The organism is Cyanobacterium sp. T60_A2020_053, assembly GCA_015272165.1.
In the GTDB taxonomy this organism is placed as follows: domain Bacteria; phylum Cyanobacteriota; class Cyanobacteriia; order Cyanobacteriales; family Cyanobacteriaceae; genus Cyanobacterium.
The window spans coordinates 1-57671 of record JACYMF010000008.1; the positions used below are offsets into that span (position 1 = coordinate 1).

The 57671-nt window shown below is 35.5% G+C and carries 49 protein-coding genes, 1 tRNA gene and 3 pseudogenes (1 of these 53 running past the window's edge); 28 read left to right on the plus strand and 25 right to left on the minus strand.

What is annotated here, in order from left to right; genetic code table 11:
- Nucleotides 1–150 precede the first annotated feature (150 nt).
- Both IGQ45_00585 and IGQ45_00590 read left to right on the plus strand, forming a co-directional pair.
- Nucleotides 151–1017: a 6-carboxytetrahydropterin synthase gene (locus IGQ45_00585; GenBank protein ID MBF2055724.1), complete on the plus strand. Its 867-nt coding sequence runs from the start codon at nt 151–153 to the stop codon at nt 1015–1017.
- A 477-nt stretch (nt 1018–1494) separates the two neighbouring features.
- On the plus strand, nt 1495–2409 hold the full coding sequence (locus IGQ45_00590; protein ID MBF2055725.1) for an alpha/beta hydrolase: 915 nt from the start codon (nt 1495–1497) through the stop codon (nt 2407–2409).
- Nucleotides 2410–2590: 181 nt separating this feature from the next.
- On the opposite strand, the gene IGQ45_00595 is transcribed toward IGQ45_00590, so the two are convergent.
- Complete coding sequence (locus IGQ45_00595; GenBank protein ID MBF2055726.1) at nt 2591–2935, minus strand: hypothetical protein; 345 nt, start codon at nt 2933–2935, stop codon at nt 2591–2593.
- 215 nt (nt 2936–3150) lie between these two features.
- Here IGQ45_00595 and IGQ45_00600 point away from each other — a divergent pair, with 215 nt between their 5' ends.
- Entirely contained in the window at nt 3151–3492 is a 342-nt protein-coding gene (locus tag IGQ45_00600) for a histidine triad nucleotide-binding protein (GenBank protein MBF2055727.1), read from the plus strand.
- A gap of 88 nt (nt 3493–3580) precedes the next feature.
- On the opposite strand, the pseudogene IGQ45_00605 reads toward IGQ45_00600, so the two are convergent.
- The 3 genes and pseudogenes from IGQ45_00605 to IGQ45_00615 form a co-directional block, all read right to left on the minus strand.
- A pseudogene (locus IGQ45_00605) lies at nt 3581–3823 on the minus strand (coproporphyrinogen III oxidase).
- A 239-nt stretch (nt 3824–4062) separates the two neighbouring features.
- Nucleotides 4063–5133, minus strand: coding sequence for a mechanosensitive ion channel family protein (locus IGQ45_00610; protein ID MBF2055728.1), 1071 nt, complete (start codon nt 5131–5133; stop codon nt 4063–4065).
- A gap of 84 nt (nt 5134–5217) precedes the next feature.
- On the minus strand, nt 5218–9396 hold the full coding sequence (locus IGQ45_00615; GenBank protein MBF2055729.1) for a response regulator: 4179 nt from the start codon (nt 9394–9396) through the stop codon (nt 5218–5220).
- 289 nt (nt 9397–9685) lie between these two features.
- Between IGQ45_00615 and IGQ45_00620 the strand changes: the two genes are divergently transcribed.
- Together IGQ45_00620 and IGQ45_00625 are read left to right on the plus strand one after the other, a co-directional pair.
- The gene (locus tag IGQ45_00620) at nt 9686–9883 is read left to right on the plus strand and encodes a hypothetical protein (GenBank protein MBF2055730.1); all 198 of its coding nucleotides are present in this window, start codon (nt 9686–9688) and stop codon (nt 9881–9883) included.
- A 20-nt stretch (nt 9884–9903) separates the two neighbouring features.
- Nucleotides 9904–10380, plus strand: a complete 477-nt coding sequence (locus IGQ45_00625; GenBank protein MBF2055731.1) for a hypothetical protein — start codon at nt 9904–9906, stop codon at nt 10378–10380.
- Between the two features lie 201 nt (nt 10381–10581).
- Here IGQ45_00625 and IGQ45_00630 read toward each other — a convergent pair whose 3' ends face one another.
- Nucleotides 10582–11367, minus strand: coding sequence for a fumarylacetoacetate hydrolase family protein (locus IGQ45_00630; protein ID MBF2055732.1), 786 nt, complete (start codon nt 11365–11367; stop codon nt 10582–10584).
- Between the two features lie 671 nt (nt 11368–12038).
- Here IGQ45_00630 and sepF point away from each other — a divergent pair.
- The 3 genes from sepF to IGQ45_00645 all read left to right on the plus strand — a co-directional run bounded on the left by sepF (nt 12039) and on the right by IGQ45_00645 (nt 15273).
- Complete coding sequence (gene sepF / locus IGQ45_00635; GenBank protein MBF2055733.1) at nt 12039–12704, plus strand: cell division protein SepF; 666 nt, start codon at nt 12039–12041, stop codon at nt 12702–12704.
- Nucleotides 12705–13070: 366 nt separating this feature from the next.
- Nucleotides 13071–14141: a GDP-mannose 4,6-dehydratase gene (gmd, locus tag IGQ45_00640; GenBank protein ID MBF2055734.1), complete on the plus strand. Its 1071-nt coding sequence runs from the start codon at nt 13071–13073 to the stop codon at nt 14139–14141.
- A 196-nt stretch (nt 14142–14337) separates the two neighbouring features.
- On the plus strand, nt 14338–15273 hold the full coding sequence (locus IGQ45_00645) for a GDP-L-fucose synthase (protein MBF2055735.1): 936 nt from the start codon (nt 14338–14340) through the stop codon (nt 15271–15273).
- Between the two features lie 69 nt (nt 15274–15342).
- Here IGQ45_00645 and IGQ45_00650 read toward each other — a convergent pair whose 3' ends face one another.
- Complete coding sequence (locus IGQ45_00650) at nt 15343–17595, minus strand: glycoside hydrolase (GenBank protein MBF2055736.1); 2253 nt, start codon at nt 17593–17595, stop codon at nt 15343–15345.
- A 229-nt stretch (nt 17596–17824) separates the two neighbouring features.
- Here IGQ45_00650 and IGQ45_00655 point away from each other — a divergent pair, with 229 nt between their 5' ends.
- From IGQ45_00655 to IGQ45_00665, 3 genes are all read left to right on the plus strand, one after another.
- A complete protein-coding gene (locus tag IGQ45_00655) occupies nt 17825–19006 on the plus strand; it encodes a DUF481 domain-containing protein (GenBank protein MBF2055737.1) in 1182 nt (393 codons plus the stop codon).
- A gap of 488 nt (nt 19007–19494) precedes the next feature.
- Nucleotides 19495–20382, plus strand: coding sequence for an acetylglutamate kinase (argB, locus tag IGQ45_00660; GenBank protein ID MBF2055738.1), 888 nt, complete (start codon nt 19495–19497; stop codon nt 20380–20382).
- 234 nt (nt 20383–20616) lie between these two features.
- The gene (locus IGQ45_00665) at nt 20617–20997 is read left to right on the plus strand and encodes a hypothetical protein (protein MBF2055739.1); all 381 of its coding nucleotides are present in this window, start codon (nt 20617–20619) and stop codon (nt 20995–20997) included.
- 234 nt (nt 20998–21231) lie between these two features.
- On the opposite strand, the gene IGQ45_00670 is transcribed toward IGQ45_00665, so the two are convergent.
- The 5 genes and pseudogenes from IGQ45_00670 to IGQ45_00690 form a co-directional block, all read right to left on the minus strand.
- Nucleotides 21232–21696, minus strand: a complete 465-nt coding sequence (locus tag IGQ45_00670) for a hypothetical protein (GenBank protein MBF2055740.1) — start codon at nt 21694–21696, stop codon at nt 21232–21234.
- Between the two features lie 201 nt (nt 21697–21897).
- Nucleotides 21898–22224: pseudogene (locus IGQ45_00675) on the minus strand (transporter substrate-binding protein).
- Nucleotides 22225–22435: 211 nt separating this feature from the next.
- Nucleotides 22436–23800, minus strand: coding sequence for a signal recognition particle-docking protein FtsY (gene ftsY, locus IGQ45_00680; protein MBF2055741.1), 1365 nt, complete (start codon nt 23798–23800; stop codon nt 22436–22438).
- A 216-nt stretch (nt 23801–24016) separates the two neighbouring features.
- Nucleotides 24017–24235 carry a hypothetical protein gene (locus IGQ45_00685; protein ID MBF2055742.1) on the minus strand — a complete coding sequence of 73 codons (219 nt, stop codon included), beginning with the start codon at nt 24233–24235 and terminating at the stop codon, nt 24017–24019.
- Nucleotides 24198–25649: a filamentous hemagglutinin N-terminal domain-containing protein gene (locus IGQ45_00690; GenBank protein ID MBF2055743.1), complete on the minus strand. Its 1452-nt coding sequence runs from the start codon at nt 25647–25649 to the stop codon at nt 24198–24200. Before IGQ45_00690 ends, IGQ45_00685 begins: the two co-directional genes overlap by 38 nt.
- A 129-nt stretch (nt 25650–25778) precedes the next feature.
- Between IGQ45_00690 and IGQ45_00695 the strand changes: the two genes are divergently transcribed.
- From IGQ45_00695 to IGQ45_00715, 5 genes are all read left to right on the plus strand, one after another.
- Nucleotides 25779–27116: a TIGR03279 family radical SAM protein gene (locus IGQ45_00695; GenBank protein ID MBF2055744.1), complete on the plus strand. Its 1338-nt coding sequence runs from the start codon at nt 25779–25781 to the stop codon at nt 27114–27116.
- Nucleotides 27117–27139: 23 nt separating this feature from the next.
- On the plus strand, nt 27140–28402 hold the full coding sequence (gene pxcA / locus IGQ45_00700) for a proton extrusion protein PcxA (protein ID MBF2055745.1): 1263 nt from the start codon (nt 27140–27142) through the stop codon (nt 28400–28402).
- A 300-nt stretch (nt 28403–28702) separates the two neighbouring features.
- Entirely contained in the window at nt 28703–30145 is a 1443-nt protein-coding gene (locus IGQ45_00705) for a sigma-70 family RNA polymerase sigma factor (protein ID MBF2055746.1), read from the plus strand.
- Between the two features lie 32 nt (nt 30146–30177).
- Nucleotides 30178–31590, plus strand: coding sequence for a DUF1822 family protein (locus tag IGQ45_00710; GenBank protein ID MBF2055747.1), 1413 nt, complete (start codon nt 30178–30180; stop codon nt 31588–31590).
- A gap of 188 nt (nt 31591–31778) precedes the next feature.
- Nucleotides 31779–33143, plus strand: coding sequence for a CHAT domain-containing protein (locus tag IGQ45_00715; protein ID MBF2055748.1), 1365 nt, complete (start codon nt 31779–31781; stop codon nt 33141–33143).
- 335 nt (nt 33144–33478) lie between these two features.
- Here IGQ45_00715 and IGQ45_00720 read toward each other — a convergent pair.
- Together IGQ45_00720 and IGQ45_00725 are read right to left on the minus strand one after the other, a co-directional pair.
- A pseudogene (locus tag IGQ45_00720) lies at nt 33479–33796 on the minus strand (branched-chain amino acid ABC transporter permease).
- Nucleotides 33797–34111: 315 nt separating this feature from the next.
- A complete protein-coding gene (locus IGQ45_00725) occupies nt 34112–35173 on the minus strand; it encodes a hypothetical protein (GenBank protein ID MBF2055749.1) in 1062 nt (353 codons plus the stop codon).
- 181 nt (nt 35174–35354) lie between these two features.
- Here IGQ45_00725 and IGQ45_00730 point away from each other — a divergent pair, with 181 nt between their 5' ends.
- Nucleotides 35355–36743: an amidohydrolase family protein gene (locus tag IGQ45_00730; protein MBF2055750.1), complete on the plus strand. Its 1389-nt coding sequence runs from the start codon at nt 35355–35357 to the stop codon at nt 36741–36743.
- Nucleotides 36744–37053: 310 nt separating this feature from the next.
- Here the strand turns inward: IGQ45_00730 and sufD are convergent, their stop codons facing one another.
- A complete protein-coding gene (gene sufD, locus IGQ45_00735) occupies nt 37054–38448 on the minus strand; it encodes a Fe-S cluster assembly protein SufD (protein MBF2055751.1) in 1395 nt (464 codons plus the stop codon).
- Between the two features lie 259 nt (nt 38449–38707).
- Nucleotides 38708–39478: a Fe-S cluster assembly ATPase SufC gene (gene sufC, locus IGQ45_00740; protein MBF2055752.1), complete on the minus strand. Its 771-nt coding sequence runs from the start codon at nt 39476–39478 to the stop codon at nt 38708–38710.
- A 334-nt stretch (nt 39479–39812) separates the two neighbouring features.
- Here sufC and IGQ45_00745 point away from each other — a divergent pair, with 334 nt between their 5' ends.
- On the plus strand, nt 39813–40040 hold the full coding sequence (locus IGQ45_00745; protein ID MBF2055753.1) for a type II toxin-antitoxin system prevent-host-death family antitoxin: 228 nt from the start codon (nt 39813–39815) through the stop codon (nt 40038–40040).
- A gap of 174 nt (nt 40041–40214) precedes the next feature.
- Here IGQ45_00745 and IGQ45_00750 read toward each other — a convergent pair whose 3' ends face one another.
- Nucleotides 40215–40676: a hypothetical protein gene (locus IGQ45_00750; GenBank protein ID MBF2055754.1), complete on the minus strand. Its 462-nt coding sequence runs from the start codon at nt 40674–40676 to the stop codon at nt 40215–40217.
- A 130-nt stretch (nt 40677–40806) separates the two neighbouring features.
- On the opposite strand from IGQ45_00750, the gene ndhI reads away from it, so the two are divergent.
- The 5 genes from ndhI to IGQ45_00775 all read left to right on the plus strand — a co-directional run bounded on the left by ndhI (nt 40807) and on the right by IGQ45_00775 (nt 45755).
- The gene (gene ndhI, locus IGQ45_00755; protein ID MBF2055755.1) at nt 40807–41349 is read left to right on the plus strand and encodes an NAD(P)H-quinone oxidoreductase subunit I; all 543 of its coding nucleotides are present in this window, start codon (nt 40807–40809) and stop codon (nt 41347–41349) included.
- 34 nt (nt 41350–41383) lie between these two features.
- Nucleotides 41384–41989, plus strand: a complete 606-nt coding sequence (locus IGQ45_00760; GenBank protein ID MBF2055756.1) for an NADH-quinone oxidoreductase subunit J — start codon at nt 41384–41386, stop codon at nt 41987–41989.
- Between the two features lie 31 nt (nt 41990–42020).
- Nucleotides 42021–42332 carry an NADH-quinone oxidoreductase subunit NuoK gene (gene nuoK, locus IGQ45_00765; GenBank protein MBF2055757.1) on the plus strand — a complete coding sequence of 104 codons (312 nt, stop codon included), beginning with the start codon at nt 42021–42023 and terminating at the stop codon, nt 42330–42332.
- A 243-nt stretch (nt 42333–42575) separates the two neighbouring features.
- Nucleotides 42576–44720, plus strand: coding sequence for a polyphosphate kinase 1 (gene ppk1 / locus IGQ45_00770; GenBank protein ID MBF2055758.1), 2145 nt, complete (start codon nt 42576–42578; stop codon nt 44718–44720).
- 63 nt (nt 44721–44783) lie between these two features.
- On the plus strand, nt 44784–45755 hold the full coding sequence (locus IGQ45_00775; GenBank protein MBF2055759.1) for an ABC transporter ATP-binding protein: 972 nt from the start codon (nt 44784–44786) through the stop codon (nt 45753–45755).
- A 35-nt stretch (nt 45756–45790) separates the two neighbouring features.
- On the opposite strand, the gene IGQ45_00780 is transcribed toward IGQ45_00775, so the two are convergent.
- A complete protein-coding gene (locus IGQ45_00780) occupies nt 45791–46609 on the minus strand; it encodes an SWIM zinc finger family protein (protein MBF2055760.1) in 819 nt (272 codons plus the stop codon).
- Nucleotides 46610–47076: 467 nt separating this feature from the next.
- Complete coding sequence (gene msrA / locus IGQ45_00785; GenBank protein ID MBF2055761.1) at nt 47077–47745, minus strand: peptide-methionine (S)-S-oxide reductase MsrA; 669 nt, start codon at nt 47743–47745, stop codon at nt 47077–47079.
- Between the two features lie 60 nt (nt 47746–47805).
- On the opposite strand from msrA, the gene IGQ45_00790 reads away from it, so the two are divergent.
- Together IGQ45_00790 and IGQ45_00795 are read left to right on the plus strand one after the other, a co-directional pair.
- Nucleotides 47806–47955, plus strand: coding sequence for a hypothetical protein (locus tag IGQ45_00790; protein MBF2055762.1), 150 nt, complete (start codon nt 47806–47808; stop codon nt 47953–47955).
- Between the two features lie 75 nt (nt 47956–48030).
- Entirely contained in the window at nt 48031–48177 is a 147-nt protein-coding gene (locus IGQ45_00795) for a rubredoxin (protein ID MBF2055763.1), read from the plus strand.
- A gap of 105 nt (nt 48178–48282) precedes the next feature.
- Here the strand turns inward: IGQ45_00795 and IGQ45_00800 are convergent, their stop codons facing one another.
- Nucleotides 48283–49320 carry a mechanosensitive ion channel family protein gene (locus IGQ45_00800; GenBank protein MBF2055764.1) on the minus strand — a complete coding sequence of 346 codons (1038 nt, stop codon included), beginning with the start codon at nt 49318–49320 and terminating at the stop codon, nt 48283–48285.
- Between the two features lie 256 nt (nt 49321–49576).
- Here IGQ45_00800 and IGQ45_00805 point away from each other — a divergent pair, with 256 nt between their 5' ends.
- Nucleotides 49577–50590: a vitamin K epoxide reductase family protein gene (locus IGQ45_00805; GenBank protein ID MBF2055765.1), complete on the plus strand. Its 1014-nt coding sequence runs from the start codon at nt 49577–49579 to the stop codon at nt 50588–50590.
- 102 nt (nt 50591–50692) lie between these two features.
- Here IGQ45_00805 and IGQ45_00810 read toward each other — a convergent pair whose 3' ends face one another.
- The 3 genes from IGQ45_00810 to IGQ45_00820 all read right to left on the minus strand — a co-directional run bounded on the left by IGQ45_00810 (nt 50693) and on the right by IGQ45_00820 (nt 52672).
- On the minus strand, nt 50693–51046 hold the full coding sequence (locus IGQ45_00810) for a carbon dioxide-concentrating mechanism protein CcmK (GenBank protein MBF2055766.1): 354 nt from the start codon (nt 51044–51046) through the stop codon (nt 50693–50695).
- Nucleotides 51047–51131: 85 nt separating this feature from the next.
- Nucleotides 51132–51440, minus strand: a complete 309-nt coding sequence (locus tag IGQ45_00815) for a carbon dioxide-concentrating mechanism protein CcmK (protein MBF2055767.1) — start codon at nt 51438–51440, stop codon at nt 51132–51134.
- Between the two features lie 287 nt (nt 51441–51727).
- Entirely contained in the window at nt 51728–52672 is a 945-nt protein-coding gene (locus IGQ45_00820) for a spermidine synthase (protein ID MBF2055768.1), read from the minus strand.
- A 255-nt stretch (nt 52673–52927) separates the two neighbouring features.
- Here IGQ45_00820 and IGQ45_00825 point away from each other — a divergent pair, with 255 nt between their 5' ends.
- The gene (locus tag IGQ45_00825; GenBank protein MBF2055769.1) at nt 52928–54205 is read left to right on the plus strand and encodes a hypothetical protein; all 1278 of its coding nucleotides are present in this window, start codon (nt 52928–52930) and stop codon (nt 54203–54205) included.
- 46 nt (nt 54206–54251) lie between these two features.
- Here IGQ45_00825 and IGQ45_00830 read toward each other — a convergent pair.
- A tRNA-Ala gene (locus IGQ45_00830) sits at nt 54252–54324 on the minus strand.
- Between the two features lie 56 nt (nt 54325–54380).
- Here IGQ45_00830 and tsaE point away from each other — a divergent pair.
- The gene (gene tsaE / locus IGQ45_00835; GenBank protein ID MBF2055770.1) at nt 54381–54812 is read left to right on the plus strand and encodes a tRNA (adenosine(37)-N6)-threonylcarbamoyltransferase complex ATPase subunit type 1 TsaE; all 432 of its coding nucleotides are present in this window, start codon (nt 54381–54383) and stop codon (nt 54810–54812) included.
- A 273-nt stretch (nt 54813–55085) separates the two neighbouring features.
- Here tsaE and IGQ45_00840 read toward each other — a convergent pair whose 3' ends face one another.
- Nucleotides 55086–55511 carry an FHA domain-containing protein gene (locus tag IGQ45_00840; protein ID MBF2055771.1) on the minus strand — a complete coding sequence of 142 codons (426 nt, stop codon included), beginning with the start codon at nt 55509–55511 and terminating at the stop codon, nt 55086–55088.
- A gap of 212 nt (nt 55512–55723) precedes the next feature.
- Nucleotides 55724–57671, minus strand: partial view of a copper-translocating P-type ATPase gene (locus IGQ45_00845; GenBank protein ID MBF2055772.1) — the 3' portion only. 377 nt of this gene lie beyond the right edge of the window; only the last 1948 of its 2325 coding nucleotides appear in the window; its start codon lies off the right edge, out of view — the gene reads right to left on this strand; it ends in the stop codon at nt 55724–55726.

Sequence of the window (57671 nt, forward strand, 5' to 3'; positions counted from 1 at the left end):
TATGGGCTGTCGTCTAACGGCGAGTCGGTGAACCAAGAATCCCCCACTATAACCCGTAGGGTTTAGTGGTGGGAGTGTCAATGTTAAGTTAAGTTAAGCAAAAAATGGTAAGGTAGAAGAAGAATTATCAAGGCATTAAAAACAATTACGATGAAATGTGTTGTCAATCGTCGAGCAAAATTTAGCGCCAGTCACCGTTATTGGCTAAGGGAATTATCAGAAAGCGAAAATCAAGCTCGTTTTGGTTTAAATAGTCGTTTTCCGGGGCATGGACATAATTATGTCTTATTCGTCTCTTTAATGGGAGAATTAGACGAATATGGTATGGTACAAAATCTTTCTAATGTCAAAAAGGTCATTAAAAATGAGGTGACAAGTCAGTTAGACTATAGTTATCTTAATGATACTTGGGCGGAATTTCAGGAAACCTTACCGACTACGGAAAATATTGCCAGAGTTATTTGGCAACGTTTAGCACCTCATTTACCGCTTATTGATATTCAATTATACGAACATCCCCAACTTTGGGTTAACTATCAAGGAAAAGCTATGGAAGCAACTTTATCTATTCAAACTCATTTCAGCGCCGCCCACCGTTTAGCTTCTAATCAGTTAAGCTATGAAGAAAACCTCGAAATATACGGCAAGTGCGCCCGCCCCAATGGTCACGGTCACAATTATCATTTAGAAGTATCGGTAACTGGCAATATTGACCCTCGCACGGGTATGATTGTTGATTTAGGGGCGCTACAACAGGTAATTGATGATTATGTGGTTGAACCTTTTGATCATACTTTCTTAAATAAAGATATTAGTTATTTTGCTAATACTGTACCTACGGCAGAAAATATCGCTTTTTATATTGCTTCTTTATTACAAAAACCTGTGGCAAGTTTAGGGGTTGAGTTAACTAAAATTAAACTCATTGAAAGTCCTAATAATTCTTGTGAAATTTTTTGCTCTCAACAGGATTTGAATTTAGTTAATTCAGTGGAAAAAGTGGCTGTTTTAGCTTAATTTATTACTTTCTTCTGTGGGTGAGGGGTGGAGGGCTCACTCCCCCCCATGAGTCATTCCTCTGTCTCAACACCCATTAATAAATTATTTATTTCGTTGTTTAATACTTTTTTGTAATAAATATTTAGCTATTATATATTATTGTAGTATTTAGGTTTATTTTTGATACAAATTTTTAATTTCATTATTCTCTATTTGTCCACCTTAGAATGAATTGGTAATCCGTTATAGAAGATTATGCCTTCGCACTTTACCCACCGTGTAATGAATTACACGGAATCAACGGGATCACGTTCAATAAATTGAACTAAGATATTGATATTAGTAATTCATAAGTGATCAAGCGAACTTGATATTAAGGGTAATTAACAGTTTTTCGTTCAATAAATTAAACTGAGTTTTAACTAATTTATTCACCAAACTCTACTTATTTCCAGAAATAAAAAATAATATTTAAAATTAATCTATTTCGTTAAAATGACAAGTAATAATACTTTATTATTTTCTCTAAAAATTATTGAAAATAGTCAAAAATTAACAGAGTTAACATCTATTAATTGTTTCAAAAAAATAAAATTTACTAAACTAAATTGGGATGGAGAAACAGTTTTTAGCAGTTATATTCACGAAACCAGCGCCCTCCGCCATTCATCAGAAACCCCGATAGTATTATTACATGGTTTTGATAGTTCATTATTAGAATATCGCCGTTTATTGCCATTATTAGCAGAAGCTGGGAAGGAAGTATGGGTAATAGATTTATGGGGATTTGGCTTTAACCAGCGCCCTCCACTGCAAACATATTCCCCTGAAAAAATTAAACAACATTTAGCATTATTTCACCGAGAAATGATCAAAAAACCGATGATTTTAGTGGGTGCATCCATGGGGGGCGCTACAGCTATTGACTTTTGTTTAAGCTATCCTGAATTAGTAGAAAAATTAGTTTTATTAGATAGTGGTGGCTTAATTAAACAACCAATTATCAGCAAATTTTTATTTCCCCCATTAGGTTATTTAGCCACAGAATTTTTGCGCAATTTAAAAGTAAGACAAAGTATCAGTAAAACCGCTTATTTTGATAAAAATTATGCTTCTGAGGATGCACTGAGGTGCGCTGCATTACATCTTGACTGTGATAATTGGAATCAAGCCTTAATTAAATTTACTAAAAGTGGCGGTTATGGATCATTTGAGGATAGATTAGGAGAAATTGAAGCACCGACATTGATATTATGGGGCAAAAATGACCAAATTTTAGGCACAAAATCAGCGCCCCTCTTCCAATCCCTAATTAAAAATAGTGAGTTAAAATGGATAGAAAATTGTGGTCATGTACCACACTTAGAACAAGCAGAAATTACCGCTCAACATATAATTAGGTGTTGCTGAATAAACTCAAAAGTTTTGATTCATAAGGGTTAATGCAGATTACAAGCATCTAAAAATAGGCAAAATCGCGCTTTAAAAAAATAAAAATGCAATTAAAACACAAGATTATAGACACTACACGAGGATAATAAAACCTCATAATTGTCAATTTGCCCTCACGATGGCACTTTTTCAGCAAACCCTATTTTAAAGTAGGAGTATTAGTTCTGGGTGCTGGAGTTGTTGAAGTATTCTGATTAGTTGTTGGGGCTGGGGTGACGGGTGCTGGGGTTATATTTTCTGGAGCAGGGGTGACGGGCGCTACAGGCGCTACGGGCGCTACAGGGGTAGTAGTATCATTAGTTTCAGGAGGATTTTCCGGTTGAGGCGCCCTGGTTTGTGCCTGACAGATAAAGCCTAAATCAACGGTATTACCCGTACTATCAATAATGTAACAGGGGGGGAGGGCGCTGGTAGAAGAAGCAGATATGAACATACTTCCAACCATACCTAAAACAGAAACACAGGCAATTCTTGTCCGTTCCATTTGTTTGTTTGTTAATCAAAATCTATTGCTCTTAGATTATAACCTCAGCAACTCATACCGGAAAAAAATAACAGGTAAGGTTTGAGACTTATAATAAGGCTGAAAAAATTTGATGATTTTTCATTCTCTTTTAAAACAACTATACCTCTTTGCCTTTATTTATGGGAAAGCCCTGTAACTGATATGATTAATGACAGTCAAATAATTAACCTAATATGACAGAAACAATTTTTAGCAAAATTATTCGCCGGGAAATAAGTGCGCACATCGTCTATGAAGATGATTTATGCTTGGCATTCAAAGATATTGCCCCCCAAGCACCCGTCCATATTTTGGTAATTCCGAAAAAACCAATTATCTGTATTGATGATGCCGAAATACAAGACCAAAATCTTTTAGGGCATTTATTATTAACTGTTAAAAAAGTTGCTGCCGAAGCCAATCTTAGCAATGGCTATCGAGTAGTAATTAATAATGGTAGTGATGGAGGGCAAACCGTGGATCATCTTCATCTACATATTTTAGGTGAACGCCCTTTAAAATGGCCTCCGGGTTAAAAAACAGTTTTGTAAATTCTGAGTATCAAAACCCATTTGTTTAATACTAAGAAAAAAAGGAGAGGGAAGAGAGGAAAATTGAAAATAACTATTTTGCCCAGTCTTGAGGCTTTAAGAAAAACTCTGTTAATTGTGCTTCAGGACTTTCCACTTCAGGGTGATAGTTGTACTCCCAGCGCACTTGAGGCGGTAAAGACATCAAAATAGATTCCGTGCGCCCGTTGGTTTGTAAGCCAAAAATAGTACCTCGACCATACACCAAATTAAATTCTACATAGCGACCGCGCCGATATAATTGAAAATTACGCTCCTTATCTCCATATTCCATGGTCTTTTGTCACTTTCCGAAGTAGGTAATGTTAAAAACATAAATTTATCCACCCACAAGAAATAATTAGCTAATACTTCCCATTCCCTGCTCCCTAATAAATCCCTAATTAACTGATGTACCAGGTATAGTTTAATTCATAATTCTCAATTTCTGTTATCTCGTCAACGATTAATAGCGCCCTCCACCGTAATAACCTGATGTTGATTAAGAAAAGTCCTGACGAACTAATTTATAAAATTCTACTGATTCCCTTTAAGATAATGTAACTCAGTGGGATAAGCAAACTCTAATCCTGACTCTCGAAAGGCAAATTTAACAGCTAAATTGACATTATGTTGAGCCTGACGATACATTTTTAACTCATTACTATGGACATAGTAAATTACCTCAAAATCAAGGCTAAAATCACCAAATCCTGAAAAATAAGCAATATCAAAAGTAATATTATCAAGAGAATTTAACGATTTTTTAATAATATCAGGAATATTTTTTAACTTTTCATTAGATGTCTCATAAATTACACCAATTTTAAGAATAACTTGACGACTTTGCATCCTTTTAAAATTGCGTAAACGACTATTCGTTAAATCAGTATTAGCTAAAATTAATTGTTCCCCTGTTAAGGCTTTAATTCTGGTGGTTTTGATGCCAATATGTTCTACATAACCAATAAAATCATCGATAGAAACTAAGTCAGAAATTTCAAAAGGACGGTCAAATAAAATAGCGAAATAACTAAATAAGTCCTGTAAAATACCTTGGGAAGCAAGGGCGATGGCTACACCACCAATGCCTAAACCAGCAACAATGGCACCAATATCAAAACCCAAATTACTGATAATTATAATTCCTGAGATAGTCCAAATAATAACTCTGATGGCTGGAAAAAGTGCGTTAATATTTCTTTCAATAATTGAATCTGAGTAATGATATTTTTTACTATAAAAATTAATAACAACTCGTGCCAAATCCACTAAGAATCTAGCAAAACAAAGGGTAACAGCAATACCAAATAATGTTCTGGTTAATCCTAATAAAGTTTCATTAATTTGTAGTTCTTTGATAATTAAATAGCAAAAAATGAAATAACTAATGGGAATAATATGCTTATTAAGAATTTCTATAATTTGCTGATCTAATTCAGTTTCGGTCTTTTTAGTAATCTTTCTAAGTTGTCGAAATACAAAGTTTTTACTGATTTTAATAATAAAGTAGCTACTAATTAAAATAAATAAAACAATTAAAATATCAATTAAAAATGTTTGTATTTTTGGGGTTAAGTTAAAAATTGTATCGAAACTAAAATTCATTTTATTAGGATGACAGTCTAAGCTGTCCTTAAATTTATCTTTGCCTTTTACCTTTTGCCGTTTACCATTTTGACTCGGTAGATTTTATTTATTTTTAACCAGCGCCCTCATGGTGTTTTCTACCCTTTTGTATTCCGCTAAAATAGAAGTAAATAAAATATCAGCTTCATCCAAATTACCTTTTATGGTGGATTGTTCTAACATTTTACATAATTGAGATAAAGATTTTGCCCCTAAGGTAATGCTACTAGATTTGAGAGTATGGGCATTGATTTGAACTAATTCAACATCTTCAGTAGTAATACCAGCTTGAATGCCCTGTAGTAAACCCGGTGTATCTTCCAAATAAGAAATAATTAAATCTTGAAATACCTCCTCGAAGTCTTCTTCTCCAATCATATCCTTTAATTCGGTAATTATTTGGGTATCTAATTTCATCATCGATTCTTCTGAGTAAGTATTTTTAAGAACAGAAAGATTGTTTATATTAAATATAACCGTAGAATCACTCTTACGGACAGTTTTTAGTTTTTCCACCAGCGCCTCTACCCTTACTGGTTTCCCTAGGTAATCATCCATTCCTGCGTCTAAACAACGTTGTCTATCGCCTTCCATAGCGTTAGCTGTCATGGCAATAATATAAGGTGGATTGCCAGAAAAATTACTACGATTATGACGCCAGAGAGTGCGAATTTGGCGAGTAGCCGTCAATCCATCCATGTCTGGCATTTGCACATCCATTAAAATTAAATCATAGGATTCATGGCGTAAAATATCTAAAACTTCTACTCCATTACTTACCACATCAGCGCGATAACCTAGACGTTTGAGGATATTGGTAATTACTTTTTGATTGATAATATTATCCTCCGCAATGAGTATTTTTAGGGGTGTAACGGTGGCAATATTAGTTAAATTGGCAGCGGAAGAATTAATGATTTTAGCAGATTTTTCTGGGGATTGTGCTTGAGTGACAATGGTAGAAAGAATTTGATACAATTTTGATTGTTTAATGGGTTTAACTAAGGTGGCTGCCCAATTTACCTCTGATAGCGCCTGCTCAATATGACCATGACCCATAGAACTCAGTAGAATAAGAGGTAATGATTGATAATGAGGTAGATAACTAATTTTTTTAGCCAGGGTGACACCATCCATATAAGGCATTTGCATATCAAGAATGGCAAAATCCAAAGGCTGTTGACTTTTGAGGATTAATAATGCTTCCTTGGCGGAAGATGCAGTAATGGTTATCAAGCCAAAATTTTGACACTGACTCATTAATACTTGACGATTGATTTCATTGTCATCCACAATGAGGATTTTTTTGCCCTGCAATAATTGTTGAGTATTTTCTTGAGGGGCGCTATTTTGGTAAAGAAATTTAGCGGGAATAACAAAACAGAATTTTGAGCCGGGCGTTTGAGGATTTGATTCAATTTCCCAATCAGGAGGATACACTCCCATGATTTCCCCTCGACTTTCTGCCCACATCATGCCCCCCATTAGTTTAATTAATCTTTGACAGATTGCCAAGCCTAACCCCGTCCCACCATAATTCCGAGTGGTGGAAGCATCTACTTGGCAAAAAGGCTTAAATAATCGATTCATGCCATTAGCTGGAATACCAATTCCCGTATCTTTGACGATGAAAAGTAGTTGTGAAGGGCGCTGTTGATGGATAGATAATACTACCTCACCACTTTGAGTAAATTTTACTGCATTACTCAAGAGATTTACTAAAATTTGTTTTAATCTTGTCACATCACCGACGAGAAAATTATTGACTTCCCCGTCAATGGTATAAACTAACTCTAACTGTTTATGGGAGGCTTTGGGCGCTACTAAATCCAGAGACTCTTCCACCGCTTGATAAAGGGAAAAGGGTTGTTGTTCTAACTCTAATTTGCCTGATTCAATTTTAGAAAAATCGAGAATATCATTAATTATATTTAATAAACTGTCACTGCTAGTGCGAATAATCTCAGTAAATTCTTGTTGTTCGGGGGTTAAATCAGTATCGAGGAGTAAACCAGCCATGCCAATTACCGCATTCATGGGGGTGCGGATTTCGTGACTCATAGTCGCCAGAAATTCGCTTTTGGCACGATTAGCGCCCTCCGCCTGTTCTTTTGCTATGATTAATTCTTGTTCAACGGCAACTTTTTCGCTAATGTCCGTGATTGTACCGACTAAACGATAAGTTTTGCCATTTTGATCATAGTCTTGTTTCCCTTTTGCTTGTATCCAAATATATTCACCGTTACGATGTTGCAGACGATGGATATTATTGTAAAGAGGTTTTTCGTTTTCCAAATATTGATGAATATCTTGAAGATTTTTTTCTTTATCATCATCGTGAATGCGATCAAACCAAGTATTAATTGTGGCGGGGAGAGGATTTTCTTCATAGCCAATTATGCGCATCCAAGCCGGAGAAAAATATACTTCATTGGTGTTTAAATCCCAATCCCAAATACCGTCATTTGTGCCGGAAACGGCTAATTCATAGCGTTCATCTTTTGCTCTTAATTTTTGTTCTATAGCTTGTTTTTCTTTAATTTCTTCTTGCAGTTTAATGGTATTTAATTCTAATTCTTTGGTTCTTTCTGCCACTCTAATGGCTAAGTTTTCTTTTGATTCTTTTAACTGAATAAATTTTTCTTGCAAAATAGCAATCATTGATTGATAATTCTTAGTTAAAATATCTATTTCTGTGATATTGGTAGGTTGCCATTTTATGGTTTTATTATCAGTTATTTTCTCTGGTAAGTCTGTGGTTATCTTTGCTAAGGATTTGAGTGGTTTTACTATATCTTTACTTACTTTTCGAGCAAAGACAAAAGTAATAATGGCAATAATAACCATCATTGTCAGAATGCGAATATAGTATTCTTGAAGTTTAGTAACGTAATTTTTAGCATCAACAGTTGCCACGACAACAAAGGGAAAATCGGATAAGGTATCAATTTTATGAAAATAATAAGATTCTTTCCATCTTTTCACAATTGGTGTGCCTTTAGTCTTCGGTAAAGAATGATAAATATTTGCAGTGAAAATATTTTTATAATCAACTAAATTTATTTCTCTATTTTCATCACTATTAAAACTAAAATATCTATCTTTTTCTATAGTATTATGTCCACTAACTAATAATTTATTATCTTGATTTAAGATTAGTATATCTCCATCACGTTTACCTAAATTATCGTTAATAAAATCTTGCCAGCTATTAATATTAATCGAACCAGCCACAAATCCAGACCATTTATTGTTGAGGTTACGGGCGCTGATTAAACACAAATGAAGTTGTTTTTCTCCTTCATTACTGTGAAGTACCATGAGAGATTTTTGTTGGTTTTGCTGAGATATTTTAAACTTTTCAGTATCAGCAATATTGTCACTAATTAATGAGGTCATTTCTAGATTATTTTTACTAGCAAAAGCAATAATATCTCCTGTTTCATTAGCTACATAAATATAGTCGAAATAGGGAAACGTGCGCTGGATAATTTCTAAATCATTTTTCATTAAATCAACATTAGAATATTGTTTCTCAGCAATGGTTAACAATGCTGTTTGATATTCCATTTTCCAGTTTTTTATATCTTCAGTAAATGCGCTACTAATTTGATTTAATTCTGCAACGATAGAAGTTCTAGTTTGTGCTAATTGATAATTACTACTAATCAAACTTAAAACAAATAATGGAATGAAAATAACCGTTATTAGAGAGTTTAAAAGATTTTGCTCGAAAGGTAAAATAAGTTTATTAAAATAGTTGTGTTTAAGTATTTTATTAACGGGAAGATAGTCAATAATTAAAAGAGCTATAACTGAGTTTAAAACTCCATTTATCATCTGTTTGAGAGCAATTAATTTTAGTTCTGTGGGAGAAACAGATAAGATAAAACCATAACTAATAACTATTAAAGGAATACCTACTAATAACCAATAAAGAATATTTAATAAAACTAGATTTTTATTATTTTTATACCAAAAATAATTAACTATAATAATTTCACAAGAAAAAGTAAAAATAGCGTAAGGATGCCCCCATAAAAAATAAGTATATGTACTAGCAATAAAGCCTCCCAGCGCCCCCCAAAACTGCCCATAATAATAGGTAATTACCCAAACAAAAATACTACCAAACAAAAAATCCAGACCAAAAAATAAAGGTAATTTAAAATAATTACCCAGATAACTTAGCAAGATTAAAATTATTAAACCGAAATTAATTTGTTTTAATTTAGTATTGATTAAGGAAGTTATCATCAGCTAAAATGAGAAAAAAGCCATTGAGGAAGTTGAAAAGGCAAAAGACGGAGTTTAAAACCCTCTCTGATTCCATAACAGAATTATTTTATTTATTAATCATAACCTTAATTTTACCCCTTCAAAATTCAGGAAATTACCCATTCACTAGCTTAACCAGAAGTCGGTAAAGCACCCCTAAAGAATTAAGTTTCGAGACATTTCTTAATGATAAAGGCGGAGGGCGCCCTCCACCCCGTACAATAGACGTATAGTAAAGGTTGAGGGTTAGATAATGTTAGTTATTGTGCAAGATCAACAAATGTTATCTCCTGAAAAAGTATGTCATAGTTGTTTACTAGCAAATAACGGAGGGCAACCGCGCTGGCAAGAAGGTAAACTTAGTTGTGGGCAATGTATTGGTAAATTAGATCGGCATTTACCCACTATTTATGAATGTCACATGGGCTTCCGTCTTGCTAATATCGAGTAAGTAATTTTATTTGAATGTTTATGAGTTCTTACAGTTCAGCCGATTGGAAAGATAAAGTATTTGCTTGTTTAGTTTATTTAATTCCCTTATACTATGTTTTAGAATTTGGCGTATTTCTTTTCAATCAATTTCCTGTATTAAGAGTAATTACCATTCCCTTAATACCCCTCGCCATTCTTTACAATACTATTCCTTTTGCCCGTTTTATTATCTTTATTGCCCTCTTTGCTGGTGTCATCAGAAATACAAACATTAGTCATTTCATTCGCTACAATGCCATGCAAGCCATTCTCATTGATATTCTTTTAATTTTAGTCAATTTAATTACAGGAATCCTTTTAGGAGGGTTAGGACAATTATTCACCGAAACCCTTTATAATGCTATTTTTTTACTAACCATAATCGCTTGTGGTTACAGTATTTTTGAATCTGCCACTGGTAAATACGCTGATTTGCCCGGTATCTCAGAAGCAGTAAAAGGACAAGTACCATATTAATTGAGAGTTGCTGAGGTGAAGGGCAAGGGGCAAAGGTTTTAAAAGGGTAGATAAAAAGGCTATTTTTGGCACTTTTTCTGGTTTTTATTATGCTTAAAGCCTTTACTTAACAAGGGTTTTGATTTATTCAGTAGAACTCAATTAAGATATATTTTTTGTCAATTCTTTAACCTAATACCTAACACCCGATACCTGACACCTTTACAAATCATCAGGTATTGCTTCAATGGTATTAGTTAAAATACCGATACTCTCAATTTCCACACTCACAGAATTACCTATTTGTAAAGGTCCAATTCCTTCTGGTGTGCCAGTTAAAATCACATCTCCCGGCAACAAAGTCATAATTTGGGAAACGTAGGCAACAATTTCTGGGGGTGAAAACACCATATCTTCTAATAAACTGGATTGTTTCGGTTTTTCCTCATAATTGATGGTAGTCTCTAGCCTAGCGCCCGAAGTTAATTCTCGCACAATCCAAGGACCCAATGGACAAAATGTATCAAATCCTTTTGCCCTTGTCCATTGTCCATCTTTTTTTTGTATATCCCTAGCGGTAATATCGTTGGCGATGGTATAACCCCAAATTTTGGTTTGGGCATCTTCTACAGTGCAATTTTTTGTTCTTTCACCAATGATAAGAGCTAATTCTCCTTCATAATCCACCCGTTGAGATTGTTTAGGATAATAAATAATTTGTTCATGGGCGATGATAGCAGAAGGAGGTTTAAGAAAAATTAACGGTTCTTTTGGTACATCTGATCCCATTTCTTGGGCATGACCAAGATAATTCTTGCCCAAAGCAATGATTTTTGATGGGGCGCAGGGCGCTAGTAGTATATATTCTCCTTCTCCCAAAATTTGTTCAGTTTCATTACCACTTAGCCACGGTGGCGCGTCTAACACTTGTACGCTACGATCAAGCTGTAGTTTGCCGTAGTAGGTTTGACCCTTTAATGTTTTAACTCTTACATAACGTTGTGCCATAATCTAAATATTTTATACTAATTGTAAATTATTAATTTGGTAATGTTGTAATTGTAAATGAATTATCTTGTCAGGATTCTGACTAATTTTTAAAGACCCTAGGATGATTCTCAATTTACCTCAACGTAATGCTATTATAAAATTCTTTGCTTTTCAATGTGAGCATTATTAGAAGGGAAAAGGGCAAGGGGCAAAGGGCAAAGGGCTTTTTTATTGTCATAAATGATAAAATTGGTATTTTTAGAATAATACAATTATTACAAAATAAACATTTGAGCAATTATTTCCTATTAATGTTTCATAACTACTGTAGAAGAGCTATATTTTTAGATACTTGCAAATACCCTACAAATTATTTACAAGTAAAGATAAACTAAAACATAAACACTTATCTAAATCAATTCTTAAGGTTAAATCATCTATTATGGTGTGACTTATTCCCATTAACCATAAATTTTAGGAAAATAACATCAATGATTTACCATTGAGATAATGAGTAGTTTTTTTATACTATTTAAGGTTAAGGAAAACAGAAATTAAGTAAAATTAGCAAAAAATTAATTGGACAAGCAAATTTAGTGATTAAATATCTATTTTCTATGATTTAATTTTAGGTAAGTTTTGATCTAAAAACTGAAAAAAGATATTATCATACAGAAATATTAAATTTAATGACAGAAGTGAATAAGCCAAATTTTTTAGATAAAGTAAGAAGCATGATTAACGGTAATGCTGAAAATTACGAGCATTACGAAGAAGAAATGGAGGAAATGGTACAAGAAGCGGATAATTTCGACTTGCAAGAAGTGGAATTAACCAATGTGGCGGAAGAAAAACCAGCGCCCGTCAACTCCTCTCTTCGCCGTCAGAATAGAAACAAAATTCAATCAGAATCTTCATCATCAGAAACTGCGATGAATAACAATAATCATCACTATCCTAATAATGTAATTGGTATGCCGGGAGTAAATTCAATGGTCCATGAAATAGTTTTCCTCGAACCTCACAATTTCCAACAAATGACTCAAGTCATCGAAATTTTGAAACAACAAAAAACCGTAGTCTTAAATTTTACTGTCATGGATGCCTATGAAGCACAACGGGCGGTGGATTTTGTGGCGGGGGGCGCTTTTGCCATGGATGGACACCAAAAAAGAATCGGTGATGGTATCTTTTTATTCACCCCCAGAAATGTCAATGTTAATGACAATATGAAAATCAATTTGGATGGTAGTGAAGACAAATCCTTTAACCCCACCATGGGATTAACCGATAAATTTCCCGATTCTCTTTGGGATACACCCTCTTCTGATTTGCCTGACTCCATGGCTCAATAATTGACATTAGGGAGGTTTTAGGTTTCAGGTAGCAGGTTTCAGGTAGCAGGTTGAAAACTATCAAACATTGATTCGTCAGTCAATAGATTCTTGTACAAGAAAAAGAAAAAGATTAATAAACATAAGTTTCTTGTCAATTCTTTAACCTAACACCCGACATCTGACACCTGACACCCGACAACTAATTCTATTTTTGCGTAACATCAGTCAGATCAGTTAAACTTAACCATGACAAAATTACAGTATTACTTGTAGTATAAAAATACTCTAATACAATTCATAGATAAAAAGCAATAATTGGGGAACTTAAAGGGCTGTAGGGATTGTCGATCTAACTAACCGTAATAATTAAGGACAAGATTAAGCATGAGTGATCGCAAGGTTGCATTAATAACAGGAATCACAGGACAAGACGGCTCTTATTTAGCTGAATTACTATTAGATAAAGGTTATGAAGTACATGGAATTATTCGACGTACTTCCACCTTTAATACTGACAGAATTGATCACATATATCAAGACCCTCATCAGCAAGATGCAACTCTTTTTCTACACTATGGAGATTTAACTGACGGCACAACTCTAAGAAGAATATTAGAAGAAGTTAAACCCCATGAGGTTTTCAATTTAGGGGCTCAATCTCATGTTAGAGTCAGCTTTGATGCTCCCGAATTTACCGTAGATAGTGTTGCCATGGGTACATTGAGACTGTTAGAAGCAATCCGAGATTACCAATGTCGTGCGGGGGTTGAAGTGCGCTATTATCAAGCCGGTTCCTCAGAAATGTTTGGTAAAGTATTAGAAGTGCCACAAACGGAAACCACCCCATTTTATCCCCGTAGCCCCTACGCCTGTGCTAAAGTTTACGCCCATTGGCAAACCGTAAACCATCGAGAATCTTATAATATGTTTGCCTGTAATGGAATTTTATTCAACCATGAAAGCCCTCGCCGTGGAGAAACCTTTGTAACACGAAAAATTACCAGAGCCATTGCGAGAATTGTGGCAGGGCAACAAAAAGAGTTATTTTTAGGTAACATCGATTCCAAAAGAGACTGGGGTTATGCCAAAGACTATGTAGTTGCCATGTGGTTGATGTTACAACAGGATCAACCTGATGATTATGTGGTGGCAACGGGAGAAACTCATTCTGTTAAGGAGTTTCTTACATTAGCCTTTACCCACGTTAACTTAAACTGGGAGGACTACGTGCGCTTTGACGAGCGCTATTTGCGCCCAGCAGAGGTGGATTTATTGATTGGTGATCCAGCTAAAGCTATGGAAAAACTGGACTGGAAACCCTCAGTAACGTTTCCTGAGTTAGTGGGTTTGATGGTAGATGCTGATCTTGAAGCCTTAGGTTTAAAAACCAAAAATGGTACACCGGTAAGTGATCAGGCTTACATCCGTCAGAATATGTTACATAATGTGGGCTAATACTTTTCCTGATATAACTAGCTCAAAAGGGCAAAAGTAAATTTAAAGATAGCTTAGACTAATATTAAATTTACTACTTAGTTATTGAAAGATGGGGTTTTAAACCCTTTATTTTTCAATAAAAATTTATAGGAAAATTAGGCATGGTGGGCATTGCCCACTCTAAAATAATTTTTTTAAATAATTAATCATTTTTATGTTAGAACTCAAAAATAAAAAAATTCTAGTAACTGGTGGATCAGGTTTTTTAGGTAAGCAAGTAGTGGCAGAATTACTGAAAGCTGGTGCAACCAAAGAAAATATCACTATTCCCCGCTCTAAAGATTGTGATTTGACAGTGTGGGAAAACTGCCAAAAAGTGGTAAAAAATCAAGATGTGGTAGTGCATTTAGCGGCGCACGTCGGCGGTATAGGTTTAAATCAGGTGAAACCAGCCGAGTTATTTTATGATAACTTGATGATGGGCGCTCAATTAATCCATGCTTCCTATCAAGCTGGAGTAGAAAAATTTACTTGTGTCGGCACAATTTGTGCTTATCCCAAGTTTACCCCTGTACCATTTAAAGAAGATGACATTTGGAATGGTTATCCCGAAGAAACCAACGCACCCTATGGCGTAGCCAAAAAAGCCCTATTAGTGCAACTACAATCCTATCGTCAACAATACGGTTTTAATGGTATTTATTTATTACCTGTAAATTTATATGGACCAGAAGATAACTTTGATCCTGCTAGTTCCCATGTTATCCCAGCCTTGATCCGTAAAGTTCACGAAGCGCAACAAAGAGGCGATAAAACTATTCCCGTTTGGGGTGATGGTAGCCCCACTCGTGAATTTTTATACTCTAATGATGCAGCACGAGGCATTGTCATGGGTACTTTGAGTTATGATGATCTTGAGCCAGTTAATTTAGGTACTAATTTTGAAATTTCCATCAAAGATTTAACCGAATTAATCTGTGATTTAATGGGCTTTGAAGGGGAATTGGTATGGCAAACTGATAAACCGAACGGGCAACCGCGCCGTTGTTTGGATACATCCCGTGCTAAAGAAGCCTTTGGTTTTACCGCTCAAATGGAGCTTAAAGAAGGCTTAAAGAACACCATCGACTGGTATCGTGCTAATAGTTAAAACAATACCGTTTCACCGTTGTCGTTAATTAGTGAAATGGTAGATTGGGTTACGGAAGTGTTCAATGAATTAAGGTACTTGTAAGCGAATAAGATTATCTTCGCTTAAGGCTTCTTTAAATTGACCATCTTCCGCTAAGAATACTAATAAACTTATTTCTAAATCTGGATCAAGATGTAAATCTTGCCAAGGTACAGCAATTTCAATACATTTGTCTAGTGCTATTTTTCCTCGACAATAACGAGAATGCCAAATATTATTTTCTCCAGCTTCCTGTAGCCAATAGGTTTTTGTCAAAAGATTGATCCCAAAATGATGACGATAATGGTAGTTGAGGGGCGCTTGATCGGGCATTTCAGCTATGGGTAAGGGACTATTATAACCGTCACGATGAGGGTAAAACCAAGCTAAATGTATTTCTGATGGTAAATCCTTACCTACCAGCGCCCCTCCCCGTAAATCGAAACGAAAATAAAAATTAAGATGATCCCAACCATAATACATACTAGGGATAACACTAGAACGGTGCATCGTTCCCCTAGCGCCCCCCACCTTAATTTTTCCAGCTTTATCCCAATCTTCCTCATCCCCTTTACCGTCGATAATAGGGTGAATATAACCGCAAGGTTGCCCACTTTCACCACAGGGAGTATCAAAATTGGTAATCGAGCGCTGGAGATAACTTGGCACTGCTTCATTTAAGGCTTGATAAAGAGCGATCAAATGTTCTCTAAATAACTGATCAAACATATCATCATGGGTAGAATGATGGGGTTCACCAAACCACCAAAACCAGTCTGAGCCTTCGGCAGCGTATAACGCTTCCCACGCTTCGGGATTATTTTCTCTGGTGGCTTCGGGGTGTTGGGCTAGGGTGAGGCGCGCTGCATGGAGATATTCCCAAGCCTTATTTTTAGTCGGATCGCCAATCCAAGTGCTGAAACTACCATCAATCCATGAACCGCTATGCAGTTTATCTTTCGCAATGGTTTGACGAGGGGGAAATTGTTGGATAAATTCTCCCACCGTCACCAATTTAATCTGTTTATTATCACTCAAACGACTGTAAAGACTTTCAAGGAAAGGTTTGCCATCTTGATCGTAAAATTCCCAGCAATTTTCCCCATCTAAAGCAATGGTAACTAACCAAGGTTGACTTAATCCAGCGCCCTTGTCTCCTTGTCTTTCCTTGAGACGGCGCGCGATGCCCTGTAATTGTCCGATCAAGTGACATACCGCTTGATCTGTATCCATAGCACCATAAGTAAAACCGATTAAATCCGAGAGGCGATGATCTCGAAATACCATACTCAAATCACCATAATCCGTTTTTATGCCATAGGGTTGATATAATACTTCAGGTTCAAGAATATTACCCGTTTCATCTCGGTTGAAAAAATGATTTAAACTCCAGCCCAACACCGCTTCATCAGAACATAACCACTTAAAACCTTGTTTAGCCACGGGATCAAGCATGGCTGGGCTAACAGATTGCTCACTAGGCCACAAGCCGGAGGGCGCCCTCCCAAATTTCTCGCCATACATCTCCCATGCTTTATTAAGATGAATAACTATATCTTCTTTCCATTGAAAACGGCTGTTGGGTAATGACATTTCAGGTCTAGCGACAAGGGCGCTGGTGCTATCCGCCAACAGAGGTAAAATAGGATGGCTATAAGGTGTCGTGGTAATTTCTAATTGCCCATTATCCTGCATTTTTTTATGCTGAGGGATAATACGTGCAATAATTTCTTTTTGTTTACTAAAAATTCTTTGACGATCACTTAAACTAAAATTTCGCCCTCTCGTCAACCAGTCGGCAATGTCTTTATCAGACCAAAATAAAGGATCAAACCATGCTAAATTATGCCATGCTAATAAATCGCTAAAATCTTGCTCCTGCCAATTATACAAACACCAATCTATACCGTTACCTTGTCTTTGTTGATATAACTCTTCATATCTTGGGTGGGGTTGTATTTGATGATGGTGGTTAGCATCAAAAAAGTGATTGATAATGAATTTTTTTTGCTCAATATTTAATTGACTAACAGGAGTTAAAGTTAAAGCTAAATAAGGATCGAGGGCTTTTCCTGTGGCGTATTCTTCTAACTGCATCATCAAAGAAGGCACCAGATTGACAGTTTGATGTAACTTGGGATATTTTTCTAATAATAAAACTAAATCTAAATAGTCTTTTGTACCGTGTAATCTCACCCAAGGTAAGCGATAATCACCCCCAACATTATTTTTAGAGAGACGAGATTTATAAAGGGGTTGATGTTGATGCCAAACAAAAGCAACGTAGAGAGGGTGAGACATAAATTCTACTAATCTTCAATCTTATTGATGGTTTATTCTATCAGTTTAAAAGGGCAAAGGGCAAGAGGCAAAGGTTTTCAAAGGGCAAAGTTAAAAGTGTAGATGATTAATTATTCGTTATCTGTTTCCTTTTTACTAACTTGATTGGCACAACTGAAATAGTATTGCTATATTTTTTTACATCATGTTATCTTTTTTCGTAATGATTAAGTTCCCTTGTCAAATGTGCTTGATAGTTAATCTTTTATTTTGGCATTTTTTTGCCCTTCCTCTTCAGGCACAAACCAACGATAAACTATTTTTACTCAATCAATCATTGGTGGTGATACGGGCGCTGGATAATCCCCTAATTAAAGCACAAATGTTGGCAAACTTAACTAAACAATATTATCAACAAAATGAGTTAGCCATCGTTAAAGAATTACTAAAAGAATCATGGGAAATTAGTGAGCAAATTAAACAAAAACCAGAACAAATTTTACACAAATTAAGCATCATTAATTTATATATTGAATATGAAGAAAAAACCAGCGCCCTCCACCACTTACCCATATTAAAATCAGCCATAGATAAACTAGAAGATTATTCCCTAAAAACAGCATTTTTGATGGATATTGCTAACAAATATGAACAATTAGGCGAAACACAACAAGCACAAATAATTAGGGAGGAAGTAGAAATAAGTATAGTAAAGGCAAATCAACCAAAGCCATCACCGCCTCCTAAATTTCCATTTCAAGAACAACCATTAAAAGGAAAAATAAGACTTGCAAATAATAGCTTTATAGCCGATAGAAATTTGATTAACTTTAATTTTAATAGTACATTTAGTAAACAATGGCCACGAAATAAATTAAATCTTAATCTTAAATTATGGAATAATTATGATAGTAGTAGAAGGATAGATCGCCAAAATAGATTTGTTATCGATATTGTGTCCGAATATCAACATTATTGGCGGGAAAAATTTTATAGTTTTGCCAATTTCGGTTACTTACAAGATGATTTTAGCAGTGTGGAAGACCGAGTAAGTTTTTTTACAGGAGTCGGTTTTAATGTTTGGACAGGCTCACAAAAACATCAAAAATTAGATATGCAATTAGGCATTGGTGATTTATTTCAAAACTCAACCCTAAGAAATAAACAAGCGCCCTTCCCCGTGTTCCAATATTCCTTAAACTACGAAAATTTAATGTTTACTGATTGGAAATTTAACCAACAATTAACATTAGAAATTCCTGCTACCAATACCGCAAACTATTATATCGATACTATCAGTAAAATTAACATTCCCACCTTTGAAAAATGGTCAATCTTTGGGTCTATTAATTTTAAATATATCAGTATCACTGAATCTAATAAACCCAATTTAGAGCGTCGCTTTATGTTTGGTCTTGAGTATGAATTATGAATGATGAATAAATCAAAACCTTTTTAAAATAAAGGTGTCAGGTATCAGGTAGCAGGTATTAGGTTAAATTTAAACTCTTGACTTGTAATAATTGCATTTTTAAAATACTCAAAGCCATACTAATTAGTGTCTGCTGAATAAATCAAAACCCTTTTAAAACAAAGGTTTTAAGTACAATAAAATCTTAAAAAAGTGCCAAAAACAGCCTTTTTTCCTACAAAATGCTCTATTTTCTTTACCCTAATCAAAAACGATTGTTGCAAAATAGCAATTTATGAGAACTAACCAAGTTGCTAAAGTCTTTGATTGATAAGTATTTGAGACTTTTCCCTCTCTACTCTTCCCTTTTCCCTACCTCAATGACACCACTTTTTCAGCAACCCTCATATAATTATTTTTAGTTAATTGTCATCAATGAACAATTTAAGAGACACTTTATTTTGTAGGGTAATCAAAAAGCATCAATAACTTAGGCTAAAAATATAACTATGAATAATCCCGTCACAGAAAGTGAATATTACAAAGAGTCAGAAGCAACCAGAGTAAGGGTATTAAGTGAAGCATTACCTTACATCCAAAAATTTGCCGGGCGCACCATCGTGGTCAAATATGGCGGTGCTGCCATGAAAGATGGCACCTTAAAAGAAGGTGTAATTCGAGACATCGTTTTTTTAGCATCCGTGGGAGTTAACCCAGTTGTGGTACACGGTGGAGGACCAGAAATTAACATTTGGTTAACCAAATTGGGTATAGAACCTCAATTTAAGGATGGATTAAGAGTAACGGACGCAGAAACCATGGATGTGGTAGAAATGGTATTGGTGGGCAGAGTAAATAAAGAATTGGTTGCCCTCATTAACAATGCTGGAGGTCGTGCGGTAGGAATTTGTGGCAAAGACGGCAATTTAGTCAAGGCGCGCTCCGTCAATAGAGAGAAAGTTGGTTTTGTGGGGGAAGTTACCAGCGTTGATAGTAGTTTAGTTCATTCTTTAGTAAAAAGTGGTTACGTTCCCGTTATTTCCAGTGTGGCGGCTGATAATGAAGGTCAAGCTCACAACATCAATGCCGATACTATTGCCGGGGAGATTGCGGCGGCGTTGGGCGCTGAGAAATTGATTTTGTTAACCGATACTCCGGGTATTTTGCACGACTATAAAGACCCTTCCACTTTACTATATAAATTATCCATTCAAGATGCCAGAGATTTGATGGATCAAGGGGTTGTCGGTGGTGGAATGATTCCAAAAGTTAGTTGTTGTGTACGCTCCCTTGCTCAAGGGGTGAAAGCAGCACATATTATCGATGGTAGAATCCCCCATGCGCTGTTATTAGAAATTTTTACCGATGATGGTATTGGCTCGATGATTGTTCCGTAGTAAATTTTAGACTTTTAATGAAGAATAACGGTTTTAAGGTGTTAAGACCCTGTCTTTTCAGACGTGAGCAAATTTAATGGTATTCCAAGCTATCTTGAAATTTGCCTTTGGACTTTTATTCTTTCCTAAAAAGCTGAGAAGCTAAGGATTGTTTTGTTTCTGAGTTATTCTCGTGGTATAATTTCTTATAATAACGTAACAAAATTTAATAGAAGTTTAAGGAGAAGTAAAAACATGGCTGGTTTGTTTAGTTGGCTAAGAAGAAATCCTAATCCCAATAGCAAAAAAGGGGCTTATTTTCTTGAACCTGATGATGCTAAAACCTATGGTGATATTGACTATATGCGCAAAGTGAAAACCGTTAGGCGCACTTTTCCTAAAACTTATAATAGTGACGGTGCAGAGTTAATTCAGGATGTGTCTTCAGAAAAAATGGTCAAGAAAACTGGTTTTCAGGCACAAAAAAGTTATGACTCTGTGAAAACAGATAACTCTGTGGAAAGCTCTAGTTTCAACTCTGAGCCTTCTTTTCAGCCTAGTAATCCTCAGAAAAATCGCTCTACTGATACCAATATGGATATGTTCCGTAAAATGGCAAAAGGTATTAAAAAATAAGGTTTTTTCTGAATATTTAGCCCCCGCTTTATCGGCAGGGCGTTTTCAAAGTCAGCATCAAAATTGATTTGTTTAGCAGGGGAAGCAGAGGAAGCAAGGGAGAAAGGGAGATTTTTTACTATTAATTGATTTATTAGTAGTTAAAAACCTCTGAATTTCAAACTATTAGCTAGTTTGATAAACTAACATTTTTGAGAATGAAAACACCCTGCTTTATCGGCTGGGGGCTTTTTTTTATTTTTCGATAAAATAGCACTTTTTCTCTTGATCAAAAAAAATGCCATAATTCTCAAATTCATCAACAGTTGCTTTGAGAAAATTATCATATCCTGAGTACTCAACAAAGCTCGTTTTTTTTAATAATTGCCACACTTCATGGCGCGGTAAATATTTTCGGTTTTCTTCTTTTATTTGTGCTTTTTTTGAACTTTCTTTTGCTAATTTATCAGGCAAATTACCTTTAATTTTTAATTGATTTTCGATAATTTCGAGACGTTGGGTGAGGGGCGCTGTTATTTCTTCAAGATATTTCTGAACCAGCGCCCTCCCCCCCACAGGAATATCTGAGGCAAAAAAATCATCAATTAATTGATTAATAAATGCTGAAGTAGTGAGATTATTTTCTTGACAATATTTATTTAAAAATTGTAATTTTTCTTTGTTAATGGAAACAGAAAAATCATGATTATTAGAACTCATTATGATTGGCAAATAAAACTAATTTTAAGCAGGAAAGAAAGCTGAAACATCCCCCTGAAAATCAGGTAACAAAGGAGAAGTTAACACATCATTAGGAAATAACTTCAGTTTAATCTCTCGGTCTCTTTTTTCCTGTATTGTACCCGGCGAAATAACTTCTATGACAAGGTGAGGGGCGCCCGTCAAATGTCCCACTTCATCTTCAATTTGTTGGTTAGGTGCGGCACCCGTATAGAAGATATTTTTAGAGCATTCCTGTCCTTCATATTGAACGGGATACCATAACATATGATTTTTTGACTCAAAAACGGGTAAAACCGCTTGACGACTGGCTGAAGTCCAGCAACCAAAAACGGTGACTACTTTCTTTTATGGTTTCCCCTGTGGCGCCCCTCCCCCTCCTTCTTCTGTTTCTGTGGGTTCGGTATTCTCTGTGGTGGTATTATCAGCACAGGCTTTTAATAGAATACTCGTACCAAGGGTTGCCGACCCGTAAAGAAGAAATTTTCTTCTACTATATTTTGACATAGCGTTTTACTTTAGTTTATTTTTGACAATTTTATATTTTGACTAATTAATACTAAAGATAGTCTTAACAATATTTTGTATCAATTATTTTTGATTCCCATACCAGAAATACAGATTTGTTGGAGAAAAAAGAATATTTTTGACACTTTTTATGGCTTTTCTTCTGCTTAAAACCTTTGTTTAGCAAGGGTTTTGATGTATTCAGCAAGTCTTAATTAGACAATAAAGCCTCTACAAACTCAAAACTAGAAAAAGGACGTAAATCGGTCATACCTTCCCCAGCGCCAATGAAGCGGATGGGCAAATTTAGTTGTTGTGCCACTGCCAGCGCGACTCCCCCTTTAGCAGTGCCATCTAACTTCGTCAAGACTACCCCAGTTAATTGTGCAGATTCCGAGAAAACTTGAGCCTGACGGAGTCCGTTTTGCCCTAAAGTAGCATCAAGGACTAAAAGAGATTCGATATGGGCATTTCCTGCTTTTTTGTCGATAATACGGCGAATTTTAGCTAATTCTGCCATTAAATTTTTTTTATTTTGCAATCTTCCGGCGGTATCTACTAATAATAAGTCAGCATTTCGAGCTTGGGCGGCGGTAATACCATCAAAAACAACGGCGGCGGGATCGGTATTTTGCCCTTGATTAGAAATAACAGGGGTATTAGTTCTTTCTCCCCATACTTTAACCTGTTCTACCGCAGCAGCGCGGAAAGTATCAGCAGCAGCAATAACGCATTTATAACCAGAGGATTGGGCGAGGTGCGCTAGTTTACCGATGGTGGTAGTTTTCCCAGCGCCATTCACCCCAGTTAATAACCAAATGTTGAGTATATCGCTTTGGGGTTCAAATTCTTTGATGGTAACGCTTTCCAGTGGTTTATCAAGAATACTGCGCAAAATTTCTTTTAAATAGGCGATGGCTTCTTCGGGGGGGAGGGCTTCTTGTTTGAGTTTTTCTTGTAAAGTCTTAATAATGTAGTCAGTGGCTTCTAAACCCACATCGGCGCTTAATAATAAGCCCTCAATCTCCATCACTGCGGATTGATTAAGAGGACCTTGCCCTACTACGGATTTTAGCTGATTGATTAAATTACGGCGAGTTTTACCCAATCCCTGCCTTAACTTACTTAACCACTCAAATTCTTCTGCTGACACGTCATCAGCGCCCCTCCCCTGAGCCGCCAATACTTGTGCTGACCATAAAAAGTCCTCGTCTAATTCAGGCTCAAGAGCAGTTTCTTTGAGGGTTTCCAAACGATCTGATTTTTGCATCCACGCCGGAATATTATCTTCTTCCCCTTCTTCCCTTTCCTCCCCTTCTTCCCTTTCCTCCCCTTCTTCCCTTTCTTCCCTTTCCTCCCCTTCTTCCCTTTCTTCCCTTTCAATGGTGGAGGGCGCTGGTTCAGATTTTTGTTTTTGAATATTATTAAAAGCAGTCTTTGCCCATTCTAAATATTGTTGATTTTGGTCTGATGGTTCTTGTTCTTCCTTTTCAGGAGTGACAGTTTCAGGATTAATTTTTGCTTCAGTATCTTGTTTTTCTTGATTATCTTTATTACGGCGAAACCAGTTAAACATTTTTATTATAAATAATAGCTAATTCATTTTACCTAATGATTTTATCAGAAAAGGCAAGAGGCAAGAGGCAACAGGCAAAAGTTGACAAATTATTACATAATAATTCTCTATTGCTTGTTACCTACCTTAACTTTTTCTGGGTTTTAATTATGCTTAAAACCTTTATTTAGCAAAGACTAATTAATTCATAATTCATAATTCATAATTCATAATTCATTACCAAGGATTACCAATCATGGTGAAGGGCGCCCAATAAAAAGGATGGGAAAAATCTTCTGGTTGCTGAGATCGACTAGGCAAATCCTGCAAAGAAATTTCCATGTCAGGGGTAATAATAGTATCCCCCGTAGGTGATTTTTGGGTGCGTTTTTGCACTAAACTTAGTTGCGAAGGATTGCTAATATTTGCCCACAGATTCGTCGTTGCCTCTACCACTTCGCCACGGCTTACTGGTACAGTTGTACGGATCGGTCTTTCTTTCTTCTACATCAGGAGTTGCCGGGTCTGATAAAATTTCGATATTATCAATAGTTTCATCAAATAAAAAATTACCTTCTGTTAGGATAGTATCCCCTGTTTCGATGCCATTTTCCGTACCATTACCCAATGTGATAGTGGTGTTATCGTCCGTATCTTCAAAAATTGTAAGAGTCGTGGTTGATTCTCCTACCTGAAAAGGAATACGGAATGCTTCCTGATTAAGAAAATCATCATCTTTTAAAATATCATTAATTTTGTAAGTAATCGTCAAACTGTCTCCACTCAGCGCCCCTCTCGTGGAGATTGTGAAATTAGGATTAGCCGATAAATTTAGTAAATCATTATTTGGTAAACTACCAAACGCCCGAATAATAGACTGAGAAAAGAGGTTAACTTGCCCCCCTACCCCTTCGCTACTACGATCATCAATACTATCTAATTGAATGCCTACAATTAAATCATCCGCATCATTTTGATCTTTAATTTCTCCATTCTCATAACGCCGAAAATTGTTCTCATCTCTAGCAATTATCGTAACATTTCCAGCTTCATCAATACTACTAGCATTAATATTTTTGGTAATCACATATTCAGAAGAATTGATATTGATAAAACCAGAGGGGAGGGCGCTGGAGGAATTGATGTCACCCGTGACAATACCGCCCCCCTGAGACAATAAGTTAATATTGCCACCATTACTGATTAAATCTCCTGTGATGATATTACCATCTAAACTGCCTCTGGTTTCCCCTACCCCTTCCACACTAATAACATTAATACCATCGCTATTTACTGTTACCTCAATACCGGTTAAACTTTGATCACTTCCTGTTAATAAAGCAGGTAAATCTTGAGGGGTGAACCCCAAAGAATTTCCTCTCTCATCAGTAGGTATATTTAACTCTATGCTTAACAAACTACCTTCAGGGGTTATTTTTATCCTGCCAAGACGATTAAGGGCAACTATGTTTAGTTTACTTCCAGAAGTAGTAATGGTTTGACTGTTAATGACGTTACCACCAATCAAATTAAAATCTCCAGCAACTCCAGTGTTATGGGACGTATTAAGAATACTACCCGGATTGTTGGTATTAAAAATAAAACTGTTAGGATTACCCGTTAAATTACTAAAGTTATTATCACCAATAGCATTAAAAATGCCGTTATCAAATCCTATTCCTGTAGCAGTGGTAGCACTAAAATTAGCAGGGACATTAATAATAGCATTTTGTCCAAAAATAATTCCGGATGGATTGATTAAAAATAAATTAGAGTTACCCCCATTCACTTGAATTAAACCGTTGATAAAAGATGGATTATTGCCAGTAATTCTGCCTAAAATATTTTGAATATTGGGACTACTTAACAAATTAGCAATTTCTCCTTGATTTAAGTTAAAGTCTGAGAAACTACTGAAAAATAGGTAAAATATATTTCCAAAGTAATTTTTTGTAAAAATCGGGTTAAAATAGCCTAGGACGCATTTAACTTGCTCTGTATGATCAAACCTGCTCGTATTAGTAAAATTATTCCTGATTCCATTGCCGAAGAAATTGGTTTTGAAGTAGGTGATAGCATCGTCAAAATTAATGGTACGGCTCCCCGTGATCTCATTGATTATCAATTTTTATGTAGTGATGAATATTTAGAAATAGAAGTAATAGATAAGTATAATAAAAATCATGTAATTGACATAGAAAAAGATTATGACGAAGGTCTTGGTTTAGAATTTGAAAATGCCCTTTTTGATAATTTAATTCAGTGTAATAATAATTGTCCATTTTGTTTTATTGATCAACAACCAGAAGGCAAAAGAGATACACTTTACCTCAAAGATGATGATTATCGTCTTAGTTTTCTCTATGGTAGTTATTTAACCTTAACTAATTTAACACCTAAAGAATGGACGAGAATTGAACAAATGCGCCTTTCACCTTTATATGTTTCTATCCATGCCACTGAAGCAGAAATTCGAGAAAGATTGCTCAAGAATAAGCGCGCTGGGGAAATAAAAAAACAATTAGCATGGTTTCAAGAAAAAAGATTACAAATTCATGCTCAAGTGGTAGTATGTCCTAATATTAATGATGAAGAACATTTAACCACTACCCTAAGAGATTTATTTAGTTTTCATCAAGGAGAAATTCCAGCAGTAATTAGTACGGCAGTAGTACCCGTAGGATTAACTAAATTTCGCCCGTCAGGAGATGAATTAATCCCTGTCACCAGAGAAAAAGCGCAGGAAGTTATTGCCCAAGTACAACAGTTACAACTAGAATTTAGAGAACAATCAGGCTCTACTTTTGCATGGTTAGCGGATGAGTGGTTTTTGATAGCAGGAGAAGATTTGCCGCCAGAATCCCATTATGAAGATTATCCGCAAATTGGCAATGGCGTTGGTTCTATTCGCCAGTTTATCAAAGAGTTTGAGGAGGGCGCCCTTCACCATTTACCAGCAAAAATCTCTGTGCCGAAAAACTATACATGGATAGTTGGCAATGCCGTAGAAAAAGCCTTTATGCCCCTAGTGGATTGTTTAAATAAAGTCGAAAATTTAACCGTTAATTTAGTAGCCTTAAATAGTGATTATTGGGGGCAAGAAATCACCGTAACGGGATTATTAACTGGACAAGATTTATTGACAAAATTACCAAACTATGTATTAGCGGAGGAAATACTCTTACCTTCAGTAATGTTAAAACATGACGAGCCAAAATTTTTAGATGATGTTACAGTAGAAGAGTTAGCAGACAAATTAAATCGTTCCATTATTCCTGTTAATGGAATACTTGATTTAATGAATATTGTCGGCAACAATTCCCGAAAATCTCAATAAAATTATCTTCCTGTTTAATATTAATGTTTAATCAAATATTACGCTATGCGAAAAGGTCATTAAATCGAAGTGCGGAAGGGGCGCTGGATTCAGCTTATCAAAGTGCTTTAAAAATCAAAAATATTGAAAATGAACATTTTGAAGGTAAAAAAATTATCTTTGACAATGGCAATTATAGCGAGAGAGTTTTTGACTATTTTCAATCAGAATTAGCTAGTAATTTAAAAAATATTGATGTCAAACTAACTCAATTTAAAACCAGTCGTTACTTTCAAAACTTTTTTAACCAAAATAGAAGTGATGCGGCAGAATACGAACAATCAATAGTTTTAGAAAAATTAAACTTTATTGATAACATCAGTAATAAATATAGCCAACCTTCAGAGATACAACTAAAAAAAGTTAGTAACCTTTCCTTTGCTGATCAAAAATCAGGAGCAAAAATATCCTTAGAAGAAGCAGAAAGAATGGAAACAGTTTCAGATAAAACCAGTGTTTTACCTCGTTCTCTTTTGCGTACTTTAAATAAAATTAAACGAGAAATTAATCCAGAATCAAAAGAAACAGAGGAAGAAATTTTAAGCAGTTTTCGTAAGTCTAAATATAAAACAGCCGTTTCAGTAAAATTTTTATTATTACTAATAATTATCCCTATTTTAGTTCATAATGTTAGTAAAATTACCCTAGGAAAAATATTTGTTGATCCTTATTTTTCTCGTCATGAACAAGTGCTTTTTATCAACCAAGATTTACAAGAAGAAGCCTTAGAAGAATTGAGAATTTTTGAGGAGAATTTAGCCTTAAAAAGTCTGCTTGGTTTAACCAGCAAACTCTCTGAAGAAGACAAAGAATTAAAAATTCAAGAAAAAGCCCAAGAATTAGCGCAAAGTTATCGCCGTCAAAGCGCCAACGCCATCAAAAACATTTTTTCAGACATATTCGCTTTTATTTCTTTTGCCCTTATTTTAGTTTATAGCAAAAGAGAAGTACAAATTTTAAAATCTTTTATTGATGAGTTAATTTACGGTTTAAGTGACTCAGCGAAGGCTTTTTTGATCATTCTTTTTACGGATATGTTTGTTGGTTTCCACTCCCCCCACGGTTGGGAAGTTATCCTTGAAGGAGTGGCACGTCATTTCGGTTTACCTGAAAATCGTGATTTTAATTTCCTATTCATCGCCACTTTTCCCGTTATTCTCGATACTATTTTGAAATATTGGATTTTCCGTTACCTCAATCGTATTTCACCTTCAGCAGTGGCTACTTATAAAAATATGAATGAGTGATAAGGCTTTGCTAAAAACTGGAATTGTTGAGGTAGGCAAGAGGCTAAAGTCAAAATGCTTTAAAATCAATGGTATTGGGTTATATATTTTCAGTGCATCAATTGTTAATTTGTATCAATTATTTTTGATTCGGATAAACATATTTCGGACTTCTAGCTTGATTCTTGAAAAATAAGAGAGTAAAAAAGTTGGTTTTTTGGCTTTTTTTCATTTTCAGGGGAAAATTTGCATAAATCGCTACTTTATTCCTGATAAGTAAATAGAAATCAAAATTCAGTTAACTCAAAACTCACATATTCTATGAGAATGCAGAAACGCACTGATATTAAGATGCAGTTTTCCTCTTTTTTGCTTCTTGAATCAGCTTTATCAGTACAAACCTATTGGTATATTGCCAGAGAATTAGAGCAAAATATACAACGATGTTTACAAAAATCTCATCACTTTGGTGATTCAGAGATAATCGCAAAGCAATTATTACAAAATTTGCGACAGAAAAAAGATAGTTTCTCTCAACAGCATCTTACCGCCTATTTGCAGGAATCAAGTTTTTTTGCAACTCAGACAGTTTATCGCCGTTTATACAAAAAATGGGATTTATTTGAGTGGCAAGATTACTTTCAATGGGCAAACTTATTTGTTGCTCAACCTTTGAATTTATTACAAAGATATGACCATAAATTCAACTCAAAAATAACTACTTATGCCAAAAGTAAAATTGAAGGGCAGTTGATTGATCAAGCCTATCAATATATGGGGTGGAGTCGTGCCTCAGATTGGGGTTTACTAAGAAAAATGAACCCTACTAATCAAACTAAAGCCCTAGAAATTATGGGCGGTTTAAGAGGAAATTATTTAGCCCAGCATTTACTCATTACAGAATGTTTTAATATAGTTTATAAATCTTCTGTTTCTTCTAAAAGTAAAATACTTCCCCCTCCCAGCAAAATGCAACTTGAAGCCATCACAGTTGCCTATAATAATTTTGCTCAAAATAATCCCAGTTTATATACATCAATTACTGTACAACAATGTCAAAAACTGCTTAATTTTTGTGTGGAGTGCGCTCGTAATTTTGCTAATCCTAATATCATCAAAGACCCAAATTATTTAGATAGTTTTGCTAGTGATAATAATGAAGATACCCAAGAAAGTACCACAGAATATCACCAGGTCAATAATATTTTAGCTAATAAATTTAGAGGATTAGAAAAAAGTCATAAAATTATTTTTATATTATGGCAAGGTTTACATATTAACCAAAAAGATATAGCTAAAATAATGAGCACACATTATGGAAAAAATATCAGTCAACAGTTTCACATTGCCAGGGAAGTTAATCAAGCTAGAAAAATACTTTTAGAGCATTTAATTGAAGAAATTATTTTACAACAGCAAGAAAGTAAAGAGATTAATTTAGCTGATTTGAGTAAGCTCAAATATCCCCTTAATGATTGGATTAGAGAATATGCTGATAATTATTTTAGAAGTAAACTTGATCAAATATTTAATCAACTTAGTATTGATAATAGAAAAATTATTAAACAAGCCTCTTTAAAGTTGATTAGTCAACAAACTCAAGAAAAACAACCTACACAACTATTCAACATTATTAGTTTACAACTACAAAATAGTCTAGCCCATGATTTTAGTCTTGACTGGACAAAATTAACAGATGTTGACGAGTATTTTTATCCTCTTATTGAAGAATGGTTAATTTATCATTCTAATTTTCTTGATTAAAATTTATTTACTGAAACTTTTAACAATTAATTATGATTACGACTTTCGCCACGGATAATAAAATTATGAAATTAGATTTTTTTACATCTTTTAATGATGAGCATTTATGGCTAGAATTTAGTGATGAAGACTGGGAAGAAGCCAAAATGTTAGTAGAAAATAATCATGAACAAAGTATTATTAATCTACTTATTAGTAAGTGTTTTTTGCAATGGTTAAATACTACTTATGAAGAAGCAGAAGAAGCAACATTAGATCAATCTGTTGAAAAGTATTTACCAATATGGAGTTTATTTACAGGTGTTGCAATTCAAATTAATAATTTGCGTTTAATACTTATTCCTCAAGATTATCAAAATTTAGAATGGTTTAATATTCCTCAAGAATGGGTTGATATTCCTCAATTTGCAGGTAATTATTATCTTCCAGTAGAGGTTAATTTAGATGATCAATGGTTAAAAATTGCTGGTTTTATTAGTCACCAAGATATTAAAAATTATGGTAGTTTTAATACTTATTTACGAGGTTATTTTCTCAATAAAAATAAAATTGAAGCAGAACTTAATTTATTATTTATATTAGAAGAATATAATGGTTCTCAATCTTTATCTTGTCCTACTTTATTCCCTTTATTACCAGAAAAAGAGCAAAAAATTATTACTCAGTTAAAATTATTACCTAATTATTTATTACGGTATCAACTACCTTTTGAGGAGTGGGGCGCTTTTATTGCTCAAAGTAAAAATCGTCAATTACTTTTTAAAACTCATCAACCATTAAAGTTGGGAGATTGGTTAAATAATAATTTTGAACAGGCAACGATGAAAGGGTGGTACAATTTAGTTAATTTTGCTGATAATTTTAGTATTATTTTCAATCCTCCTTCTTTAGCAATGAATGGTTTGAGTATGCGTCAAGGAGATGTCAATATTGAGCAATTTTATCAGTTAAAAGAAGAAAGACAAATGAAAATAGTTGCTGAAAGATTACGATCTATTTCTGTACAAAGTTCTAAGAAAAATCAGGTCTTAGCTTTATTAAATCATTTTATGGATCAATGTCATGATGAGGATACTCGTTGGACTATTGCCGAAAGTATTTGGCAATTAGAGCCTTATCATAGGGGCGCTGGTTTATGGTTTGGCAAAAAGTTTGATTTAGGAATTAATTTAAGTGGCAACAAGTTTACTTTAGTTATTGGTATTTTAGGAAAATCAGCTTCAGAAAATAGTATCTTTATTAAGTTATATGGGGAGCCTAATCAAATATTACCCACTAATTTAAAATTGGTTATTCTTAATCAAGAAGGAGAGATTTTTCAAGAATTAAGCGCCCGTCACCAAGACTTAATATTACAGTATAAATTTTGGGGACAAAAAGGGGAATATTTTTGGTTGACAATTACTCAAGGAGATAATCAATTAACGGAAAGTTTTATTATTTAAAAAATCATTTTTAACAAGGGGTTGAAACCCCTTGTTAGTTAGAATTATCTAAAAAAATATTTTCTATAAGGGATTTAAAATTTTTGTGAAGAATAAATAAATATCCAAAGTCGTCATGAGAAACTTTTTTTGTGTTAGATCAAACTGAAGTGAAGTAAAATTATCAATGACCTAATGTGGTGACATAGATGACAAGTAAATTGATAGTGCTGAAAATTGGCGAGGGTAGCCTAGAAACGGGCTTCCCTTTAACTATTCGTCTTAACCAAGAAGAAAATCAGCAACTATTGATAGAAACGGAGGGAAAGTTACCGCCAACCCCTCGCCTTTATGACAGTTATTTACAATGGCAATCTAGTTATCGTCATCTAGCTTCATCTTTGCGCTTAGGTGCAAATGATTTTCAAGTTACCAATGTCGCCGTTAGTCAATGTCAAGAAAATATCGCCGATTTGGAGTTACAACTTAATAACTGGTTACAATGTCCTCAACTGCAATCCCTGTGGTTAGATGTTTTTTCTCATCTCAATCGAGAAGATACAATTCGAGTGGTTATTCAAACCAATGAGGGGCGCTTGTGGCAAATTCCTTGGCACTTGTGGAGTATGTGGCAACGTTATCCGCAAATTGAAATTGCTTTAAGTAAAATCAATTCTCAAAAACCGATAGTATCAGAAGAAATTAAAAAGGGGAAACGAGTCAGAATTTTGGCAATCTTAGGAGATCGTCGTAATATAGATGTAGAAAGAGATCGGCGTGTTTTAGAAAGTTTACCCAATGCTGAGGTGGTATTTTTAGATCAACCTAATTTATCAGAATTAACTCCATTATGGGAACAATCTTGGCATATTCTCTTTTTTGCTGGTCACAGTAACACTAATCAAGATGGTAATTCGGGATGTTTACAAATTAATCCCTATGAAAGTATCGACATTCAACGGTTAAAGAATACTCTAAACAAGGCAATTCATAATGGTTTACAACTGGCAATTTTCAATTCTTGTGACGGTTTGGGTTTGGGATTTAATTTAGCAGATTTAAACTTACCCCAGACTATTGTCATGCGCGAAGCGATACCAGATCAAGTGGCGCAAGAATTTTTAAAGTTTTTCCTCCAAGCCTATGCGCAAGGAGATAGTTTATATCAAGGAGTGAAGGAAGCTAAAGCTAAGATACAAGATTTGTACCATTTAGAACAACAAGCGCCCGGCTCTAGTTTTTTGCCCGTTATCTGTCAAAATTTAGCGGTAAAACCACCTTTATGGGCTGATTTAACTTCTCAGCCTTCGTTTTCTGTTGCCAACTTGCGGTTACTTGCCAAATTTAAATGGTGGTGGTGGAGTGCGCCCGTCATCCTAGTTTTACTAATCTGGTTTTTGATTAAACCGCCCATGATGCCAGAAGGGGAAGGCAAAGCCATTCGTCAACCCATCGAAGGTAGCTGTCAATGCCCCTATGATTTAGATAAAGCCGGTAAATTATGCGGAGGTAGATCGGCTTATAGTCGTGCCAGTAACGATTCCCCGCCTGTTTGTTATCTGGAAGATAGATAAGAAAGGGAGAAGGGGAAGCAGAGGGAGAAAGGGAAGCAGAGGAAGAAAGAGAAGATAATTAGGGTCTGCTGAATAAATCAAAACCCTTGTCTAATAAAAGTTTAAAGTCTATTCTACATAACAAAAAGTGTCATAAATTGACTTTTTTCTCTAAAAATACTCTATTTTTTCCATCCGAATCAAAAATAATTGATACAAATGAGCAATTTATGAAAAGTAACTATTTGGCTTAACTCTTTAATTTATAAGCATTTCACCTGAAACCTGACACCCGAAACCTGACACCTCCCCTCACCACTCCACTTTTTCAGCAACCCCCAATTATTCATTATTCATTACAATTCCGCCGTGCGCCCTTTCGGTGGGAAAATACCAGCAGGTTTAATCTGTAAAAAACTAATAATAATGATAAAAACTAATACTTTTGCCATGGTAGTAGTGGCGAAAAAATTAATCACACTCAATACAAATTCTGGAGGATTTTGCGCCGTTAATAACACACCGATACTGTTAGATTCAAATAAATAACTAACGATACCAATGGATAGCGCCGCAATAATTGTACCTAACAAATTACCAACGCCACCAACTACTACCACCATAAAAGCATCCACAATATAATTTTGCCCTGTATTTGGTCCGACTGAACCAATACTTATGCCATATAACAAGGTTTCTGTTAACATTAATTTTTCTTTTTAAACCATATCAGTTGCATTGTCACGATTTTGCTAGTTTATTTTCGTATCAGATAATACATTCAGTCGGGTTTGCTGAATAAATAGAGTTGTGAAGGGAAAATGCTTTACCCTCACCCCCAACCCCTCTCCCACAGGAGAGGGGAGTAATATTTTCTATTATTTGATTCATTAGTAGTTAAAAACCTCTGAATTTCATTAGATAGTTGGAGAAACTGACATTTTGAGAATGCAAAAACCCTGCTTATTGCCTCCTGCTTTATAACTTTATTAAAAACGAAAAGATACGTTTATATAAGGACCATTTTGATTCACATTCAAATCAAAATCGGTGGTAGATGTCAGGCTAGAACTATAACCAGTATGATCAAAGCGATAACCTACTCCTAGAGAAGTTTTTTCAGAAAATAACCAATCAACTCCCGAACTAATACCCCATTTTTGTAAGCCACTAATACCAAAACCAGCATAAGAAGCGCCCCCCACCACAGCCACTTGAGGGTTGACGTTGAACCGAAATCTTGCCCCAACAATAGGAGATAAAATGGTTTCATTGCCGTCAAATCGGGCGCTACCTAATGGACTACTGAATTTTAAACCTAAATCAACACCTGTGATGTTAACTCCCCCAAAAACATCAAATACCGATGGTCCTAAGTCAAACTCTGTTTTAATTCCGGCCGGATTAACCTTGGTGGCATCATAAAAACGATAAGCACCACCAAAAGATAAAGACCATAATTTGCTATCCACTTCAGCTAAATTGACGGGAATAGAACCCAAAGAAGGCGGTAATGTACGAGTGACGGATGTACTACTATTTGATGATAAATAATCGAAGTCAGCAAAAATACCAAGACGATAGTCTGGATTCCAAGCCTTAGCTTTGGCAAAAAAGGCAAAATTGAGATCATCTTTAATACTTTGCCTAATTTGACTGCCATCAAAGCCAAAACCATTACTTAAACTTCCGGCTGTGGCATCCCCATAAATGGTAAAAGGAAGATAAATGGAAGGCTGTAGCAAAAAGTGCCAAGAATTGTTGGATTTTACCTCCTCTCTAGCTATTTCTGAGGCGTATTCGGTGGAGGGCGCTGGGGAAATAACACTTTGATAATCATTGAGAGAGTGTTCAAACTTAGAAACGGTTATCTCGTATTTATCAAAATCAATATTGTTAAAATCAAAAATACTCAAATCAGATTGATTATCGTGAAAAGTCATTAAATCGGTGCTATCCTCGCTAATTTCTGAAGCGTTAGAACTGGGATGAAGAAAGATGATAGCATTTATGAAAATTGCAGGGAAAATAATTAGGGTTCTTCTTAACATTAAAATTGACCTCAGCACCAAATTTTTTAAAAATAATTTTCATTGTAAATGAAAAAGTTACAAGAATAATAATAAAATTTACTAATACTAATCTTAAGATTAACTTAAAAAAAGTCATAGAGTTAAGAAAAAAACTATAAAATTAGGAAATGAGATCAATAACATCAGGAAAAAATCATTAATGAAATCGCCATATACAAAAATTGTCATCGGGTTTCTATTGGCAATTGTCTTAGGTTTTACGGCTCAAAAAACTATTGCCCAAACTTCATCAACCATGATTGCGCAAAAGACAGCTTCAAATAGTATTCTTTTTGAAAATGTCCGTATTTTTGATGGTGAATCAGCACAACTTTCACCCTCTGCTAACCTGTTAATTATTAACAATAAAATTGCGGAAATTAACACCAATAAAATCACTCCACCATCAACTAACAATTTAACCAGAATTGATGGTAAAGGTCGGGTTTTGATGCCCGGTTTGATTGATAACCATGTCCATATCGTCATGACAGCTAGTACCTTACCTGAATTATTATCCCCCAATGTCAGTGAAGAAACTCTGTTAGCCAGAGCGGAAGCTGAGGCAGAACAAATGCTGTTAAGAGGTTTTACCACTGTTCGTGATTTAGGTGGTCCAACTTTTGCCTTGAAGAAAAAAATCGATGGTGGACAAATTCCCGGTCCTCGTATTTATCCTAGTGGAGCGATGATTTCCCAAACATCAGGACATGGTGATTTTCGTTCTCTCAATGAGCGTTCTCGGCGCTTTGGTGGCACGATTTCTCGTGGGGAGGAGATGGGCGCTGCGTTTATTGCTGATGGTCGAGATGACGTGTTAACGGCTGCTAGAGAGAATCTTCGTCAGGGCGCTACGCAAATTAAAATCATGGCTGGGGGGGGAGTTTCATCGATTTATGATCCCATTGATGTTACTCAATATACCCTTGATGAAATGAAAGCGGCTGTGGAAGCGGCGTCGGATTGGGGTACTTATGTAACGGTTCATGCTTATACAACTCAGGCGGTAAGGAGAGCCATTGAAGCAGGTGTTAAGTGTATTGAACATGGTCAGTTATTGGACGAGGATACTATGAAAATTCTTGCCCAAAAAGGTATATGGTTGAGTGCGCAGGCGTTTGAAGACAGAGAAACTCCGGGTTTTACTGAGGAACAAAAAGCGAAACGGGCGCTGGTGGTGCAAGGGGTGACCAATGCTTTTAATTGGGCGAAGAAATATAATGTTAAGTTAGCGTGGGGTACTGATTATTTATTTCAGCCTGAGCGTAATAAACAACAAAATCAGGATATTGTCAAGTTGCAACAGTGGTTTACTCCTGCTGAGGCTCTGAAACTTGTTACCCATGATAATGCGCAGTTATTTAAATTATCAGGAGAGCGTAATCCTTATAAGGCTGGGGAGTTGGGTGTAATTAAAAAGGATGCTTATGCTGACATGATTTTGGTTGACGGTAATCCTTTGGAAGATTTTGCGATTATGGGGGATTACAATAATAAGTTTAAAGTCATCGTCAAAGATGGCAAGATTTATAAAAATACTTTGAGTTAGCTGAAGCCTGTAAGGGTTGAATAATATTCAACCCCTACGACTATCTTCGCAATTTACCCACCGTGTAATGAATTACACGGAACCAATAGTATCCCGTTCAATAAATTGAACTAAGAACATTTGTAATTGGGGTCTGCTGAATAAATCAAAACCTTTTTAAAACAAAGGTTTTAAGCACAATACAACTCAAAAAAAGTGCCAAAAATAATCTTTTTTCTCCAAAAATACTGTATTTTTCCATCCCTATCAAAAATTCTACATTCTAAATTCTACATTCCCCTCACCACACCACTTTTTCAGCACCTCCCAATTAATCGAAGGTGCGACAGGAGACGCATTGAGTTAATCTTTGTTTGAGGGATTGATGGGGAATTTTGTCTAAGATTTCTCTGGCAAAGGCATCTAGTAATAGATAGCGCGCGTCACTTTCATTTAAGCCTCTACTGCGCAAGTAAAAAATTTGGTCGGCTTCTAATTGACTAACGGTAGCGCCGTGGGTACATTTAACGTTATCGGCGGTAATCTGTAATTCTGGTTTGGTATTGATGCGCGCTTGGGATGATAATAGCAAATTACGGTTAAGTTGGTGGGCGCTGGTCATTTGGGCATTTTTTGGGACATCCACTCTACCGTTAAAAATACCACGACCAGCATCATCTAATATATATTTATGTAGTTGATTTACGCTACCGTGAGGATAATTGAGCATGACATGGCTATGGGTGTCAGCGATTTGTTTCCCTTGCACCATTGTTATACCATTTAGATTGATTTCTGTTTGTTCTCCTTTTTGGATAATATCAAGGTTATGGCGGTATAGTTTGCCTCCCAAGCTCACTTCATTAATGGTATAAGAACTATGACGATGTAAGGCGGTGGCGGTGGTGGCGATGTGAAATCCAGCGCCCGTCTCCCTTTGAATACGAGTATGGTTTAACCGCGCATTCTCTAAAAGGTGAATTTCACTGACAACATTAGTAAAATAGGGTTGAGTGCGCACGGTATCGGAACAAGCTACGGTAAGGGCGCCATAATATTCAATAATATTGGCAGAAGAATTAGGCTCTGCAACAATTAAAATGCGCGGCTGTACTAGAATAGGTAATTTTTCAGCTATAGTTAAATGTAAGAGGTGAATAGGGGTTTTAATTTCGGCGTTTTTATTTACCCACACCACAAAAGCATCGGTTAAACCAACGGTATTTAATGCTGAAAAAATTTCATTTTCCCTCTGATTTTTGCCTAAATATTCTTTAATTTTACCTTTTTTGTTCTCGTCTAAATTAGCTAAATTTCCAACATATATATCATCACTTAAACCGCTAATATTTGATAGTTTTTCGTTGTAATAACCATTAACAAATACTAAGCGAGAATTGATCGCTTCAGGTAAGGTAAAACTGGGTAATATATCCTCTGATACTTGGGGGGAGGGCGCTGAAATTGGGGTGGAGGGCGCTGGGTGAAAATCATGTTTTCTCAATTCTGATAAATCAGTAAAACGCCAATTTTCATCTTGATTAGTAGGAATTTTACATTTAACTAATTGATTCGCATATTTTTGACGAAGATCATTAATAAATAAGCCTAAATCTCCTGTTAAATTATGCGTTTGAGATTCAATAATTTGTAATAAACCTCCCAAATAAGCATCATCATTTAATTGCAGATTTTTTGTTTGTAACATAGCAATAGAATTAGACATAATATTTATTATAATTTGATTTTTTTCAAAATATTTAGGGTTTGTAGATCGGGCTAGAAGCCCTATTACTGGAGAGATTTAATCGACTTCTCCAACAAATAGGATTTTTGCACTGTGAAACAGGCATCTTGCCTGTTTTTCTGGAGAGGTCTAATATACTTTTTCTAAAAAAAATTTTTAATCATTTAAAACTTAATATGGGTTGAATGATATTCAACCCCTACAACCTAATAAAAAAATATACTTTTTAAAGTACATATTAAGCAGGAACTAACTCATCTTCATCTAAGAAGTTATACCCTTTTTCTTCCAACTCAATAGCCAAACTTTTATCGCCACTAAGAACAATTTTACCTTGTGACATGACATGAATAAAATCAGGTTGAATATAGTCTAATAAGCGTTGATAATGAGTAATTAATAGAAAAGCATTATCAGGTTTTTTTAATTGATTTACCCCTTCTGAAACAATGCGCAAAGCATCAATATCTAAACCAGAATCAATTTCATCAAGAATCCCCAAAGTAGGCTCTAAAACAGCCATTTGCAAAATCTCATTACGTTTCTTTTCACCACCAGAAAAACCTTCATTTAAACTACGACTTAAAAAAGCCGAATCCATCTTGACAATCTCAAGTTTTTCCTCGATTAAATCTTCAAAATCGAAAGCGTCTAATTCTTCTAAGCCTAAATGTTTACAGCGCCCGTTATACGCTACCCTTAAAAAGTCTAAATTACTAACTCCGGGTATTTCTAAAGGATATTGAAAAGCGAGGAAAATCCCCTCCAGCGCCCTCCTCTCAGGCTCTTTTTCGAGTAAATTTTCCCCACGATAGATTACCTCACCTCCAGTAACTTCATACTCAGGATGCCCCGTTAAAACCTTAGAGAGAGTGCTTTTTCCTGAACCATTGCGCCCCATGATAGCATGAACTTCTCCGGCTTTGATTTCTAAATTAACTCCTTTGAGAATTGGTGTATCGTCAACATTAGCAGTTAAATTACGGATAGATAATATAGTGTCACTCATGAAAATTTGCTAATAATATAATGCTTTTATGTTATTGTGATCCATTGTAGGGTACTTTAGCAACATTTTTGTTGTTTTATTCCGAGTTAGGGATTGTTGAAAAAGTAGTGTCTTCAAAAGGGCAACGGTAAATTAAAAGATAGCTTAGTGAATTTGCTTACGTCTTAAAAGAAAATATAATATCAAGTTCGGATAATCACTTATAAAACAAAGTTTGTATTTTGAGTCTTCAGCAGATATTTAATTGTAACTGTTTAAGCGAACCTGATATAACTTGTGAAAATTCCAATAGTGAGAGGAGTAAAATATGAGGGAAACCTTGAAAAAAACTCAAATGATTCAAATAGCGTTATCAGACTTACCCGAAACCATCCAAAACTTAGTTAACCAAGCTCAAATGACGGGTGATAATCTAACTATCACCAAAGAAGGAAAACCCTTAGCAGTTATTCAACCTATTACAGAGAAAAAAAAGACAACCTTTGGAGTTATGAAGCATAGAGGTAAGATATTAGGTGATATAGTTGAACCCACATCTAACTTTGTTACTTGGGATGTATGAAACTTTTATTAGATACTCATATTTGGCTTGTGAGCTTGATTAAATATAGCGTTTTTAATAATTATGAGGTACAGTTATTATTCTCAAGTCCCCCTTTTTAAGGGGGATTTAGGGGGATCATTTTATACATCATAAGGGTGGAAATTGCTATAGTTTAATTAACTTAGCTTTAAATTAAAAGTAATTAATAGGCTGATTATTAGATAACCAATTTAAGATACTAACAATATATTCAAGACAGTTATTAGTATTTATTGTTTTCAACTCACTATCATCACCTTGATGATAATAAACATAACTTTCAAGGTCAGCACTAGCAGAAATTTTGATTTTTGCTTCTTTGTCAAATTGTTGATTTCGCCAAATTAGATTGATTCCTCCTTGACTATCTAAAATCGAAAACCCAAGAGGAAATTGATCACCTAAAACATTATAAATTTCATTGAGAATTGTATCTGCTGTTGAGAAAGCATAATCAGAAGGAGTATTAACTTCATCTTCGTCATAACCATCGGTTTCTAGTTCGTTTAATTGTAAAAGTCTTTGTTTTGTTATCAAAAAACTTTTACTAAAAGGATTGCTATATATTCTTTTTTCGTAAGCTGGTAACTGCATTTTTAGAACTGGTTTAATCATAATTTCTTTTATCCTATCTTAGGTTGACATTGTTTTTTGTCTCCCCTTATGAAAAAGTAAAGTATTTATTATGAATCAATCCAGCAGGTTCACGGTAAAATAAAGCCAGATAGCATTTGTTGAAAAAATTATGTTTAAATTTCTCAAACAAGTAACCGAATACGCCAAAGGAAGTGTCGAGGCAGCCAAATATATTGGGCAAGGATTCGCCGTCACTTTTGATCACATGAAACGTCGCCCCGTTACGGTACAATATCCCTATGAAAAACTAATTCCTTCTGAAAGATACAGAGGGCGCATTCATTTTGAATTTGATAAATGTATTTCTTGTGAAGTATGTGTAAGAGTATGTCCTATTAATCTCCCTGTGGTGGATTGGACATTTAATAAAGATATTAAAAAGAAAGAATTAAAACACTATAGTATCGATTTTGGGGTGTGTATTTTCTGCGGTAATTGTGTGGAATATTGCCCCACAAATTGCTTATCTATGACAGAAGAATATGAGTTGGCAACCTATGATCGTCATGACTTAAACTACGATAACGTAGCATTGGGAAGATTACCCACTAAAGTAACTGAAGACCCTATGGTAACACCTTTACGAGAATTAGGATATTTACCAAAAGGAGTCGTTGAGCCTCATGATTTACCCAAATCTAAAGCTAAATAAGATCAAAATTAAATATTTAAGGAGTTGAAATACAGTGGAAATATCACAAGGAGTACAGTTTGTCACCTTTGCTATTTTAGCGGTGATGATGATTGGTAGTGCTTTGGGAGTCGTTTTGTTAGACAATATCGTTTATTCAGCTTTCCTTTTAGGGGGAGTTTTTATCAGCATTTCTGGACTTTATTTATTGCTTAATGCTGATTTTGTGGCGGCGGCGCAAATTCTGATTTATGTCGGTGCGATTAATGTTTTAATCCTGTTTGCCATTATGTTGGTGAATAAAACCGAAGAATTTGCCGAGATTAAAGGGCGCTGGATTCGTAAAGTCTCTACCGGTTTGGTGTGCGCTGGATTATTTGCTTTACTCGGCACCATGGTATTATCTACGCCATGGGCTTTATCCGCTACATCTCCGGCGGTAATTGAAAATACCGTATTGGAAATTGGTAAACATTTTTTCAGTGATTATCTTTTACCTTTTGAGGTAGCATCGGTACTATTATTGATTGCGATGGTGGGCGCTATTATTCTGGCAAGACGTGATTTTATCCCCACTGTTACTAAAACTGATGAAGGATTTACCACTTCTTTCACATTACCAGAACAACCGAGAGAATTAATTTCTAGCGATCAAAAATAAATTTTTCATAGCAACTCATAATCAAATCAACATGGAATTACAACTACAATATTTTTTAATCCTAGCCGCCGCGCTTTTTTGTATTGGGATTTATGGATTAATTACCAGCCGAAATGCGGTAAGAGTATTAATGTCCATTGAATTACTATTAAACGCCGTTAACTTAAATTTAATGGGTTTTTCTAATTATTTAGACCCGGGAGAAATCAAAGGACAAATTTTCGCCGTCTTTGTAATTACCATTGCGGCAGCTGAAGCGGCGGTGGGTTTAGCCATTATTTTGGCAATCTATCGTAACCGTGACACTATCGATATGGAAAAATTCAATTTGCTTAAATGGTAGTAATTGCCTTCAATTATATTTAAAAATGTGGGGGCTGAACATTGTTCAGCCCTTTTCTTTGGATTATCCATTGTCAATTACCTTCACAACTCCACTTTTTCATCAAGCCTTATTCTCTTTGTGCCTTTGCACCTTTGCGAGAGATAAAAAAGTTTGTTAATCAAAGCATAACCTAACAACGGATAAGGTCAAGATAAGATAATCAAGGCTTAAACTATAGTTATTCCCCATATAAAAAATATTATGAGTGAGCAAAAAATCATTAACTCCCAAAACAATCAATATTATATTAATCGGGAATTGAGTTGGTTAGAGTTTAATCGCCGTGTTTTACAAGAAGCCTTAGACGAAAGAACTTTATTATTAGAAAGGTTGAAATTTACCGCAATTTTTAGCGCTAACTTAGATGAATTTTTTATGATTAGGGTTGCCGCCATTAAGAGACAAATTGAGGCGGAGGTGTTGAAGTTAACCCCTGATGGTTTAAATCCTGTGCAACAAATGGACAATATCCAAAAATATTTGCGCCCCATTGTCAAGGAACAGGTAGAAAATTTTGAGTACAATATCAAAAAAGAATTAGTGCATCATGGTATTCATTTAATTAATTTTGTTGATCTAAATGCGCAACAACAACAATATCTTCATGAATACTACGAAAATAATATTTTTCCTGTTTTAACACCCCTTGCGGTTGATCCTAGTCATCCTTTTCCTCATATTTCTAATCTTAGTTTAAACCTCGCCGTTTTGGTGCGTAATCCGGATACGGGCGCTGAATTATTCGCTAGAGTTAAAGTGCCTAAATCATTACCTCGTTTTATTGCCTTTCCTGAGAATCTCCGCCAAGTGGGAGAATTAGAAGATAGTTTACTTTGGGTTGGTGTGCCATTAGAACAAGTGATCGCCCATAATTTAGAGTCTCTTTTTCCGGGCATGAGTGTGCAAGAATGTCATACTTTCCGTTTGACGAGAGATGCTGATTTAGGAGTACAAGAAGACGAAGCAGATGATTTATTATTAGCTATTCAGCAAGAATTAACGAAAAGAAGATTTGCTGGTTCAGCGGTACGTTTAGAGATTCATCGCTCTACTCCTGATAATATCAAAAAAATGCTGATGTTGGGTTTAAATTTATCAGAAATAGATGTGTATGAAATTGATGGCTTGTTAGGCTTAAATGATTTATTTAGTTTGACGGGTTTTCCTTTACCTGATTTAAAAGATCAACCTTGGAAAGCTGTTACTCCTCCTCCTTTTGACTACTTTAAACAGTTAGTTTCCGATGAGTATGAAGAGGATGGAGATGATCATGTTAGTGCAGAATTTTTCAAAATGATTCGCAAATCTGATTTGATGGTACATCATCCTTATCATTCTTTTAGTTCTACTGTTCAACAGTTTATCACTCAATCAGCGCACGACCCCCAAGTCATGGCGATAAAAATGACCCTTTACCGCACTTCGGGAGATTCTCCTATTATTAGATCACTAATTGATGCGGCGGAAAACGGTAAACAAGTAGTGGCGCTGGTGGAGTTAAAAGCGCGCTTCGACGAAGAGAATAATATCCTGTGGGCGCGTAGATTAGAAAAGGCGGGAGTCCATGTGGTATATGGTTTAGTGGGCTTAAAAACTCATACTAAAATCGTTTTAGTGGTGCGTAAAGATGAGGATAAAATCCGCCGTTATGTCCATATTGGCACGGGTAATTACAACCCTAAAACCGCTAAACTTTATACGGATATAGGTTTATTTAGTTGTCGTGAGGATTTGGGCGCTGATTTAACGGATTTATTTAACTATTTAACCGGTTACTCGAAACAAAAAGCCTTCCGTAAACTATTAGTAGCGCCCGTCACCATGCGCGATCGTATGATTGCTATGATCGACAGAGAAGCGGAACATTGTCGTAATGGCGGTACAGGGAAAATTATTGCTAAAATGAACTCTTTAGTCGATGTGCCGATCATTGAAGCACTATATCGTGCCTCTCAGGCGGGAGTGCAAATTGATTTGATTATCAGGGGAATCTGTTGTTTACGTCCGCAAATGGCAGGTATTAGCGACAATATCCGAGTAATTAGCATTATTGGTCGATTTTTAGAACATTCTCGCATTTTTTACTTCCATAACAACAGTGAGGAGGAAGTTTATATCGGTAGCGCCGATTGGATGACTCGTAATCTTTCTCGGCGAGTGGAAGCTATCACCCCGGTGGAAAACGAGAAGTTAAAGCAAGAGTTGATCGAATTAGTGAAAATGATGTTAAATGATAATCGCAAGGCATGGGAATTAACTCCTGATGGTAGCTATCGCCAACGTTTTCCCCTTCCCGGTGAGGAGGAAAGAAATACCCATGATATTTTGATGGCAAGGGCTGAATGAATTATGAATTATGAAGTTCGTAATTCTAATAACCTCAATTGTTTTAAAATAAAAGTAAAGTCAATGCTTTCTAACTCAATCAATGAAACTCAACCTTTAGCCATTGCTACAGAGAATTTAACCAAAATCTTTGATGGGCATATTGCCGTCAATGAAGTGGATTTGCAAATTAAACAAGGGGAGGTTTATGGTTTAATTGGACCTAATGGCGCTGGTAAGACTACTCTAATTAAAATGTTAGCCACTGCAGAAGAACCAACTACAGGGGAAATTTACCTTAATGGGGAAAGATTACTACTAGATGATAATAACCCCCGTATTAAGCAATATTTGGGTTATTTACCTGATGATTTTCCCCTCTACGATGATTTAACCGTTATTGATTACCTCGATTATTTTGCCCGTTTATATCATCTCAAACAACCTCAGCGCCGTGAACGATTGTATCAAGTTCTCGACTTAGTGAATTTAGAGTCCAAAAGGCATAGTCTCATCACCACTTTATCAAGGGGCATGAAACAGCGTTTAAGTCTTGCTCGTACCATCATTCACGAGCCCATGATACTACTTTTAGATGAGCCTGTATCAGGATTAGACCCTATCGCGCGCCTAGAATTTAGAGAGGCAATTAAATCTTTACAGGAAGCAGGAATGACTATTTTAATATCATCCCATGTCTTGAGTGATTTAGCTGAACTTTGTACTTCTATTGGTATCATGGAATTAGGTTGTTTAGTGGAAAATGCTAGTTTAACAGAGCTTTATCAGCGTCTCAGTCGTCAACAAATTTTTATTTCAGCACTAGGAGAATGGGATAAGTTAGAACAAGAATTAAATACTGCTTCCCTTGTGGAAAACTGGGAAAAAGTAATTGACAAGAACTATTATCGGGTTAATTTTTCTGGATTACCCGAAGACAGCGCCCTCCTTCTCAAACAATTAATCTCCGTGGGTATTCCCATTCATGATTTTCACTGTCAAAGGGAAGATTTAGAAAGTATTTTCTTAAATTTAGGACATCAACAACCGTCATAGTATTAAATTTAGGCTTTGCTGAATAACTCAGAAACCTAATTATTTGTTAAGGTAATTTGCATAACTTTTAGAGGTACAGAATTATATACTTGTTTAAGATATTCCATGACTTCTTCAGAATCATTATAAGGCAAGGGAATTGAGCCAAGAACCTCTAAAATATTTTTTTTATCTGTAGGAGGAGTAATCACCACTAAAGAAGCATCTAAAGGTTCATTATATTCCCAAAAATTGTCTATATTTAAAGGTACAGAAATTTTATTTTGTTTTGGTTTCTTCTTCGGTAAAGATTTAATTTTACCTAACATTTCTGGTTCTAATTTTTCTCCTGATAATTTGATAGTACGACATATTCTTAATGCTTCTAAAATTTGTTCTTTACTTCTACCCCTTAGCTGAAATATAATAAAAGGGTCTTCGCTAAAACGATCAGCTAATTGATAGTAAACAGCACCAATATGTTTACAAGGATTAACTTTATCAGCACAAGTGCAACGAGATTTTACGTCAGTTAAATTAAATGGAAAAAGACTTAAACCATTTTTAATAAAAACTTGCTCAATTTCCGAAGGCATTTCACCTACTAATAATTGGGCGGCAAGGATAGCTTTTTGAGACATGGTGTTAATTACATAACCCCAATCTTCATCGGAAAAAGTATCCAAAGATAAGGTTACTCGATAAGGTTTATCTTCACTTCCTTGCACTTCTGCAACTAGATGATTTTGTCTAAATTCAAGATTTAAAACATTACCTTCTCTGGCATAATTTCTCGCTCTTTCTAGTCTTTTTTTATAACGATAAGAGTCTAGTAATTCTAACCATTTTTCTACCCACCATTGTCGATTAATCATCTGATTCATATTTGCTTTTTGTTGTTAATAATTTAAATGAATTAAATATTTTTAAATATTATAAAAATAATAGTTTTGGCTCTTCTATAGTAGTTATGATAAATTAACAAAAAATAACCTTTACCCCATAGCATTCGTAGCAAATTACAGCGCTTTTCTAATGAATAAACCACATTTTTTATGTCTCGCAAAGTCGCCAAGTCGCAAAGAAGAATGCTAAGTGTGGTTGAAAGAAATGAAAATTGCTGTAAAAGTTAAAAGTTTATAAATTATTAGATAATAATTCTCCTTTCCCTTTTTCCTCTTCCCTTTTCCCTACCTAGACTAATAATTTATCATACTCAAAGTAATAGAGCCATAGTTTTATAGTTTATTAATAGGCTTAGATAAAATTCGGGCTAGAAGCCCGAAATACGATAAAAAATTTGATAATCTCACAACTCAGATAGGATTGCTATAGCAATTATTTATGAAAAAACAGCGCCCTCCACCATAGGCAAATCAACATTACAACCACCTAAACCGCAATAACCATTGGGATTTTTAGCTAAATATTGTTGATGATAACCTTCTGCAAAATAAAATTCAGGCGCATCGATAATTTCGGTGGTAATATCTCCTAAATTAGCTTTTGTTAACTCTTGTTGATATAGGTTTTTGGACTGTAAAGCTAATTGTTTTTGAGCTTCAGAATAAGTGTAAATACCTGAACGATATTGAGTGCCTCGATCATTGCCTTGACGCATTCCTTGGGTGGGGTTATGATTTTCCCAGAATACTTTTAGTAAGGTTTCATAACTGATAATTTCAGGATCATAAACCACTCTCACCACTTCATTATGACCTGTTAAACCGCTACAAACTTCTTCATATGTCGGATTTGGGGTATAACCAGCAGCATAACCGACAGCAGTTAAATAAATGCCATTTTCTAACTGCCAAAATTTTCTTTCAGCGCCCCAAAAACAACCCATACCAAACATTGCTAATGCCAGATGACTGGGGTATTCTGTTTTAAAAGAATTACCATTGACATAATGCTGAGTGGGTAAAGGCATTTTAGTATTTCTACCTTTGAGGGCTTCTTCGGGTTTGGGTAGAGTCAATTTTTTATCGCCAAGTCCAAATAAAAACATGATTTTACTAAAATTTATCAATTACATAGTTTATCTTAGCAAAGACAGGAAAGATCAAGGGTGAAGGGCGCTGAAGCCGAGTTTAAGCAACAAGAAGCTGAAGCTAAACAACACGCTGGTATTTTTCGTAAGGCTGCCCAAAATTTTGTTTTTTTAACCAGTATTGAAAATCACCACGCTAATCAATATAGTGAGGCTTTAGGTGGTTGATCAGGGCAACAACCTCCAGCTAAATTAGCTAGTAATAATCCTGCTACTCGTAAATGGATTTGTCGTCAATGTTCGATGATTTATGATCCTCTAATTGGTGATCCTGATTCGGGAATTGTTGCTGGAACTGCGTTTGAGGATATTCCTGATGACTGGGTATGCCCTATTTGTGGCGCTGAGAAAAAACTTTTTATTCCCTATGAAGAAGTAATCACGGCTTAAATAGTTGATTATGAGTAGGTAAACACAATTAATTGGGTATTTTATGGTTAATTTAGAGACGTTGTATGCAACGTCTCTAGTAAAATTTGAAATACTTAATTAATCCTAATTAACATCAATAAAATTATTAGTAATAGGATAGGCAATTTTAATATTTTCTTGTTGATAAACTCGATATAATTCTTTTAAAAATTCATGAGTGATTATTAAACGGTCAAAATATTCATGTATTTTTAAATAAACTGTAAACTTAATGGCAAATTGATCCAGTTTTTCATATCTCAAAAAAGGCTCATATTCTTTATAGCCTCCTTTTACTGTTTCTAGTATTTTCTTGGCTACATTTAAGGTTATTTTTTCTACTTTATCAAGATCACTATCATAACTAATACCAATTTGAATAGGTAATAACATACTGGAATTTTCGAGGCTATAATTTTTAAAACTACTATCGATAATTTGGCTATTTGGTATCACTGTGATATTGTCGTAAATATCTTTTACCACTGTGTAACGCAATTCCACATCGACTACATAACCTTCTTCTCCTATTTTTGTGGCAATATAATCTCCTACTCTAATTTTCCCAGCTAAAATGATATTAACCCCTGAAATTAGATTACTTAATGTGTTTTGAAATGCTAAACCAATGGACAAACTACCTACTCCAAAAGCGGTAATTAAAGCAGTAATTTTTACGCCGATAGATTGAATGATAATTAAAAAACCAATGGTAAATATAATTACTTTGGTTAGATATTCAAAAAGAGAACTTAAAGAGACTGTGGTATCACTTTTGATACTATAAATTTGAATGGTACTTACGGCTAAACGAGATGCTAAAAGAGTACCAGCAGAAAGTGCTATAACTATAATTATTTTTTCAATTAAAGTGTTGAGGGCGCTGGGTAAATCTAGCATGGGTAAAATCAAGGCAAAAGCGCCCACCACCGACCACACAAAAATAATGCCGTTAAATGATTTCGGAACAAAAGTATATTGCTTAAGTTTGGGAGTATTATTAATACTTATAGCAATTTTTTTTAATCGATTTTCGATTATTAAAGAAGTGACAATAATTGCAGTTAAAATTAATAATGGAGTTAATATTTTTAGTAGTAACGTTATATTTAATGATTCCATTCTAAATGATGAATAATTAATAGTGAATAATTAATAATGAAGATTTTTTTATCGTAGTTATGATAACTTAACATAGAATAATTGTTCAAATCACCCTGAAACAGAATAACAAAATTCATCAAAAAATAGAGGATTTAAAACCCTGTTTGCCAAAATGTGAGCAAATTTAATGGTAATCTACGCTATATTTCAATCTACCTTTGCCCTTTTGATAATGAGTTATATTGAAAGTTGAATTATTTAATTGAATAAAATTATGATACGTCGTCGTCGAAATGTGCCTTGGATTCAGCGCTATGCCCGTTATATTCTTGGGGCTATCGCTTTGGTTGGTTTACTTTTAACTGCTTATTTAACCATTACTAAACTTTTAGGGGGAGAGGTTGCTTGTACGGTGGATGCTTCTCAGGGTGCTGGTTGTGATGGTGTCTTAAATAGTGCCTACGCCTATCCTTTTGACCCACAAGGTAAAACAGGACCACCGTTAAGTATTTTCGGTAGTTTAGCATATTTAACGATGGCTATTTTAGCCCTAGCGCCCCTCACCGTATCTGCTGAGGACAAAAAAAAATTAAGACTAAAATTAGAAGAAAATAGCTGGTTATTAATATTGGCATTAAGTTTCGCTATGGCTACCTTTAGCGGTTATTTAATGTCTATTCTGGCTTTTGAATTGCAAACGGTTTGTTACTATTGTATCGGCTCGGCTTTATTTTCCTTAAGTTTATTAATTGTTACTTTAATTGGTCATGATTGGGATGATTTAGGACAAATTCTTTTTACGGGCGCTGTGGTAATTGTCATCACCATAGTAAGTGCTTTAGGGGTTTACGCCAATGCTAATACGGTGGCGGTGACGGGCGCTGAGGTGGCTAATGTGAACCCTGAGGGTAAGATTATCACTCCTAAGCCTACTACCGCAGCTACACCCCCTCTCGGCTGGGAAATCACCACCGAATCAGGACCTGCTGAAATCGAACTAGCTCAACATTTAGCAACGGTGGGCGCTACTAAATATACTGCTTATTGGTGTCCTCATTGTTACGATCAAAAGCAATTATTTGGTAAAGAGGCTTACGATATAGTACCTCACATCGAATGTACTCCCGACGGCTTAAATGGCGATCCTCAAAAATGTGAGGGCATAGTAAAAGCGTTTCCCACATGGTTAATTAACGGCAAAGTTTACGAAGGTACACAATCCCTTGAGCGATTAGCAGAGTTAACTGGTTACACTGGTAATACTGATTTTAAATACAGTTTACGATAATATTCACATTTGCAGAAAATAACGTTTTTTCATTGTAGTTCGGGCTTCTAGCCCGATTCTTCAAAAACATGATACAAAGGTGAGCATTGCCCACCTTACGGATTAACCCTGTTGTAAATAAGGCGCGGTGTTACCTTCCACCGCTTGACGATATACTTCCACTGATTCGGTGTAGTCAATGGGTAGTACAGCACAAACATTTTGATGAGGGCGAGGGATAATAACCCATGATTCAAGAGTAGCGCCCTCCGCCTTTTTAACGGCTTCAATACCGGCAGCCATAGCGGTTTTAACTTCGGACACATCCCCACGGATATTGACGGTAAAACGGGCGCTACCAACTCGGATATAACCAACTAAAGTAATCCTACCGGCTTTTACCATGGCATCGGCAGCGGCAAGAATACCCGGAAAACCTTTCGTTTCAATAGAGCCAACGGCTGACTGTGAAGGCATAAAATTTTTACTCCCTGAATTAATTTAATATAAAAAATTGTTTATTACGTTATGATTATTGACTAATGTGGCACTTCTGATCAATTTATACCCGATAGGGATCAGAAATATCATTATGCCCAATGGGTAGCACATCCACCACATTGGGGGGGGGATTCGGCACGATGTAATGAGTGATCACTTCACCGCCAAAAACTTCTTCTGCTTCCCTTAAACCTTCTTTCATGGCAGTTTTAACTTCCGACACCGCCCCCCGAATAGCAATGGCAAATTGACCACTTTCGGCTTTATCAAAATAAACTAAAGTGACACGGGCGCTTTTCACCATAGTATCGGCGGCGGCAAGGATAGCAGGAAAACCTAGGGTTTGAATTACTCCCACTGCTTCTGGCATAGGTAATTTTTTTAATTAAATTTTTAACTGTTTGATTATACCTCAGTTTGGTTGTCAAAAAAATTAGATCAAAAGCCTTCTCTTTTAACGCAGGGGATTTTTGAAGTTGGCATCAAAACACTTTACCCTCAGCAATAAACCCTCAAAAATTATTGATACAAATGAGCAATTTATGAAAAATAACTATTTGGCTTAACTCTTTAATTTATAAGCATTTCACCGCGACACCTGACACCTGAAACCTGACACCTCCGCCCCCAAAATACTTTTTCAGCAAACCCTACTTATTATCCTTGTTTGACACCTTGACCAAAAAATTTCGGCGGTTTTTTCATGGTATAAACTTCCGTTTCATTTTGAATGGCTTGGCGCACATAACCCGGTGTTTGTAGCATTCCTAACAAACTAATGCCATCAAAAGAGCGAAAGTCGTTAGTAGTTTTTTGCTCTAATAAACGATCAATTTTATCAGGATCAGGGATGGTATCGAAATTCTGTTCAGAAGCAATGGCAAAGCCCCAAGCTGAACCATAAGTACAAGTAGGAGCAAAATAGGCATGGACATGACTAAACACTGTTTTTAAGGTATTAACCAAGCGCCCGTGAATGTGTAAGTTAGCTGGGGCGATAGGTCCAGCTTGAATCACTACGATACCATTATCTCTTAATACTTTTTTCAAACGGGCAAAATATTCTTGAGTAAATAATTGAAAAGAAGGACCTTCTTCGATAGGATCAGAAAGATCAGAAATAACTATATCCCATTGAGCGCCCGTAGTATCCAAAACCTCAAAAGCGTCACCAATAACTAATTCTAAACGAGGATCATCAAAAGCGCCTTGGTGCATTTCTGGTAAATGCTGACGACAGGCTTCCACTACTTCTCCATCAATGTCAACCATCGTGGCTTTTTTTACTGATTGCCAACGGAAAACTTCCCGCACGGTAGCGCCCTCCCCGCCACCTAAAACCAACACATTTTCAGGATGAGGATGATTTATCATTGCCGGATGAACTAAGGCTTCATGATAGAGAAATTCATCTCCGGTGCAAGATTGCCATTTGCCATCTAAAACTAATGCTTTACCATAAGCGCCACTTTCGACGATATACATATCCTGATAGGGAGTTTTGGCGTGCGCTAAAATATTGGTAATACCGTGTACATAAATGTCATAGGGAGTAATATATTCGCTAATCCATACATCCGCATTGACTTGAGAACCTGCCATAATTTCTCTTCCAAAAAAAATAACCAGCCTATGATTATAACTTATTTTGTTGTTTCGTAGGGCTTGATAATATTCAACCTTTACAGGCTTCAGCCCTTAAAATATGTACTTTTGAAGAAGTCTAATATAACTATTGTATTTAAGTTGTGAGATTATCAATCACCCCTTGTTATGAAAATGGGGTTTAAACCCTTTGTTCAATAAATTATCTACTAATTTTTTTGTTATTCCTATTGATTATTAAAATTTTTTATTATGAATCCAAATCCAGCAATCATGCAATCGGTAGAGGCACTCAATTATCGAGTTACGGTGGGAGATGTTGCCCTCAAAAGTGGCTTAGATGTCCAAATTGCCCAACAAGAATTATTAAATTTGGCTTCTTCTGCCAATGGACATTTACAGGTAGCAGATACGGGCGATATTGTTTATTTATTTCCTCAAGATTTTCGCAATGTTTTGCGTAATAAATATTGGCGGTTACGTCTGAAAAGTTGGTTAGAAAAAATTTGGAATGTTATTTTTTATTTGCTCAGAATTTCTTTTGGAATTATTCTGATTGCTTCCATTATTTTAGTGTTAATTGCTATCGTAGTAATTGTTATTGGTATGAGTTCAAATCGTGATGATAATGATAATCGTAGCATTAATAATTCTAGGGGCGGAGGTATGATGTTTTTCCCTCGTTTTTGGTTTACTCCCGATTTTTTCTATATCTTTAGTCCTAATTATCACCGCCGAAATAATCGATTTCAACAATTAGAAAATCAACAGGAAAATGAGCTTAATTTTTTAGAAAGTATTTATTCTTTTCTTTTTGGTGACGGCAATCCTAACCAAAATTTAGAAGAAAGAAGATGGCGAGAAATTGCTTCTGTAATTCAATCGGCGAAGGGCGCTGTTATTGCTGAACAAATAGCTCCTTATTTAGATAATATTACTATTTATAATGAGCGAGATGAAGATTATATGTTACCCGTTTTAACTCGTTTTAATGGTTATCCTGAAGTATCAGAAGAAGGGGAAATTATCTATTATTTTCCTGAATTACAAGTTACTGCTAAACAAACAAGAAACATTAACATAATTCCTTATTTAAAAGAGAATTTTTGGCGTTTTACTATTGCTACCAGTCAACAAAAAATTATGGCGGTAGCTTTAGGGGGAATTAACTTTGTTTTACTACTGGTTTTAGGGTCCTTATTATCTTCTGAAGTGGTTGCTGAATTAGGTAGTTTTATTTATTTTGTTAGTTCTATTTATGGTATATTAGTTACCTACGCTATAGGTTATTTAGCTATACCTCTCATTAGATATTTTTGGTTACAAAGTCGTAATAAAAAAATAGAAAAAAGAAATCAAAATCGCCAAGAAATGGCTAATTTTTTACAGGAAAACAAACAACAGTTATTACCTAAACTGAATTATGCTCAAAAATTTGCTCAACAAAAAGTAATTAATCAAGAAGATATTACTTATTCTACAGAAAGAAATTTATTAGACCAAGTGATGGAGTCTTGGGAAAATCAATAATAATGGATAATTGTCAATTATCGATTTTCCATTGTCAATTATTATATGGAGCTAAGCGGATTCGAACCGCTGACTTCCTCAATGCCATTGAGACACTCTACCAACTGAGTTATAGCCCCTAATACGGTAATATACATTATGCCATAAACTATCTTAAAAAATCAACCTTTTGATGATGATTGATTCTCAAACTTATTTTTTGAAGGATGACGAGGAGACAAAACAACTCGGTTACAATCTATCTTTAACGTTAACGCCTAATACTGTTATCCTGTTGCGAGGGGAGATGGGCGCTGGTAAAACTACTTTGATTCAGGGGGTGGGCGCTGGGTTAGGTATTACTGAAGCGATTGTGTCACCGACTTTTACTCTCGTTAATGAGTATTTAGAAGGGCGCATCCCTCTTTATCATATTGATTTATATCGTCTTGATGGTGAAGAAATTGCTGATTTACGTTTAGAAAATTACTGGCAAGGTAGGGAGGTTGAGGCTGGTATTACGGCTATTGAGTGGGCGCAGTTACTGCCTTATTTCCCTGACAATTATTTACTTATTGATTTAACCCTCACGGAAGACGGAGGAAGAAAAGCCGTTATTTCAGTTTGAGATTGTTTTGGAAATGATCTGAGGTTATTATGGGCGAAGTAGGAAAAATCTGCAAACTTTCATTTTTGCTTACAGCGCATTTCAAATGAATAAACCACGTTTTTTGTTTCTCGCAGAGGCGCAAAGACGCAAAGATAATATTTGTAATAATCCAAAGTGTGGTTTAAGGAAATGAAAACTGCTGTAAACTTCGTATGTCTAAATCAATTAAAAAGCATTATTGTTGGGTTACGCTATCGCCAACCCAACCTACAAATTTAATAAGTAGGGTTGTTAATTTTCAAAATCTGTTCCCATCATAGCAGGATCGATTAAGGTAATATCAAAGGGATCATCTGGGGGCAAGGTGGCAAATACATCTCGGTTAGATTGATGGTAAATAACAAACACTTGAGGACCAAAAACTACTTTATCACCGGTTTTGAGTTGTAAATTATTAACTTTGCGCCCGTTAACTAAAATGCCGTTAGCGCTAAGATTTTTGCCGTCGCCATCAACGATGTGATAATGGGCGTAGCCGTTTTCGTCAAAAATACGCATGATGGTGGCGTGATGACGGGAAACGAAGGGAGATTGAATGACAATATCACACCGTTGCCCTCTACCTATAGAATATTTATTTTTTTTCAGCAAAAGTTCTCTTCTGCCTTTATCGTCTTCAACAACTAAAATATGGGCTGTATGGGGTTGGGCTGTCATCGTTAATTTGGTTGATCTTAAACTGTTAACCTATACCCACCGTGTAATAAATTACACGGCTAACGGTGTTTCGTTCAATAAATTGAACTAAGATGAGACTGTTTTTGATTTCTCATCATCAAGAGAGCTTGATATTAGCTAATCAAATTTTTTATCTCTTTTAAAGATAGTATAAATTGAGAACGCTTTACTATTTTATCTGTTATCAATAATTAAGTATCCATTTTTTTAAGCTGTAGGGAGTTAGTCACTACCACAATGGAACTTAGTGCCATCAGCGCCCCTGCCGTAGCAGGATTGAGTAAGATATGATAACGAGGTAGCAATACTCCAGAGGCTAGGGGAATCGCTACTAAATTATAGCTTAATGCCCAAAAAAGATTCTGTTTAATTTTCTTGAGGGTATTTTGACTTAATTTAATAGCTGTGATTAAATCGGTTAATTTGCCACGAGTTAGCACGATAGAGGCGGTTTCGAGGGCAATTTGTGAGCCTTGCGCCATGGCAATACCACAATCGGCACGACTTAGCGCTGGGGCATCATTAACTCCGTCTCCTACCATGGCAATCATGCGCCCTCCCCTCTCCTCTTTAATTTGGTCGATTAAATCTGCTTTACCTTGGGGTTGAATACCGCCATAATATTTGCTAATACCTAATTTTTGGGCGATATTTTGTACTACTTGGGGTTGATCGCCACTGATCATGATTACTTCTAAACCCATATTTTGCAGTGCTTTGACGGTGGAGGGCGCTTGATCTCTTATTTCATCGGCTAAGGCAATGAGGGCGATAATTTCTTGGTTTTCACTAAGATAAATTACTGATTTTCCTTGATTTTGTAAGGTTTCGGTTTGATTAATAATATCACTGCTAAGATGAATATTTTGTTCTTTTAACCAAAGTTGATTACCGCAAGTAAAAGTTGTTTTTTGATGATTATAGTCAACGATTCCTTTCACTCCTTTACCGATGGTGGTGGTTAAATTTTCGGTTTTATATAATGATAATTCTTGTTTCTGTAATTCCCGTAAAAGTGCTTGGGCAAAGGGATGTTGGGAGTTGATTTCTAGGCTACTGGCAAGGCTGATAATTTCCTGTGCAGAATGATGATGAAGGGCAATAATATCAGTAACTTGGGGATAACCATTGGTGAGTGTACCTGTTTTATCAAAAACGATGGTGTTAATTTTCTCCACTTGTTCGAGTATATCACCTCCTTTGATTAATAATCCTTGTTCAGCACCCTTCCCCGTACCCACAAGAATAGCGGTGGGAGTAGCCAAACCCAGCGCACAGGGACAGGCAATGACCAAAACATCGATAGCTAATTTTATACTGAGGATGAGGGCGCTGGTATCTGTGGTTAAATATGACCATTTTTGCATACCATAAAAATACCAAAATGTCAAGGTAAGTAAAGCAATGGTAATAATTCCGTAAGCAAAATAACCGGAGACAGTATCAGCTAAATTTTGGATGGGCGCTTTGCGAGTTTGAGCTTCTTCTACTGTAGCGATAATTTGACTGATGACGGTATCAGCGCCCGTCGCCGTAGTTTCAATAATGACGGCTTCAGCTTGATTAATTGTACCAGCTTTCACGGAGTCGCCCATGGTTTTATATACGGGTAAAGATTCCCCTGTCAACATTCCTTCATTAACGGTAGTTTGCCCTTTCACCACAATGCCGTCGGTGGGAAATTGCTCACCTTGTAATACTTTTACCCATTCTTGGGCTTTCACTTGCACCGCTGGAATGAGCAACCCTTGATCTTCTAATAATTCATTTTTACTAACAATTCGAGCTTGATGGGGGCGCAAACTGAGTAAAGATTCGAGACTCTGGGAGGCTTGGCGACGGGCGCTACTTTCTAACACACGTCCTAAAAAGATGAATCCCAACAGCATCACAGGCTCATCAAAGAAGCATTCCCAGCCCAACTCAGGATAAAATAAAGCAATGCAACTGGTGACATAAGCGCTCACCGTACCAATACCGATTAAACTATTCATATTGGGGCTTCTGTGCCAAATGCCTTGCCATCCGTTGAGGATAATATCACGCCCCGGCATGATTAATGCGCCCGTTGCCAATGCCCAATGAAACCAAATATTACTAAGAGGGTGAAGATAATGCCATCCCGTCAGGTGATGTAAA

Bases quoted from the DNA above. Each gene is read 5' to 3' on its own strand.
- pxcA (MBF2055745.1), top strand. From the start codon at position 27,140: ATGTTTAATCAAATATTACGCTATGCGAAAAGGTCATTAAATCGAAGT.
- IGQ45_00820 (MBF2055768.1), bottom strand. From the start codon at position 52,672: ATGGCAGGTTCTCAAGTCAATGCGGATGTATGGATTAGCGAATATATT.
- IGQ45_00610 (MBF2055728.1), bottom strand. From the start codon at position 5,133: ATGAATTTTAGTTTCGATACAATTTTTAACTTAACCCCAAAAATACAA.
- IGQ45_00625 (MBF2055731.1), top strand. From the start codon at position 9,904: ATGAGTTCTTACAGTTCAGCCGATTGGAAAGATAAAGTATTTGCTTGT.
- IGQ45_00645 (MBF2055735.1), top strand. From the start codon at position 14,338: ATGTTAGAACTCAAAAATAAAAAAATTCTAGTAACTGGTGGATCAGGT.
- IGQ45_00595 (MBF2055726.1), bottom strand. From the start codon at position 2,935: ATGGAACGGACAAGAATTGCCTGTGTTTCTGTTTTAGGTATGGTTGGA.
- IGQ45_00585 (MBF2055724.1), top strand. From the start codon at position 151: ATGAAATGTGTTGTCAATCGTCGAGCAAAATTTAGCGCCAGTCACCGT.
- sepF (MBF2055733.1), top strand. From the start codon at position 12,039: ATGACAGAAGTGAATAAGCCAAATTTTTTAGATAAAGTAAGAAGCATG.
- IGQ45_00730 (MBF2055750.1), top strand. From the start codon at position 35,355: ATGAAATCGCCATATACAAAAATTGTCATCGGGTTTCTATTGGCAATT.
- ppk1 (MBF2055758.1), top strand. From the start codon at position 42,576: ATGAGTGAGCAAAAAATCATTAACTCCCAAAACAATCAATATTATATT.
- IGQ45_00775 (MBF2055759.1), top strand. From the start codon at position 44,784: ATGCTTTCTAACTCAATCAATGAAACTCAACCTTTAGCCATTGCTACA.
- ndhI (MBF2055755.1), top strand. From the start codon at position 40,807: ATGTTTAAATTTCTCAAACAAGTAACCGAATACGCCAAAGGAAGTGTC.
- IGQ45_00665 (MBF2055739.1), top strand. From the start codon at position 20,617: ATGGCTGGTTTGTTTAGTTGGCTAAGAAGAAATCCTAATCCCAATAGC.
- IGQ45_00815 (MBF2055767.1), bottom strand. From the start codon at position 51,440: ATGCCAGAAGCAGTGGGAGTAATTCAAACCCTAGGTTTTCCTGCTATC.
- IGQ45_00590 (MBF2055725.1), top strand. From the start codon at position 1,495: ATGACAAGTAATAATACTTTATTATTTTCTCTAAAAATTATTGAAAAT.
- IGQ45_00725 (MBF2055749.1), bottom strand. From the start codon at position 35,173: ATGTTAAGAAGAACCCTAATTATTTTCCCTGCAATTTTCATAAATGCT.
- IGQ45_00795 (MBF2055763.1), top strand. From the start codon at position 48,031: ATGATTTATGATCCTCTAATTGGTGATCCTGATTCGGGAATTGTTGCT.
- IGQ45_00840 (MBF2055771.1), bottom strand. From the start codon at position 55,511: ATGACAGCCCAACCCCATACAGCCCATATTTTAGTTGTTGAAGACGAT.
- msrA (MBF2055761.1), bottom strand. From the start codon at position 47,745: ATGTTTTTATTTGGACTTGGCGATAAAAAATTGACTCTACCCAAACCC.
- IGQ45_00750 (MBF2055754.1), bottom strand. From the start codon at position 40,676: ATGATTAAACCAGTTCTAAAAATGCAGTTACCAGCTTACGAAAAAAGA.
- ftsY (MBF2055741.1), bottom strand. From the start codon at position 23,800: ATGTTTAACTGGTTTCGCCGTAATAAAGATAATCAAGAAAAACAAGAT.
- argB (MBF2055738.1), top strand. From the start codon at position 19,495: ATGAATAATCCCGTCACAGAAAGTGAATATTACAAAGAGTCAGAAGCA.
- sufD (MBF2055751.1), bottom strand. From the start codon at position 38,448: ATGTCTAATTCTATTGCTATGTTACAAACAAAAAATCTGCAATTAAAT.
- tsaE (MBF2055770.1), top strand. From the start codon at position 54,381: ATGATTGATTCTCAAACTTATTTTTTGAAGGATGACGAGGAGACAAAA.
- gmd (MBF2055734.1), top strand. From the start codon at position 13,071: ATGAGTGATCGCAAGGTTGCATTAATAACAGGAATCACAGGACAAGAC.
- IGQ45_00715 (MBF2055748.1), top strand. From the start codon at position 31,779: ATGACAAGTAAATTGATAGTGCTGAAAATTGGCGAGGGTAGCCTAGAA.
- IGQ45_00630 (MBF2055732.1), bottom strand. From the start codon at position 11,367: ATGGCACAACGTTATGTAAGAGTTAAAACATTAAAGGGTCAAACCTAC.
- nuoK (MBF2055757.1), top strand. From the start codon at position 42,021: ATGGAATTACAACTACAATATTTTTTAATCCTAGCCGCCGCGCTTTTT.
- IGQ45_00780 (MBF2055760.1), bottom strand. From the start codon at position 46,609: ATGATTAATCGACAATGGTGGGTAGAAAAATGGTTAGAATTACTAGAC.
- IGQ45_00805 (MBF2055765.1), top strand. From the start codon at position 49,577: ATGATACGTCGTCGTCGAAATGTGCCTTGGATTCAGCGCTATGCCCGT.
- IGQ45_00650 (MBF2055736.1), bottom strand. From the start codon at position 17,595: ATGTCTCACCCTCTCTACGTTGCTTTTGTTTGGCATCAACATCAACCC.
- IGQ45_00695 (MBF2055744.1), top strand. From the start codon at position 25,779: ATGATCAAACCTGCTCGTATTAGTAAAATTATTCCTGATTCCATTGCC.
- sufC (MBF2055752.1), bottom strand. From the start codon at position 39,478: ATGAGTGACACTATATTATCTATCCGTAATTTAACTGCTAATGTTGAC.
- IGQ45_00670 (MBF2055740.1), bottom strand. From the start codon at position 21,696: ATGAGTTCTAATAATCATGATTTTTCTGTTTCCATTAACAAAGAAAAA.
- IGQ45_00710 (MBF2055747.1), top strand. From the start codon at position 30,178: ATGATTACGACTTTCGCCACGGATAATAAAATTATGAAATTAGATTTT.
- IGQ45_00810 (MBF2055766.1), bottom strand. From the start codon at position 51,046: ATGCCTTCACAGTCAGCCGTTGGCTCTATTGAAACGAAAGGTTTTCCG.
- IGQ45_00705 (MBF2055746.1), top strand. From the start codon at position 28,703: ATGAGAATGCAGAAACGCACTGATATTAAGATGCAGTTTTCCTCTTTT.
- IGQ45_00800 (MBF2055764.1), bottom strand. From the start codon at position 49,320: ATGGAATCATTAAATATAACGTTACTACTAAAAATATTAACTCCATTA.
- IGQ45_00825 (MBF2055769.1), top strand. From the start codon at position 52,928: ATGAATCCAAATCCAGCAATCATGCAATCGGTAGAGGCACTCAATTAT.
- IGQ45_00745 (MBF2055753.1), top strand. From the start codon at position 39,813: ATGATTCAAATAGCGTTATCAGACTTACCCGAAACCATCCAAAACTTA.
- IGQ45_00600 (MBF2055727.1), top strand. From the start codon at position 3,151: ATGACAGAAACAATTTTTAGCAAAATTATTCGCCGGGAAATAAGTGCG.
- IGQ45_00620 (MBF2055730.1), top strand. From the start codon at position 9,686: ATGTTAGTTATTGTGCAAGATCAACAAATGTTATCTCCTGAAAAAGTA.